Raw genomic sequence first — 41,315 nt, forward strand, 5'->3', positions numbered from 1 at the left:
CATCAACGAGTGCCCACACAGATTGATAGGTTCTTATTTTTAAAGAGCAGACTTTGAAGTTCTCTTCAAAGTGGACGGTCATTTTAGCGAGATAACTTGCCGTGTCAAACACTTTTTTAAGTTATTTCTCTGTGAGTTAACTTCTAACTCACTGGCCTTGTCATCTCGGTTTCGCTTAGCTTGCTTTCCCGTGACAACGGAGGCGCATTATAGGGAGTTCCCTAAGGAACACAAGCCTATTTTTCAAAAAAACTTGGCTTTTTAGTTCGTTCGTATAGAAAACAAACAAAACTCAATAAAAGTGTATTAAAAAGGGGGCTATAGCCCCCTAAAGTTTGAACTTTATCCCACTTTTCAGTGCATCAATGCAATTATTGATGAGCAATGATTTGGTCATTGCTAACAATCAGCTGTACTTTCTTGTCTGGTAATATCTCTCCAGCCAAAATCGACTTCGCTAATGGGTTTTCTACATTCTGTTGAATTGCACGTTTTAAAGGTCGTGCACCATATACTGGGTCGAAGCCAACTTGGGCGATCAAATCGAGGGCTTTATCAGATACCTCAAATTGGTAGCCTTTTTCTTCTAAACGTTTAGCCAAACGTTCTAGTTGAATAGACGCAATAGATTTAATGTGTTCTTGACCTAGTGGGTGGAAGACGACACTTTCATCAACACGGTTTAAGAACTCCGGACGGAAGTGTTTGCTTACAACATCCATCACCTCATTCTTGATTCCTTGGTAATCCAGAGTAGCAAAGTTCTCTTGAATACGAGCCGAACCTAGGTTCGATGTCATAATGACGACCGTGTTACGGAAATCCACCGTACGACCTTGTCCGTCAGTTAAGCGTCCGTCATCTAATACTTGCAGTAGAATATTGAACACATCAGGGTGAGCCTTTTCTACTTCATCTAATAAGATGACGGAATAAGGTTTACGACGAACCGCTTCAGTTAAGTAGCCCCCCTCTTCATAGCCGACATAACCCGGAGGCGCACCAACCAGCCTTGCCACAGAGTGTTTCTCCATGAACTCTGACATATCGATACGTACCATGGCATCTTCACTATCAAACATGAAGCTAGCGAGTGTCTTACACAGCTCTGTTTTACCTACGCCTGTTGGACCTAAGAATAAGAAGGAACCAATTGGTTTATTTGGATCGGATAAACCAGCTCGGCTACGACGGATAGCATTCGATACCACCTCAACCGCTTCAGCCTGACCAATGACACGTTTATGCAGAACATCTTCCATACGGAGTAATTTCTCTTTTTCTGCTTCAAGCATTTTTGAAACAGGAATACCCGTCTGCTTAGAAAGCACTTCTGCAATTTCATTGTCAGTAACCTTATTACGCAGTAGCGTCATCTCTTGCATTTCTGCTTGAGTTGCTAGGTCTAATTGCTTTTCTAATTCAGGAATACGTCCATACTGCAGCTCAGACATACGGTTTAAGTCACCAGCACGACGAGCAAAGTCCATATCCATACGAGCTTGTTCTAACTCACCTTTAATATGTTGCGTACCTGATAGCGCTGCTTTTTCAGCATTCCACACTTCTTCAAGCTCTGCATACTCACGCTCTTTCTCGTTCAACTCATCGTTAAGCACATCCAAACGTTTTTCACTCGCTTCATCATGCTCGTTGCTCAGCGCTTGCTGTTCGATTTTCAGTTGAATGATTTTGCGCTCAAGTTTGTCTAGCGACTCTGGTTTAGAGTCAATTTGTAGACGAATACTAGAAGCGGCTTCATCAATTAAATCGATCGCTTTGTCGGGTAGTTGACGATCAGAAACATAACGATGCGACAAGCTAGCCGCCGCAACAATCGCCGGATCTGTAATTTCTACGTGATGGTGAAGCTCATAGCGTTCTTTTAAACCACGCAGAATTGCAATGGTATCCTCAACACTTGGCTCATCCACCAGCACTTTTTGGAAACGACGCTCAAGCGCAGCATCTTTCTCTATATACTGACGGTATTCATCTAGTGTTGTAGCGCCCACACAATGAAGTTCACCACGAGCCAGCGCTGGTTTTAGCATGTTACCGGCATCCATAGAGCCTTCACCTTTACCTGCACCAACCATAGTATGAAGCTCATCAATAAACAGAATGACGTTGCCTTCTTCTTTGGCTAGTTCATTCAATACCGACTTCAAGCGCTCTTCAAATTCACCACGGTACTTCGCGCCCGCAACAAGTGCGCCCATATCTAATGAAAGCACTCGGCGACCACGTAGCCCCTCTGGAACTTCATTATTAATGATGCGCTGAGCCAAACCTTCTACGATTGCTGTTTTACCAACACCTGGTTCACCAATGATTACAGGGTTGTTTTTAGTACGGCGTTGCAATACTTGGATGGTACGACGAATTTCGTCATCACGACCAATAACCGGATCCAACTTACCCTGCTCTGCACGTTCAGTAAGGTCTATGGTGAACTTTTCCAACGCTTGTCGAAGTTCTTCCGCATTCGGGTCATTAACCTTTTGGCCACCTCTGATCTTTTCAATCGCTTGACTCACTTTTTGCTCGGTCAAGCCCATCTCTTTCAATAACTGACCAAGTGGACCACGGTCTTCTAATGCTGCAAGCAAGAAGACTTCGGAGGAAATGTAGGAGTCCTGACGCTTTTGAGCCACTTTGTCACACAAATTGAAAAGCGTACCCATAGAGCTAGACAGCTGAACATCACCACCGATGCCACTGACTTTAGGCAGTCGATCTAACATTTCGCTCAATTTAGAGCGTAGATGAGTCACGTCGACATCTAACATTGTTAGCAGTGGACGAATTGGGCTACCGTTCTGATCAAGCAATGCCACCATTAGGTGCACTGGTTCGATATATTGATGATCGCGCCCTAACGCTAGTGACTGAGCATCAGAGATAGCGATTTGAAACTTACTTGTGAATCTATCAAGACGCATATCTTCCTTCCTAACCTCAACTGAAGAAAATTCTTTTGACAGTTAGAAAGATGGATACGCACAGAGGGAATTTCAAGGGAGAGAATTAATAAAGATAGCTTTGCAAAAATGAAGCTATGCATCTTTGTACTTTTGGGTTGTAGTGGTTAGTCCTCGATCCAAATAAAAGTCGCTTGTCTACCCGTCACACCATCACGACGATATGAGTAAAAATCTTCTCTATTTTGGAAAGTGCACAATCCGGAATCAAATACTTGAGTGACTCCAGCTTTGTTAAGACGTTGAGTTGCAAGCTTGGACATATCAGCCAGCCACTTACCTTCAACATTACGAGGTGTAAATGCTTGATGCGCTTGAGAGTCAAAATCTAAAAAGGATTGTAAGACATCCTCACCCACTTCAAATGCTTGAGGTCCAATTGCAGGACCAAGCCACGCTATTACTTCACCAGAAAATAGCGCTAGTGCATTTTCAACAATACCATTTGCTAAACCGCGCCAACCAGCATGCACGGCTGCCAATTGGCTGCCCTGTGTATTGGTTAATAGAACAGGTAAACAATCTGCAGTCATCGCAGAACAGACAATATTATTTGAAGAAGTAAACACACCATCAGCGTCAAGTACTTGTGTTGTTGGTGTGCTTACTTGAGCTACCACAGTAGAGTGAGTTTGATTCAACCAAATTGGCGCATTTGGCATATTCGCTTGTTGCGCCAACCAATTACGGTTCTTCTCTACTATAGACGCATCATCCCCAACATGCGTACCAAGGTTCAACCCTTGATATGGCGAAGTCGAAAAGCCTCCGACTCTTGTAGAGGCGAAAGCTTTAACATTTTTCGGCGCGGACCAATTGGGAACAATCGTCTTCATATTAGAACTCGTCAGGTAGACCGAACTCTTCTGTATCTTTACGCAGCGCTTCTGTCATCTCTACCATGTCATCAGGAACTGGAGCGTGGAACTCTAGCTCTTCACCAGTGATAGGATGTTCGAAACGTAGCATTACCGCGTGCAATGCTTGACGATCAAAACCACGAATCATGGCTGTTAGCTCTTCCGATGCACCTGTTGGGATACGAGCACGACCGCCATAAGCAGTATCACCGAGTAGCGGATGCTGTAGGTAAGACATATGAACACGGATTTGGTGCGTGCGACCGGTTTCTAGACGAAGACGGATACGTGTGTGTTCACGGAAATGCTCTGCAACACGGTAATGCGTTACCGCCGGTTTACCCAGAGGCGCAACTGCCATTAGCGTACGCTTAGTCGAGTGACGGCCAATTGGCTGATCCACTTTACCACCCGCCGTCATACGACCGATTGCAATCGCTTCGTACTCACGGGTGATGTTACGTTTTTGCAAAGCGCGAACCAGACGAGTTTGTGCCGGAACAGTTTTCGCAACCACCATCAGACCAGTGGTGTCTTTATCTAGACGGTGTACGATACCTGCACGAGGTACTTCGGCGATGTCTGGGTAGTGATGCAGCAATGCGTTTAGTACTGTGCCGTCTGGAGTACCCGCACCTGGGTGTACAACAAAATCACGAGGCTTGTTGATTACGATGATATCTTCATCTTCGTAGACGATATCTAGCGGGATATCTTGTGCTTCCCAGCGTTCTTCATCTTCCAGCTCGGCTTGCAAGGTAATTTCCTCACCACCCATTACTTTGGTGCGAGGTTTAGTGACAACTTCACCATTCACTTGTACCTTCCCGTCAAGCAACCACTCTTTCAAGCGAGAACGAGAGAAGTCCGCGAACAATTCGGCGATAGCTTGGTCTAAACGTTGACCTAACTGGCTATCTTTTACGGTGTTGGTTAAAACAATCTGCTGAGCCATATCGAACTTTTTTAAAAACTGTGAGACTAATGCTCACGACTGTGGAAAAATAGACTATTACGTCATTGTATCTGTTACTGGAAAGAAAGTAACGGCAGCTTAAGAAATATTTAGATTCAAGGAACAGACTCCTGATATGAAACATCAGACTTTAACAGGCCTTTTAGCGGTATCCCTTCTGTTTGGCTGTGCAAGCAAAGAAGAAATCGTTCCTGATGTGCCACCTTCTGAACTGTATGCAGACGCGCAAACTTCTCTGCAAAGCGGTAACTGGCTTTCTGCCATCGAGAAATTAGAAGCTTTGGATTCGCGTTACCCGTTTGGTGCCTACTCTGAGCAGGTACAACTTGACCTTATCTACGCGTACTACAAAAACGACGACCTAGCACTCGGTCTAGCAACTATTTCTCGCTTTATGCGTTTGAACCCGACTCATGAAAAAATGGACTGGGTATTGTACATGCGTGGTTTGAGCCACATGGCACAAGATCGTAACTTTATGCATGACCTATTTAACGTTGATCGCAGTGACCGTGACCCAGAGCCCGTTAAGAAAGCATTTGATGATTTCAAAAAACTGCTAGAGCGTTACCCGAACAGCCCATACGCGGAAGATTCACAGAAACGCATGGTGGCGCTGAAGAACCGTCTTGCAAACTACGATCTTGCGACAGCAGATTTCTACTTGCGTCGTGAAGCTTGGATTGCGGCGATTAACCGTTCTCAAGAGCTTCAAAAGACTTTCCCTGATACAGAAGCAGCTCGCAAGTCGCTTGAGATTCAACTAGAAGCTTACAAACAGTTGAAACTGGATGACGCCGTTGCCAGAACGGAAGAGCTTATCAAGCTAAACCCAGCAAACTAATCCTCAACCGCCACAGCTCAAACTGTGGCGGTTTTGTTTTCCCTTCTTATTTTTGCTCCACCCGCTAACTTGATGATTTTTTGAGCGCTACTTATGCTTAAAGTTCTCCTTCACCATCAACATGGATGTGAACGTGACATTATCAAAGTTATGGATAGGATTGCTGCTTCTACTCTCGGCATCGAGCTTTTCTCTTGAGCTCTCCCCTCTTAGACAACCACCTTACACGGGGGATCTGGATGTCATTAAAGAGAAAAATGTTTTACGCGTATTAGTGTCTGCCGACCTTGGTTTCTATTACATAGAAGGTGGAGAACCAAAAGGCATTGGTGCAGAACTATTGGCTCATTTCGAAAAAGAGCTCCGTAAGCTCAAACCAAAACTCAACATTCAAATTATCCCAGTTTCACGCGATGAGTTGCTACCTTCTCTTGAGCAAGGTTTAGGGGATTTAGTAGTTGCCAATCTCACCATTACCGATGCACGCAAGAAGCTGGTCGATTTTAGCGATCCTGCTATTACCGGGATTGAAGAATGGGTCATCACTAACAAAAAAACACCAGCAATGACGAAGATTGAACAACTGAGTGGCAAAGAAATTTGGGTTCGTGCCAGTTCAAGTTATTTCGAGAGCATTCAGGTATTAAACAAACAGCTTAATAAGAAAGGCTTACCACCAGTGGTGGTGCACTTTATTGAAGAGACGCTGCAAGACTATGAACTGGTAGGAATGCTAAACAATGGCTATATCAAAGCTATCGTACTTGATAGCCACAAAGCCAAGCTGTGGATGAACTTTATGGATGACATCCGAGCACACACCAAGATTCCGATTAGAGAAGGGGGTGAAATTGGTTGGGCCATGCGCCATAACAGCCCGGAGCTAAGAAAAGCGGTCAACAAGTTCATCCAAACTTCCAAGTCAGGAACACTACTGGGCAACGTCATTTATGGAAAATACATCGATAACACCAATTGGCTCAACAAAGCACTGAACCCCAAAAAGATTGCTCAGCTTGAAAAGCTCTCATCACTGTTTGCTAAGTATGGGGAGAAGTACGACTTTGACTACCTCCTCATCGCAGCGGTGGCCTATCAGGAATCAGGGTTCGATAACAGTCTAGTATCAAGCCGTGGTGCCGTTGGTATTATGCAAATCTTACCGAGTACGGCGAGTGACCCTAATGTGAACATTAAGAATGTCCGTAATCTAGAGAACAACGTTCATGCAGGGGTGAAATACTTAGCGTTTCTTCGCCGGTATTACTTCAGTGATAGCAACATAACTAAAGAGAACAAGCTCTACTTAACGTTAGCTGCATACAATGCTGGACCTGGAAACATTGAGAGAATGCGTAAACGTGCCGCTCAGCAAGGTTACGATCCGAATGTATGGTTCAATAATGTGGAGGTCGTAACACGTAGAAGCTTAGGGGAAACCATCAGGTACGTAACGAATGTGAACCGCTACTACGTGATCTACAAACAGTTAGAAAGTCTCGACCTAGCAAAAACTCTCGATAATGTTCTGCTTGTGCCTGATGACCCTGTCTTTATGACGCCATTGCGCAGCGTCAGCCAAACGCCTCAATTGAAAACACACTAGCTAGAAACCAAAAACGCCGCTCATTTGTTGAGCGGCGTTTTTGAATCTAACTTATTGTGCACTTTAAGAGTGATCTGATTCACATCTTTGATCTGGTTAATTTTTAACTAACTAGAATTACAGGCCGTATAACTCCCCTAAAAACGGGTTAGTTTTCAGCTCAGTACTCTATCCAATCTAATGATTTCGAATCCGATAACAAGCAATTTTCACATAAATCTCAGCAGTTCTTGAGTGAGATCACATTCATTTTTCATCTCGAAAAACCCACCCAAAAAAGCGATCTATATCACATTTTTTTCTCCTCAAAGCGGTAATCTGAACTCAACCCATGAGGGATGAAACAGAGGAAAAACATTTATGACAATGAACATTACTGGTAAAAACATCGAAATCACCTCTGCAATCCGCGCTCATATTGAGAGCAAATTTAAAAAGCTGGAGAAATGGCAAGTAGACATCATTGGATGCCAAGCAACATTCAGCGAGGAACCAAACAAACAGAAGAAATTCGAAGCCGTTATTAAAGTTCCTAAAGGCCAGCTAATCGCCTCAGCAACTCACGAAGATCTTTACGCAGCTATTAATGAAGTGGAGCAAAAACTAGAACGACAACTGAATAAGCTGACCCACAAACCTGAAGCTCGACGTGCGAATAAGCCTGAGCTAGTGGAAGAAGAAGAGTAAAACGTCCAGATTGAGGAAGTAGCGCCGAAAGGCGCTATTTTTTTGCTTGACGCTCCCCGCCTGCTTGCTTATTGTGTTTAAACACTCACAAATTAAGCACTATTTATGCACTCAACTAACCTGTTTCTTTTTGACTTCTTTTTCCTTCCATAGTTGGAGGGGCTAACTCGTTTGTGAAAGAAAAGTCAAAAACAAACAGAAAGCCTCCCAAATCGGGGGGCTTTTTTTATAAGGAAAGAATTGATGACTGACCAACCTATTTCCCTGGAAGAAATTCGTTTACGTTTGAATGAACTCGATGACGAGTTATTAAGCCTGCTGTCCGAACGCCGTAAGCTCAGCATTGAAGTCGCTAAAAGCAAAGTTCAAACTTCGAAACCTGTTCGTGATGCCGTCCGTGAACAACAGCTTCTAGTAAAACTGATCACCAATGGTCGTGATAAATACGAACTCGACGCTCAGTACATCACCAAACTTTTCCATACCATCATTGAAGACTCGGTCCTTCTTCAACAAAGCTACCTACAAAACCTTGTTAACCCACAGCAAAGCCGTAAGCCACTTGCTCGTGTTGCTTTTCTTGGTGCGAAAGGCTCTTACTCACACCTTGCAAGTCGCGAATACTTCAGCCGCAAGAACACAGAGTTAATTGAACTCAACTGTGAACACTTCAAAGAAGTGACTCAAACGGTCGAATCAGGTCATGCTGATTATGGTGTGCTGCCAATTGAAAACACCAGTTCAGGCTCGATCAATGAAGTCTACGACCTACTGCAACACACAACGCTGTACATCGTTGGTGAACTGACTCAACCAATTGAACATTGCTTGGTGGCAACCAAAGACATTCGTCTTGAGAACATCAAAACGCTTTACTCTCATCCACAACCACACCAACAATGCAGCGAGTTCCTGAGTCGCATGAAAGGCGTGAAACTAGAATCTTGTGCAAGTACTGCAGATGCGATGCAAAAAGTGCAAGAGCTCAATCGTGATGATGTAGCGGCAATCGGTAATGCTTCAAGCGGTAAGCTTTATGGTCTACAAGCGATTCAGGGCAATATCGCAAACCAAACCGAAAACCACACACGCTTTATCGTAGTTGCGCGTAAACCAGTAGAAGTATCGACACAGATCCCTGCAAAAACCACACTGATCATGTCGACTTCTCAAGAAGCAGGCTCACTGGTTCAAACGCTATTGGTACTTCAACGTTACGGCATCAATATGACCAAACTAGAATCACGTCCAATCATGGGTAACCCATGGGAAGAAATGTTCTACGTTGACCTTGAATCTCATCTTGGTTCGAACGAAATGCAACAGGCAATTGATGAGCTAACTAAAATCACTAAGCACCTGAAAGTACTAGGCTGTTATCCAAGTGAGAATGTGAAACCGACTCAAGTTAAACTGAGCTAAAAGACATCCGTAGGTAAAAAGATCATGGCAGGCCAAAAAGTCGTTATCGCATCACTTAACCCAGCGAAAATCAAAGCCGTAGAGAGTGCTTTTCACAGCGCTTTCCCTGAGCAGAAGTTTGAATTCATTGGGGTCAGCGTTCCAAGTGAAGTCGCAGATCAACCAATGACAAATGATGAAACACATCTCGGAGCTCTGAATCGCGTTCGTAACGCTAAAGCCGAAATAACGAATGCCGATTTCTATGTCGGTTTAGAAGCAGGTATTGAAGGGAAAGTCACATTTGCTTGGATGGTGGTTGAATCTGATACGCATCGCGGGGAATCTCGCTCTGCAAGCTTGATGTTGCCACCAGAAGTACTACAGAAGCTTAAACATGCCAATGAACTTGGTGATGTGATGGATGAAGTGTTTGGTACCGACAACATCAAACAGAAAGGTGGTGCAATTGGGTTGCTAACTCAAAACCAACTGACTCGTAGCTCGGTGTATCATCAAGCTTTGATTCTGGCGTTGATTCCATTTACGAATCCCGAGCACTTCCCTGCGAATTTATAACCGCTTTTAGACTCATGGCTAAATAATACACGTATTAAAAAGGGCGGTTTTTCCGCCCTTTTTACTGTCTATGATATAGAAACTCAAACGACCTTACTGAGCACCTTGCTCGAGCAACGTCTTGAGTTTGTCCTTATCGACTTCCGACTTTGACTTCAACTCATTTGAGCCGCGAGTGATCGTTGCTATGCCAACCCCCAGCATTTGACTGATTTGACGTTGAGAAAGCTCACCTTTCAGCAATTCATTCAGAATGTTCACACGTGCGGTGAGTGATTCTCTCTCATCCGGTGTCATTAGCATGGTCAACAACATCTCATGTTGCTGGTTATCCACACTTGAGCGGATCAATTCAACAATCTGCTGCCAGTCTTTGTACTCAGGTTCGTGTGACATCAAGTTACCTCACTCAATACTTGGTATTGATCTCATTTGGGGTCAAGAACGCACCATCGACACCTAAAAGGTCACGGTAATACGTTTCAAACATCAAAATGTTCTGCACATAACCGCGAGTCTCTTTAAACGGAATCGCTTCAATAAAGGAATAAGCGTCCACTTTTCCTTGGGTTCGCTCTCGCCACGTTTTTACTCGGTTAGGTCCTGCATTATAAGCGGCGAGCGCAAAAATACGATTATTATCGTAATCCTCCATTAACCCTTGTAAGTAATGACTACCGATTTCAATATTCTTACCTACATTGTACAAGTCTTCCGTGCCTTGGTATTTAAGCTTATATTTACGAGCAGTGTACTTCGCGGTTGCAGGCATAATTTGCATCAAGCCACGAGCGCCAACGGGTGAGCGAGCCTCAGAGTCCAGTGCACTTTCTTGTCGAGCCAAAGACATCATAGTAATAGGATCGATGTTATGTTTCTCGGCATAGAAATTAAACCACCAGCGGTGAGCGACAGGAAAACGCAGAGGTATGTTGTCCCACATTTTAGCTTGAATACTCGCTGTTACCGTTAAATTATGCCAACGTTTAGAAGCAGCATAAGCCGCCAACATCTTTTTCTCTTCTTTACCAACACGACGCAACAAATGTGCCCATTCACTTTTGGCAGCAGCAATTTTGTCGGTTTCAATCAACTCTTCAATTCGCACTAACGATTTTTGGTAAGGTTGAACCACCTTTTTATCGAGCTTCACGGTACTCGATGGATACTTAATCGACTGACCAATCGCATTCGCTGCAGCAACACTATAAAAATTCCGTTGACCCGCCAATTTAGCCAAGCGCTGTTTGCCCGCGACTTTATCACCCAACGCCATCTCACTGCGTCCTAACCAGTATTGCCACCGAAGCGTCGCTTGTTCTTTTTCATTTAAAACTGCAATCCACTTCTGTACCCCTTTCCAATCACCATTTTGAATCGATAAACGAATGCGGCTTTCAATCAAGGGTAAATTCTTACTCGATCTCGTCTTATCATCACGCCATTGAGCCAACGAATCTGACTCGGTACGAATCAAACGAATCGCAATATAGTCAGCTAATGCTTGTGCTTTCTCTGGTGAAAACTTCTGTCCTTTCACAACGATTGCGTAAGCGTCTTGCGCCTTTTTTGTATCCTTACGCGCTAGTTTTTCTAACGCGAATTCACTTTGAGCACGGTTGAAATCATTAGCAGGTTGTTTCTTAGCAAATGCAGCGACCGTTTCTGGTTTATCAAACAGTGCCTTCATCGCTTTGGCTTGCTGCTGCGCCTTGCTTGATTTAGGCAGTTTTTGTAGGTAACTCAATAAACCACCGTTACGCGCATCAAACGCCAGCAACATGCGTTGTAAGATAAGTTCATCAGAGCGCTCACCCGCTTTATCCCACGCAGAGAATAATGGGTCACACTCATCTGCAATGCTGCTGCCACGCAACCACATGTGTTCTGCACCTTTGAACGCAGCCACTTGTTTGCCTTGATTTAATTGGGCGACGTAAAAAATACATTGATAGCGCTCACCACTTGGTTCCACTCTCTGAAACTCAGTAATGGTTTTCCAATCTTTCTGACGATAAAGGTTATCTAAGTAAGGGGCACGAATTCGACGTGAGAATGGAAAAGCCTCATGGTCTTTAATAAATTCGTCTACCTGTTGTGGAGACTTACTCGATAATTGCCTCAGAAACACCCGATAATCCACATAAGGAGTCAGTGGATAGTTGGCGATTTTTGAACGGATAGATAAGTAACCATCAATGTCATTCTTATCTAATAGGTCTTGAGCTTGTTCATAGACCTGGCGCTGCTTTTCTAAACTCAGCGCAGCGTTTGCTGATACGCTAACCGCACATAAAGCGGCTGCATAACATACTCTTTTAGCCAATTCAGATACGTTGAATCTCATGTGCGTCATTTTCCTCAGACGTTTATCACTCCATGCCTTACTAATGAAGAATACAAAGCGTAGTAAGTCATAAAGCATATGCATCTATTTACACCGTATTAAGTTCTCATTGTAAAGCGACTTGATGTAATAAATGTTGTACTCGTGAAACTTTAGAACCCTTAAAGACAAATAGATTCCCAACAATCCATTCTTCCTGATGAATCGCAGCACATTGAATTAAGGATGAACAAGAAAAGTGTATACCCTAAAGTTGTGAGTTTCCGGTCAGCAATGAAGAAGAAATCACATGAGCGGCGAATTTCTTGCAATGCGGTAACAAAACTCAAGGAGTTGGTATAAAATAGACGCTTTGAATGACAGTTAATTTAGGAACGATCGGCAATGGCTGAATACGTATATACCATGTCGCGGGTGAGCAAAATCGTGCCACCTAAGCGTCAAATTCTTAAAGACATCTCTCTAAGCTTCTTCCCAGGTGCAAAAATCGGTGTTCTAGGTCTGAACGGTGCGGGTAAATCAACTCTGCTACGTATCATGGCGGGCATCGATACTGATATCGATGGTGAAGCACGTCCACAACCTGGTCTAAACGTAGGTTACCTACCTCAGGAGCCAGTACTAGACGAATCAAAAACCGTTCGTGAAGTGGTTGAAGAAGCGGTATCTGATGTTGCAGACGCGCTGAAGCGTTTGGATGCGGTATATGCTGCGTATGCAGAACCAGACGCAGACTTCGATGCACTTGCAAAAGAGCAAGGCGAACTAGAAGCGCTAATTCAAGCGAAAGACGGTCATAACCTAGACAACGCGCTAGAGCGTGCGGCTGATGCACTTCGTCTACCTGAGTGGGATCAAAAGATTGCAAACCTATCTGGTGGTGAACGTCGCCGTGTTGCTATCTGTCGTCTTCTTCTAGAGAAGCCAGACATGCTACTACTAGACGAACCAACCAACCACTTGGATGCTGAGTCTGTTGCATGGCTAGAGCGCTTCCTAGTTGATTACACAGGCACTGTAGTTGCGATTACCCACGACCGTTACTTCCTAGATAACGCTGCGGGTTGGATCCTAGAACTTGACCGTGGTGAAGGTATTCCATGGGAAGGTAACTACACGTCTTGGCTAGAGCAAAAAGATGCACGTCTACAACAAGAAGCATCTCAAGAAAAAGCTCGTCAAAAGACCATTGAGAAAGAACTTGAATGGGTTCGTCAAAACCCTAAAGGTCGTCAAGCGAAGTCTAAAGCACGTATGGCGCGCTTTGAAGAGCTGCAAAACACTGACCACCAAAAACGTAACGAAACCAACGAGCTGTTCATCCCACCAGGTGAGCGTCTAGGTGATAAAGTTATCGAAGTGAACAACCTGACGAAATCATTCGACGGTCGCGTTCTTATTGATGACCTATCATTCAGCATGCCTAAGGGTGCAATCGTAGGTATTATCGGTGCCAACGGTGCTGGTAAATCGACCCTATTCAAGATGCTAAGCGGCACAGAACAGCCTGATTCAGGTACGATTGAGCTAGGTGAAACCGTGAAGCTAGCGTCTGTTGAGCAGTTCCGCGACTCAATGAACGACAAGAACACCGTATTCCAAGAAATTTCTGAAGGCGCTGATATCATCAAGATCAACAACTTCGAAATTCCTGCACGTGCTTACTGTTCTCGCTTCAACTTCAAAGGTTCAGATCAACAGAAGATTATCGGCGAACTGTCTGGTGGTGAGCGTAACCGTGTACACCTTGCTAAGCTTCTTAAAGCTGGCGGTAACGTACTATTACTCGATGAGCCAACCAACGACCTTGACGTTGAAACACTACGTGCGCTAGAAGAAGCTCTACTAGAGTTCCCTGGCTGTGCAATGGTTATCTCGCACGACCGCTGGTTCCTAGACCGTATCGCGACACACATCATCGACTACCGCGATGAAGGTCAAGTTAACTTCTACGAAGGTAACTATAACGAGTACATGGAATGGCTGAAGAAGACGCTTGGTCCTGAAGCGGCTGAGCCACACCGTATCAAATACAAGCGCGTATCGAAGTAATTTCGACCGCAGGTTGATGTGCGGTATTTCACCTTACATCTCACCTTTGCTTGTAATTCGTACAAAGGTCGCTATCATAGCGACCTTTGTTGTATGTGTTGCATAAATAGCTCAAATGCCCTTGTAGCATGTAAAGAGCCTAACCTTTAGCCAGCATAACTCTGTAGCATTTTCGACATTTCAAACACAAAAATCGAACATTTTTTGTTCTATTTGGTATAGTCTTGCCATTGTTTGACACTTTACGAGAAAGCTCTATGACGGAAAGACGACGCTTTTCACGCATCATCTACCAAGTACCAGCCTTAATTGAACAGAGAGATTTGGTAATACCAGCTACCATTCAAGACCTTTCTTTACATGGCTTGTTATTAAAAGCTGAAGATGCAAAAAAACTGAATTTATTACAGCCCGTAGAAGTCGGTTTTTCGTTTATTCAATCAGAGCAAACCATGCGATTAAATGCTGACGTCATTTCAATTGCAGACAATGAAGTTCGGCTAAAGATCAGCAACATAGACATCGACAGTATTAGCCAATTAAAACGATTCATAGAATTGAATGTAGGCAATAACGAGCTCCTAAATCGAGAGTTAGAACACCTTTCGGATTTAGGGGAAGAATAAACTGAACGCCTGCTTTAGTAACAATAATCATGTCTAGAAAAATCATCATGCAGATCCCAACCAAAGATGGGAATCAGCAATTTCATTTGGGTCGCCTTTCGATCCTAACCATTTGCGCATCGGTCATTGCGCTACCGGCTGTCATTGGTGGCGCTTGGTATATGAACCAAAAACAGGTTCATGACGCACAAACATTAAACCAGACCATCGCAAAGCTTGAGAGCGAGAAAGCACAAATCACTGCATTGTACGAAGAGCAGTTGGACACCAACCATTCATTATCTCAGTCTCTGACGGACAAAAATAACCAAATACAACTTCTCGGGAAGCGCGTATTTGATGTTGAATCCGTACTCGGCTTGGCAGATGAAGAGTTAATAGGTGAAGAAAGCAATCTCGCGTTAGAAGAGCGGATCGATGCAGCTGCGATAGACTCAGCGGTCAGAGCCACCATGTTTCGCTTGATACCTAACGACAGCCCGATGACCTACCAACGTATTTCATCTTCATATGGCAGTCGTATTAACCCTATTTCTGGTAAACGTCATGTTCACACCGGTATCGATCTCACCTGCAAACGCGGTGAAGAGATCCTGGCTCCAGCCGATGGGGTTGTGGAGACAGTACGACCAAGTAACAGAGGTTACGGCAACTACCTAACTCTGCGTCACTCTTTTGGTTTCTCGAGCTCTTTTGCCCACTTAAACCGTTTTAAAGTGAAAAGTGGTCAGTTCGTAAGTAAAGGTGATGTGATTGCACAATGTGGTAATTCAGGCAACTCAACTGGACCACACTTACATTATGAGGTGCGCTTCTTAGGTCGTGCGTTGAACCCTCAATATCTGATGGATTGGACACCAGAAAACTTCAACTACGCATTCGAGAAAGAGAAAAAGGTGAAATGGGGACCATTGGTTCAATTGATTGATAATGTCGTTCGTCTGCAAATCAATCTGACTAACTCACCTTACCGTGATACTAGCATCAGCACCGTATCAAGCGAAGATAAGACAGGAACCGCAACCAACTAAGGTTTTGCGCTCCTTTTCTTCACTTCACATATAAAATGAGCAGCCTCAGGGCTGCTCATTTTATCTATCAAGTCGGTGTTTATCCACGATGGATATTGTCATTCGCTTGTTTTAGCAGATTCTGACTCTCGTTCATAAATTGTTGAGAGTACTCACCAAACCAATCACTGACTTGTTCAAAGCTTTCAACAAATTCTGCTTTGTCTTTGCTATCCAAAATGCTCAGCGCCTCACCAAAACGTTGGTGGAATCGCTTAATCATATCGATGTTCTCTTGCGACGAAAGAATAATGTCACCGTAGAGGTTTGGATCTTGACCAAACAAACGCCCTACCATCGCTAACTCCAAGCGGTAAATTGGCGAGCTCAACTTTAACAACTGTTCAATGTTTGGATTCTCTTTACTTAGGTGCATACCGTAAGCAAACGAAGTGAAGTGGCGCAGCGCCTGAATCAATGTCATGCCATGATCGTGCTCTTGCGCATCAATTTGGCACAGGCTTGCGCCCCAAATCCCAAATTGTTGCAATAGCCATTGGTATTGTTCGTTACCACGACCATCACAGTACACAATTACCTGTTTCGCTAAGCTTGGCACATCTGGACCAAACATAGGGTGTAAACCAACAACCGGACCTTGGTGCACATTCAACATTGCTTGCAATGGCTTAGACTTGATGGAAGTCAGGTCACAAAGAATGCAGTCTTTTGGTAGGTTGCCTAGCTTTTCAATCACACCTTCTGTCAGGTGAATCGGAACAGTAACCACCACCAGCCCAGCATCTTCCAAGATGTCGTCTGCATGATCCCAGTCTTTACTGCCCAGCACTTTAACTTGGTAACCAGACAGCTTAAACATTCGACCAAACAGACCACCTAACTGACCATTACCACCAATAATAACCACTGAGCGCAATTCTGGGTTCAAACACTTAAAACCGGAATCTTTCTCGCTGGCATAAGACTCACGCATTGTTCGACGAAGAATGTCTTCAATCAGTTGTGGAGGGATCCCCATTTTTTCAGCTTCAGCTCGTCGTGATGCCAGCATTGCCGCCTCACGATCTGGGGCATAAATTGGCAAACCGTGTTCGCTTTTTACTTCCCCTACTTTCTCTACTAGAGCCAAACGCTGAGCTAATAGCTCCAACATTTGCTTGTCGACTGCATCAATCTGATCGCGTAATGCGTTAAGTTCAACTGCCATTGATGTTCCTTAAATCCCGTGTTGTTAGCCTTTTAGACGATTCTCTAAGAAAGGCACCAGCTCTTCGTGTGCATGACGTAATAGTGCCTCAGTTGAATCCCAATTGATACATGCGTCGGTGATCGATACGCCGTATTTCATCTCTTCGAGTGGCAGGTCAGAAGATTGATTACCTTCATTGATATGGCTCTCAATCATCAAGCCAATGATTGACTTGTTTCCTTCACGGATTTGATGAATCACATCTTCTGCGACCAATGGTTGACGACGGTAATCTTTACGCGAGTTCGCATGGCTACAGTCCACCATCAGCGAAGCATCGAGACCAGACTTCGCCATCTCTTGCTCACATTCAGTCACTGATACTGAATCGTAGTTGGTTTGCTTACCTCCACGTAAAATGACATGACCATTTGGGTTGCCTTGTGTCGTTAGCAGTGCCACTTGGCCTTCACGGTTAATTCCCATGAAACGATGACTAGAAGAAGCCGCTTGCATCGCGTTAACAGCAGTTGCCAAGCTACCATCCGTACCATTCTTAAAACCAATAGGCATAGAAAGACCACTTGCCATCTCGCGGTGAGTTTGTGACTCCGTTGTACGAGCACCGATCGCCGCCCAGCTAAAAGTATCCGCAAGGTATTGTGGGCTGATTGGATCAAGAGCTTCTGTTGCTAGCGGGATTTCCATCTCTGCCAATTCAACCAGCAGTTCACGACCAACATGCAAACCATGTTCAATGTCGAAGCTACCATCTAGGTGTGGGTCATTGATCAAACCTTTCCAACCAACCGTGGTTCGAGGTTTTTCAAAGTAAACACGCATTACAATATACAGTTGGTCGCTTAGTTGTTCTGAAAGGGCTTTTAGGCGCTTAGCGTAGTCCTTCGCTGCCTCTACGTCATGAATAGAACATGGTCCACATACAACAAGCAGACGATGATCTTTCTTGTGAATGATGTCAGCGATGGTTTGACGAGACTCTTGAATGAAACGACGTGCCTTTTCACTCAAAGGAAGCTTAACTTTTAGCTCCTCAGGCGTGATCAGTACTTGTTCTTCGCTGATGTTGATGTTGCTCAATTCACTTCTTTGCATAACTTCGACCTGTATATTTTTGTTTACACTCAACCAATTCCTTGGTGAGCCAACTAAGCTTTATCGACAAGATAACAGGCTAAAAAAGAAATACAAGCGTACACAATAAAAAACATTCAGTGTAAATTTAAATTTACACACAAAGAAAAAGCCGAAATGCAGGGCACTTCGGCTTAAAATAGGTGTTTTCGACAGTTTACGTATCCCCCAAGTAAACCAATACTCAAGGTTTACATGGCTAACCAATCAATCGCTTCATGGCTTCAGTAGCGTCTTTCCACTCTTGAGACAATTTTAACTCGCTTAGTGTAAAGTTTTGTTTTTTCAGCAAGGCATCAGCAAGAGGAACGGAAGTAATTGGCAGGTTATCGAGTACTTCCTCTTGTGCATCGCGCTTGTTACAAACTAATAGCATGTCACAACCTGCTTTTAATGCCTGTATGCCTCGCTGGGCAGGACCACCCATAATTGCGGCACCTTCCATGGTCAAGTCATCAGAGAAGATCAAACCTTTAAAACCAAGTTGTTGGCGCAAGATTTGTTTTAACCAGTACTCTGAACCACTTGCAGGTTGATCATCATAATTGGGGAAAATGACATGAGCAGGCATCATCGCATCTAAGATGCCGGAATCGATTTGCGCTTTGAAAATAGCCATATCTTGCTCAAAGATATCACTGCGCTCATCGTACGGAGTCTCTAGATGTGAATCAGCAATCACACCGCCATGACCAGGAAAGTGCTTACCCGTTGTTGCCATACCGACACTCTTCATGCCATGCATGTAAGCAGAACTGTGACGCAAAATTGTGTCCATATCCTCACCAAAAGCTCGACTGCCGATCGCTTTACACTGATGACCTTTATCCAGCACAGGCGCGAAGCTTAGGTCAATGTCATGAGCTATCAGCTCTGCAGCCATCAACCAACCACCCATGCGTGCCAGTTCCTCACTATTTTGGTGCTTGGCATATTCGTCAGCCGCTGGAATGAGAGAGAAACCTTCACGGAAACGCTGAACGCGCCCGCCCTCTTGGTCAACACCAATCAAAATCGGACGTTTCGCCGCTTTACGGATAGACTGGGTAAGAGCTTGAAGCTGCTTGCTGTCGTGGTAGTTACGTGTAAATAAAATCAAACCACCAACCGTTGGATGTTCCAAAATTTCTCTGTCTTCTGCAGTCAGTTCGTAGCCTGCAACATCAACCCATAACGGTCCCATTGTTTCTCCTCAAAATCGGCTGAATATCTCGTATTCGATGAGGTTATTCGCTTCAGAATTGCTTTACAATAAGTGAATCGAAGAATTGACGGAATCGGCTGTGAATCTTAACAATCTGTACATTGGCGTAATGTCTGGAACCAGCATGGACGGTGTGGATACGGCACTGGTAGAAATTGAAAATGACCATGTTTGCCTAATTGCGCACGATGATTACCCAATGCCGCCTCACATTAAACAAATGCTTCTGTCGATTTGCACAGGACAAGACACTAACCTGAAAGCACTTGGCGAACTGGACCACCAACTCGGGCATTTGTTTGCCGATGCCGTATTACAACTACTGAATAAATCTGGCTATTCCGCTGAGCAAGTCCGAGCCATTGGCAATCATGGTCAAACCGTTTTCCACCAGCCAACTGGCGATCTGCCCTTCACTACTCAACTGGGTGATGCCAACATCATTGCGGTCAAAACCGGTATTGATACCGTGGCAGATTTTCGACGCAAAGACATGGCGCTAGGTGGACAAGGTGCACCACTTGTTCCTGCGTTTCACAAAAGTATCTTTGCGATGCAAGACTCCACAACGGTAGTGCTTAACATCGGTGGTATTGCCAATATCTCTGTATTACATCCCGAACAGCCGGTGATTGGTTATGACACCGGTCCAGGTAATATGTTGATGGACGCATGGTGTGAGCAGAATACTGGACAAGGCTTCGACAAAGACGCCCAATTTGCTCTGCAAGGTAAGATCAATGCAGCTTTACTGGCTCAACTGTTGGAGGCTCCTTATCTTGCGATGCCACCGCCTAAAAGCACAGGGCGAGAACTGTTCAATATCGATTGGTTACATCAACAGCTAACGGATCACCGTGTCTCTGTACAAGATGTGCAACGCACACTTTGCGAATACTCGGCAATGACCATTGCTGCCGAAGTGGAAAAGTTCACTCATGGTCAAAAGCCTCAGCTTTTAGTGTGTGGTGGTGGAGCAAGAAACCCACTATTGATGCAACGTTTGGCAGCCCTTCTCCCTCAGTGGCAAGTCGCAACAACCAACGACAAGGGTGTCGACGGAGACTATATGGAAGCCATGGCTTTTGCTTGGCTTGCACAGCGCCACGTTCATGGATTGCCAAGCAACTTGCCAGAAGTGACAGGGGCAAGTCGTCTTGCTTCACTCGGTGTGCTCTATCCTAAAACTAAATGAGTTGTTCTAAATACAGCTTAAAGATGAAACGAATTCAGTATTCAAAAGGCTTAAATCACTATGACAAATGACGCGCTTATTGCCGCTCTCGCTCACCTTGTTTCAGAAGGTCGCAACCCAGATACGATGGACATCGACTTATTACCATCTCTGGATATTGTTCAGCGTCTTAATCAACAAGACAAACTCGTTCCACTTGCCGTTGAGAAAGCGTTGCCGGAGATCGCCCTCGCGGTAGATAAAATCACCGATGCATTTAAGGTAGGCGGTCGTTTGGTTTACATGGGCGCAGGCACCAGTGGTCGTTTAGGGGTGCTTGATGCATCAGAATGCCCACCAACATTTGGTGTGTCTGACAAGATGGTGGTTGGCTTGATTGCAGGTGGTCCAGAAGCCATCCTCAAAGCGAAAGAAGGCGCAGAAGACTCTCCAATTTTAGGTGAACAAGATTTGAAAGACATCGAGTTCACTCATCATGATGTCGTGGTCGGCATCGCCGCTAGTGGACGCACACCTTACGTGATTGGTGGTTTAGAGTACGCCAACGAGATAGGTGCGACGACAGTGGCACTGTCTTGTAACCCAGACTCACCAATTGCAGAGATCGCTAGCATCGCCATTTGTCCTGTCGTAGGTCCTGAAGCTTTAACCGGTTCAACACGTTTAAAATCAGGAACCGCGCAGAAGCTGGTTCTGAATATGCTGACCACAGCGAGCATGATCCGTTTAGGTAAGAGTTATCAAAACCTGATGGTCGACGTGAAAGCGACCAACAACAAACTGGTAGCGCGCGCCGCACGCATCGTTATGCAAGCGACCGATTGCAGCAAAGAACAAGCAACCGAAGTACTTAAGCAAACAGACTATGAAGTAAAACTGGCGATCTTGATGATCCTGACCGATCTTGATATCGATTCAGCTCGTGCGCATCTGCATCATCAAGATGGCTTCTTACGTAAAGCCGTTGAAAGTCACCAGCCAAAATGACGGGTGAGATGGTTAACCAGATTGACCAACACAAGAAAAACAAAAAGGAGACCTCAAGGTCTCCTTTCTTATTCTGATATCAAGAATCAGTCTTCATATAGCCACTCATCAAATTCTTGGTTAAGCTTGTCATTCGCTTTGCGCTTGATTTGATCAGGATTCGTCATATTTTTCACACGGTCGACCTTATTGGTGTACTTGCTAGTGGTATTGTTTACCTTGCGCTTAACCTGGTTCTCCACATAAGTGCCATCGGTGATCTCTTTGATATTACGCTTAGTGTGATTGATGGTGTTGGTTATATGATGCTTGTCATGGTCATACTTTCGCTTCATCTTGATCGACTCTTTCAATACATTGGTTGCGCCAACGGTCAAAGGGAACAGTGCTAATACGACCAAAAAGACTTTTTTCATGCTTCTATTTCACTTCTGATTGAATCTAATCATATCAGTACATCAAAGCGATAAAATTCAAATGTCAGAAGATTAACAGGGCAAATTGCTGTCTTGATTATGAAACAGAACTAGTTACTGTATTCGTTCCAACCGCGTTGCCATTCCATTCGAAACTTCTGCGCTTGTGGTGTGCCTTCGCATACACCTTCATAGTACTGACCAGACAATCCCATCTGGTAAGCGAAATCAGGATTACAGTATTCCGTCACCCCTTCGAGATAACCTTGGTCGTAGTCACCTTGCTTAGCATTACCGAGTTGATTGAGTTCTTTCACCGTACGAGAAGTATGCCCTGCAATGCCATCTTGATAACCGATCTGATACCAATCACCAGATTGCGCTAATTCTTCCGTGGTCGCCGCACAGCCTGCCAATAAAGCCAGCGCCAAACCTAACGTTGCCTTTTTCATGATTCTTCCTTAACTAGTTGTTTTCCAAACAAGCTTACCACTAAAGCCCGTGATGTGCCGCTTATCTGTCGATTTCACCACTTAACTCTTAAGGTAACCACTTACCCTTAATCACAGCCACTCAGTGGTGAATAGAACCACTTAACCCATCGTGCTGCCACTAAGCAAACGATAAAACCACTTAATCTTTATATCGACCACTCGCTTCTCTATTCGACCACTCATCCACTGAGCGAATGCACTTAACAAAAGAGGCGAATACCATACATCCTGAGCTTAAAAAATTACCCTACCTAATAAACCAAGGACAATTGCTATGATGTGGTTTCTAACCTGTGTCGCAGCCCTTATCGGCGGATACTTCATCTACGGTGCTTTCGTTGAGAAAGTTTTCGGTATCAATGAGAATCGCCAAACTCCTGCCCATACAAAAACCGACGGTGTTGACTACGTTCCAATGTCAACCAAACGCGTTTACCTTGTTCAACTACTCAACATTGCTGGTGTTGGTCCTATTTTCGGTCCAATCATGGGTGCCCTATACGGTCCTGCCGCTATGTTGTGGATTGTTGTAGGTTGTATCTTTGCAGGTGCAGTACACGATTACTTCTCAGGCATGCTTTCTGTTCGTAATGGTGGTGCATCAGTACCAACAATTACAGGTCGCTACCTAGGTAATGGCGCAAAACACTTTATGAACATCTTTGCCATTGTCCTGCTGCTTCTTGTTGGTGTGGTATTCGTATCTGCGCCTGCTGGCATGATCACGAACCTAATTAACGACCAAACTAGCCTAAACGTCAGCATGACAACGATGGTTGTATTGATTTTCGCTTACTACATCATAGCTACAATTGTTCCAGTTGATAAAATCATTGGTCGCTTCTACCCACTGTTTGGCGCACTACTGATCTTCATGTCTGTTGGTCTGATGACAGCTGTCGCGTTTTCTAGCGAACACACAGTGATGGGTGATTTCCAAGTAAGCGATATGTTCACTAACTTGAACCCTAACGACATGCCTCTATGGCCAGCACTGTTTATCACTATCGCATGTGGCGCTATCTCTGGCTTCCACGCAACTCAGTCACCACTGATGGCTCGTTGTATGGAAAACGAGAAAAACGGTCGCTTCGTATTCTACGGTGCGATGATTGGTGAAGGTGTTATCGCGTTAATCTGGTGTGCTATCGCTCTGTCTTTCTTCGGTACGCTTGACGGTCTTGCAGAAGCAGTGAAAAACGGCGGTCCTGGTAACGTGGTATACAGTGCTTCATTTGGTCTACTAGGTGTATTCGGTGGTGTGATTGCCTTCCTAGGTGTTGTAATTCTGCCAATCACATCAGGTGACACAGCATTCCGCTCTAGCCGTCTGATTCTTGCTGAATACTTCGGTATGGAACAAAAAACACTACGTAACCGCCTTCTAATGGCTGTACCACTATTCGTTATCGGTGGCGTTTTGACTCAAGTAGATTTCGGTATCATTTGGCGCTACTTCGGCTTCGCAAACCAAACAACAGCAGTAATGATGCTTTGGACTGCATCGGCTTACCTACTGCGCCATAACAAGTTCCACTGGATCACGACTGTCCCAGCGGTCTTCATGACAACCGTGTGTGTTACGTTCATTCTAAACAACAGTACATTAGGCTTTGGCCTGCCAATGCAAATCTCGACCATCGCAGGTATTCTGTTCTCACTAGCCGCTGCTGGCTACGTAATTAAAATCTCTAAAGGTAAAGGTGAGACTGAGCTTGCTGACGAAGAGAAACCACAAGCTGCTTCAGAAACTGCATAATGAATACCTTCGCTTGCTAACCGATTCATTATCAATGACTGGATAAAACCAAGAGCCTGCCCACCGCAGGCTCTTTTTGTTTCTCTTCTACGTTACAATAACAACATCATTTTTAGGTTAGGTTCGCTATGGAACTGGTCATCTCCCTTTTACAACAAATGTGTGTTTACTTAGTGCTGGCTTACATGCTGAGTAAAACGCCGATCATTTTGCCCCTGCTGAGTATCTCCTCTCGCCTCAGTCATCGGCTCATTTGTTATGTACTCTTCTCTGGCTTTTGTATTCTCGGCACCTACTTCGGCTTGCATATTAACGATGCTATCGCCAATACGCGTGCCATTGGTGCTGTGATGGGTGGGTTGTTTGGTGGTCCTGTGGTCGGTTTTGCTGTGGGGTTAACCGGTGGTATTCACCGCTACACACTTGGCGGTTTTACCGATTTAGCCTGCGCAATTTCTACCACGGCTGAAGGCTTGATTGGCGGCTTGCTGCATGTCTACCTTATCAAGCGTAACAAGGGAGCCATGTTGTTCAATCCAAGCGTGGTATTCAGTGTCACTTTCGTAGCAGAAATTGTGCAGATGATTCTGTTACTCGCTGTAGCCAAACCTTTCGACCAAGCCTATGCGCTTGTCTCAGCGATTGCCGCTCCAATGATCATTGCTAACTCGGTTGGTGCGGCACTGTTTATGAGTATCCTGCAAGACCGTAAAACCATTTTCGAAAAATACTCAGCCACCTTCTCCCGCCGCGCATTAAGCATCGCCGATCGCTCAGTTGGTATTCTAAGTACCGGCTTTAACAGTGAGAATGCAGACAAAATCGCCCGCATCATCTACGACGAAACCAAAGTAGGTGCCGTCGCGATCACCGACCAAGAAAAGATCCTAGCTTTCGTTGGTATCGGCGATGATCACCATAAGCCAAATACTCCTATTTCATCGCAAAGCACATTAGATTCGATGGAAAAGAACGACATCATCTACCTTGATGGTAGCGAACGACCGTATCAATGCTCATTAGCACAAGACTGTAAGTTGGGCTCTGCATTGATCATTCCTCTGCGTGCAGGCAAAGAGGTGGTGGGAACCATTAAGCTTTATGAACCAAAACGCAAACTGTTCTCTACTGCGAATATGTCAATGGCAGAAGGGATTGCTCAGCTTCTTTCAAGCCAAATCTTGTATGGTGATTATCAGCAGCAACAAACGCTACTGGCTCAGGCAGAAATCAAACTGCTGCATGCTCAGGTGAATCCACATTTCTTGTTCAACGCGTTAAATACCATTAGTGCCATCACTCGTCGTGATCCTGACAAAGCACGAGAACTGATCCAAAATCTGTCTCATTTCTTCCGCAGTAACTTAAAGCAGAACATCAATACTGTGACGCTAAAAGAAGAATTGGCGCACGTGAATTCCTACTTATCGATCGAAAAAGCACGTTTTACCGATCGCCTAGAAGTTGAGATTGATATTGAACCAGAATTACTGGATATCAAGCTGCCGAGTTTTACTCTTCAACCTCTGGTCGAAAATGCCATCAAGCATGGTGTTTCTAATATGTTAGAGGGAGGAAAAGTGAAGATTTATAGCCAAGCACACCCTCAAGGCGCGCTGATAACGGTTGAAGACAACGCAGGTAGTTATAAGCCGCCAAAAGAGAATCATTCTGGTTTGGGTATGGAAATCGTCGATAAGCGCTTGTCGAATCAATTTGGGCGTGATTCAGCGCTAAAAATTACCTCTCAGCAGCATCAATTTACTAAAATGAGTTTTATCATTCCCCACTCGCGATAAGCGCAATGAAAACGCACAAAAGGTAATCTTGGATGTTAACCGCCCTCGTCATTGATGATGAACAGTTTGCTCGTGAAGAGTTGGCAGAGCTATTGGATGAAACGGGTCAAATTGAGGTGATTGGCGACGCGTCAAACGCCATCATGGGACTGAAGAAAATCAATGAGCTGAAACCAGATGTGGTGTTTCTCGACATCCAAATGCCTCAGGTGACGGGCATTGAGCTGCTGGGAATGTTAGACCCAGAAACTATGCCTTACGTGGTGTTTGTGACAGCTTATGATCAATACGCTATTCAAGCCTTTGAAGACAATGCCTTCGATTACTTACTCAAGCCCGTTGATCCATGTCGTTTGACCAAAACCGTCAAACGCCTTAGCAAGGTGATGAGTCAATCTGCACTCACTCAGCAACTGTCAGCCATCGCACCAGAAAACCTCGACCAAATTCCATGTATTGGGCACAACCGCATAGTGATCATGGCGACGGAGACAGTTGAGTGTGCTTATAGTGATATTAGCGGTGTACATGTGCGCTCCACCAGCCAAACCGCAAGTACTCAATTAACCCTGAAAACCTTGGAAGAGAAAACGCCACTGGTACGTTGTCATCGACAGTATCTCGTAAGTATTAAAGCCATCAGCGAGATTAAGCTATTAGAAAACGGGCTGGCAGAAATCATTACCAAAACAGGCTTTGAGATCCCCGTGAGCCGCCGCTATTTAAAAGTACTCAAAGAGCTACTCGGCATTAGTCATTAGGGTATATACCAAAATAACCCCGAAATGGCTGGGTATAAACCATCACGAATAGATAGAAACCACACGATCAAAAAAGGCGACCTTCTGGTCGCCTTTTGCATATTTTCATCGCCTTAATCAACTTGCTTGATTTGTAGCTCTTTTGGTACTTCGAAGAACATGTTTTCTTCGCGACCAAGCACTTCATCTACGGCTTGCGCCCCAACCAACTCTTTGATGCGATCTAGGATTTGATTAACCAGCTCTTCAGGCGCAGATGCACCAGCAGTCACACCAACCTTGCCTTTACCTTCAAACCATTCAGGCTTAATGTCTTCAGGACAATCCGTTAGGTATCCTGGCGTACCTAGCTTTTCAGCGAGCTCTTTTAAGCGCGTTGAGTTTGATGAATTCTTGGAACCTACCACGACCATCACATCTACGTCAGCAGAAAGCTCACGCACAGCATCTTGACGGTTTTGCGTCGCGTAACAGATATCATCTTTACGAGGACCTTGAATGTCTGGGAATACGCGGCGTAGCTCTTCAATTACGTCAGCGGTTTCATCAACAGACAGTGTCGTTTGGCTCACGTAGTGTAGATCAGATGGATCCTTTACGATCGCTTTTAGCTTCTCAACATCCGCTGGTGTTTCCACAAGGTACATACCGCCTGTATCACTTGAATACTGACCCATTGTGCCTTCCACCTCTGGATGACCAGCGTGACCGATCAATACCACTTCCATATTGCGACGGCTTGCACGTGCAACTTCCATATGTACTTTGGTTACCAGCGGACAGGTCGCATCAAACACAGTTAAATCACGAGACTTCGCTTCTTGGCGAACCGCTTGAGATACACCATGAGCGGAGAAAATCACAATGTTGTTGTCTGGCACTTCGTGCAGTTCTTCAACGAAGATAGCACCACGCTGTTTTAAACCTTCAACCACAAAGCGGTTGTGCACTACTTCATGTCGAACATAGATAGGTGGCTGATACATCTCTAGCGCACGTTCTACGATGCTAATCGCGCGGTCAACACCAGCACAGAAACCACGTGGGTTAGCTAACAGGATTTTCATTTCATTGCTCATGGAAGTTATCTTTTATTTGGTTCGCTATTCTACTGACAAAATTTCGACTTCGAAAGTCACGTCTTGTCCCGCGAGTGGATGGTTGAAGTCCACTGTTACTGAGTCGCCAGCAATCTCAGTAATGATGCCTGGGATTTCCATACCATCGGGACCACTGAACGCCATAATAGTGCCGACTTCAACTTCCGCTTCGCCCACAAATTTAGTGCGATCCATATGGTGGATATGGTCTGGATTCGGCATGCCAAAAGCGTCAGCCGCTTTTAGTTCAATTGCCTTTTGTTCACCTACTTGCAAGCCTAATAGGCACTGCTCAAAGTTCTCACTTAAGCTGCCGTCGCCCATAACGAACTTAGCAGGCTTGCCCATGTTATGTGTGCTGTCCGCTACAGAGCCATCTTGCATTTTGATGGTGAAATGCAGTGTTACTGCTGAATCTTGATTTATTGTTGTCACGTTACTGCTTCCTTGTTCTTGGGTTTTCCAGCGCTCTATATGATCACTCACCGTGATTACTTTTATTGTACGAAGATACGCGGATTGCGCTCCAACATAATAAAAAGCGTCATCCGAATCAACGGACGACGCTTAGGGTTATTCGATATATCGCAAAAGATTACTTGTCAGCGTCCTTTTTGCGGAAGCCATCAAGAATGATCATTGCCGCACCAATACAGATAGTTGTATCTGCAAGGTTGAATGCTGGCCAATGGTAGTTACCCCAGAAGAAGTCTAGGTAATCAACAACAAAGCCATGAACAACACGGTCAAACACGTTGCCCACTGCACCACCAATAATCAGTGCGTAAGCGATGTTGTTCCATTTTTCTTTCGCTGGAAGCTTGCTCATCCAGTAGGTCAAAAGACCTGTAACAACAAACGCGATACCTGTGAACAACCAGCGCTGCCAACCCGCTTGATCGCTCAAGAAGCTGAATGCTGCACCGTAGTTATGAACATAAAGTAGGTTGAAGAATGGCAGCACCTCAATTCGGTTTGCCCATCCATAGCCCATGTTGTCCATCACCACCAATTTGATGCCAATATCTGCAATAAATACCAGAATTGCTAACCACAGCCAGCGAACTCCAGATTGCTTTAACGTCAGTGCTTTTTCACTCATTACTTTACCTACAAACAGCCCCAGTAAATACTGGGGCTGTTAATTTTAAAAAAAGTTCAGTTGTACTGGGTAATTACGCGAATTTACGTACTTCACCTTCGCCGTCAACGTTAGACACACAACGACCACAGATCTTCTCGTGACCTTCGATTGTGCCTACGTCTGGCGTGTGGTGCCAACAACGGTCACACTTCTCGCCTTCAGCGGCTGCCACTTCAACAAACAAGCCTTCGATATCTGTCGCTTGTGCTGCATCAGTCTTCTCACTTAGAGACTTAACTTTCGCAGCAGAAGTTAGTAGAACAAAGCGCAGTTCATCTTCTAGTTTGTTGATTTTCGCCGCTAGAGCGTCATCAGCAAATAGCGTCACTTCAGCTTGTAGTGCACCACCGATGGTTTTCTCTTTACGCGCATCTTCTAGAAGTTTGTTTACTGCACCACGAACCGCTTGGATCTCAGTCCAAAATTCGTTGTTCAGCTCTTCACCTTCAGCAAGACCGAATAGGCCATCGAACCACTCACCAGTGAATACGAACTTGTCGCGCTCGCCTGGCATTTCGTTCCAGATTTCATCTGCAGTGAACGACATGATTGGCGCCATCCAACGAACTAGCGCTTCTACGATGTAGTAAAGTGCTGTCTGACAGCTACGTTGAGCGTTACCGCCACGTTTTGCTGTGTACTGACGGTCTTTAATTACGTCTAGGTAGAAAGAGCCCATTTCGATTGAACAGAATTGCATTAGACGCTGAGTTACACCGTGTGTGTTGTACTCTTCGTACGCTTTAACAATCTCTTCTTGTGCTGCTAGCGCACGACCAACTGCCCAGCGATCTAGCGCAACCATCTCCTCAACAGGAACGATGTCTGTTTCTGGGTTGAAGCCGCTCAGGTTAGCTAGGAAGAAACGCGCTGTGTTACGGATACGACGGTACGCATCTGCGCTGCGTTTTAGGATTTCATCAGAAACCGCAACTTCACCAGTGTAGTCAGTAGATGCAACCCATAGGCGAAGAATGTCAGCACCTAGCTTGTTCGTTACGTCTTTTGGCGCAACCACGTTACCGATAGATTTAGACATCTTACGACCGTGACCATCAACCACAAAACCGTGTGTCAGAACTTGCTTGTATGGTGCTTCGTCTTTCATCGCGATAGATGAAATTAGCGAAGACTGGAACCAACCACGGTGTTGGTCAGAACCTTCTAGGTATAGGTCTGCACTGTTGCCGTTGTACTCTTCACGAGCATCAACAACAGAGAAGTGTGTTACACCAGAATCGAACCATACGTCTAGCGTATCTAGTACTTTTTCGTACTGGTCAGCGTCAGCACCTAGTAGTTCTGCTGCATCGACATCCCACCATGCTTGGATGCCTTTCTCTTCAACCAGCTTAGCGACTTTCTCGATCAGCTCTAGTGTGTTTGGATGAAGTTCTGCTGTTTCTTTGTGAACGAACAGAGCAATTGGCACACCCCAAGTACGTTGACGAGAGATACACCACTCTGGGCGACCTTCGATCATACCTTCGATGCGGCTTTGACCCCATTCAGGCATCCACTCTACGTTCTTGATTGACTCTAGTGCTTTAGCACGTAGGCCAGCTTGGTCCATAGAAACGAACCATTGAGGCGTAGCACGGAAGATGATTGGAGTCTTATGACGCCAACAATGTGGGTAGCTGTGCTCGTAAGCGTGGTGGTGTAGTAGTGCACCTTTTTCTTTTAGTACTTCGACTACTGCATCGTTCGCTTTAAATACGTGCTGACCAGCAAATAGCTCAGTGTCCGGTAGGTAAACGCCGTTTGAACCAACTGGGTTTGCTACTTCTAGGTTGTACTTGTTACCAACCGCGAAGTCTTCTTGACCGTGACCAGGAGCAGTGTGAACAACACCAGTACCTGAATCAGTTGTAACGTGATCACCAAGGATCGCCGGTACTGTGAAATCGTAGAATGGGTGTTGGAACTGAGAAAGCTCTAGATCCGCACCTTTTGCAAAGCCTAGGTTGTGGAAGTGCTCGATACCAGCACGATCCATTACGTCTTTCGCTAGCTCAGCAGCAACGATAATACGCTCAGCGTTGTCGCCTTCTGTTTGGATAAGTACGTATTCTAGATCATCACGTAGACATACTGCGCGGTTTGCAGGCAGCGTCCAAGGCGTTGTTGTCCAGATAACGATAGACACGTCACCTTGACCTTCATGACCTTCTGTCAGTTCAAACTTAGATAGCAGTGCCGCTTCGTCAGCCGCTTTAAAACGAACGTCGATAGATGGCGATACTTTATCTTTGTACTCAACTTCTGCTTCAGCAAGAGCTGAACCACAGTCTGTACACCAGTGAACTGGTTTAAAACCTTTCAGTAGGTGACCTTTGCTTGCGATCTTACCAAGAGCACGAATGATGTTCGCTTCAGTTGCGAAATCCATAGTGCGGTATGGCTTGTCCCACTCACCCATGATACCAAGACGCTTGAAGCTCTCTTTCTGACCTTCAACCTGACCGGCCGCGTACTCACGACATTTCTCGCGGAACTCAGCAGCTGTCACTTTTTGTCCTGGTTTGCCAACTTTCTTCTCTACCATCAATTCGATTGGTAGACCGTGACAGTCCCAGCCTGGGATGTAAGGTGCGTCAAAACCTGAAAGTGTTTTGGATTTAATAATAATGTCTTTAAGAATCTTGTTTAGTGCGTGACCAATGTGAATGTCACCGTTCGCGTAAGGAGGGCCATCGTGCAGTACGAATGACTTTTTGCCTTTCTTAGCTTTACGGATTTCACCGTAAAGATCTTCTTTGTACCAACGCTTAAGCATTTCTGGCTCACGATTGGCCAGGTTGCCGCGCATTGGAAACCCTGTTTCAGGTAAGTTCAGGGTATCTTTATACTCACTCATCGATTCTTAATTCCGTTATATTGGGCGAAAATTAGACATTATGTTGCACGGTGGAATAAACCGCTCAACGCTTAAGCTGACGCAGCCACACCCTTGCTGCTTCAGCATCCAATTCGATTTGTTGTTTAAGTGCTTCAAACGACTCAAACTTTTGCTCATCTCGAAGTTTGTGCAAAAGTTCCACTTCTAGCTGCTTGCCATATAAATTAGCGTGAAAGTCGAATAAGTGTACTTCTAGCTGCTGGCGAACACCATTTACTGTTGGTCGTTGACCAATATTAGCGACACCGCCAACTGGCTTATCTCCTAAGCCAAGCGCTTGAACAACATAAACTCCGGAAACCGGAGAAACACAGCGTTTCAAAGGAATATTTGCAGTAGGGAACCCAATGGTTCGACCTAGCTTTCTTCCATGAGAAACACGACCGCTGATGCTGTAATCTCTTCCCAGCATCTCTTGCGCGGAATGCAAATCATCACGAGCCAGCGCTTTACGAATAGCCGTGCTACTCACTCGTAATTGCTGTAAACAAAAGCTTTGGGTACTCACGACTTCAAAGCCGTACTTTTTCCCCGCTTCTTGTAACATTGCAAAGTTTCCTGTTCGACCTTTACCGAAACAGAAATCATCACCAATGACAAGAAACTTAACACCCAATCGACCAACCAACAAGTCACGGATAAACTCTTCCGCCGTTAGGTCAGCAAAATGACGATTGAAGTTAACACACAGCAGACGATCGATGTCGAGCTTACTCAGCTGAACAAACTTATCACACAGTCGCGTTAACCTCGCAGGTGCCTTATCTCGAGCAAACAGCTCCATCGGCTGAGGTTCAAAGGTCATCACAACCGAAGGTAACGAAAGTTTCTCCGCTTGTTCAGACACTTGCTGCAATACTTGTTGATGACCTCTATGCACGCCATCGAAATTGCCAATAGTCAGCACGCACCCATGATGGTGCGACTTGATATTGTGAATGCCTCTAATCAGTTCCATTGGATACTGCTTTATGCCTCTGTTTTTACTTTGCACTGTGTGAAACTGACGGATTATATACCAATCAACCTTATTCTGTCCCAGCTTTTAGGTCTTTTAAACGTACACCGAGTAAAAACACGACGGCTAGGTAAACACCTGCACCAAGCGCAATCAGCATTCCTAATATGCCACTGCGATGAGCAAAGCTCCAATCTAACCATACCGACATGTCTTCTAGCTGCCACAAAATAGCCGCAACCATCGCAGCTCCCGCGATCATCAAACGTATAATAAAGAGGACTGTACGTTTGGTCACTTGGTACACACCTGCGATATGGAGACCACGGTAGAGTAATGCCATATTTACAAAAGCAGAGAGCGCAGTCGCGATAGCCAGACCAACATAGCCATAGAAATAAGCAAAGATCGCATTGAATACCATGTTAGTTAGCATCGCAATGATGCCGTATTTCACTGGCGTTTTCGTGTCTTGACGAGAGTAGTAACCCGGAGCAAGAACTTTGATCAGCATAAAGTTAAGCAAGCCAGAAGCATACGCTAATAAAGAGAGAGAAGCTTGATGCACATCCTGCGGAGAAAACTCACCACGCATGAACAGCACCATTAACATCGGCTTCGCCAGTACCATTAAACCAAGCATTGCTGGGATACCCAGTAAGGTCACCATACGAATGCCCCAATCCATGGTGTGTGCAAAGCCTTCACTGTGAGCATCTACGTGCTTACGTGATAACGCTGGGAGAATCACCGTCGCTATCGCAATACCAAACAGGCCTAACGGGAATTCCAACAATCGATCGGAATAGTACAACCAACTGATTGAACCGGTTTGTAGAAAACTGGCAATAAAAGTGTCAAACAGTAGATTGATTTGGCTTACAGACACACCAAATAAAGCAGGAATCATCAAGGTACGGATCTTCACCACCCCCGGATCGCGCCAACCCCATTTTGGCTTGACCATAACTCCCGCTTTAATAAGGAAAGGAATTTGAAATAAGAACTGAACCAACCCACCAAGAAAAACACCAATGGCAAGACCAATCTCAGGTTGTGACATCTGCGGAGAGATAAACCACGCCGCCAAAATGATCATCACATTGAGGAAGACGGGAGTAAAAGAAGAAACCGCAAACTTACCTAGTGTATTGAGAATGGCTCCCGATAAGGCAACAAAAGTGATGAACCATAAATAAGGAAAGGTAATCTTGAGCATTACGCTGGCAAGTTCAAACTTCTCAGCCGCGGGACCACCATGCATCCAGTCTAAAAACCAACCAAAACCAAATAAAGCAGTCACGACGCCAGAGCCAAGAACACCAAGAATGGTAACAATAGAGACAATCACACCCAATGTACCAGCAGCACGAGCAATCAACTCACGAGTTTTGTCCATGTCCCCTTGTGCGTGACTTTCAGTTAATACAGGAACGAAAGCTTGAGAAAATGCGCCTTCAGCAAACAAACGGCGTAAGAAATTAGGAATTTTATTGGCAAAGAAGAAGACGTCGGCACTCGCGCCTGCCCCCATCAAGTTTGCTACTACTACATCACGAACTAAACCTAGGACGCGCGAAATTAATGTCATGGCACTGACGATCATGCCAGACTTGAGCAGTCGTTTACTCACTGTAACCTCGGAATATCACCAAAAGATAGCCAACCCTATTCCTCTAAGCCTTTGAAAGCTACAAATGGGCGTTAAAAATATATCCAGTTATTGTTAGATCTAAGCGGATAATTATTAGCAATGGTCTAAAAATGCTGTTAGAATCCCCGCCATCTTAACCGCGATAACCTTTCTTACCAAAACTTGTTTTGGCTTCGATGGGTTTTTGCACAAATCATTTGACATTTAGGCGCAAATGAGGGATAGTCCTCGCCCTTAAATTGTCACAGAACTAAGTTTTTGGGAGTTAGACCCTTGGCAAATAGTAAATCTGCTAAGAAGCGCGCTATCCAAGCTGAGAAACGTCGTCAGCACAATGCTAGCCGTCGCTCAATGATGCGTACTTACATGAAGAAAACTGTTGCTGCTATCGAAGCAGGCGACAAAGAAGCTGCAACTGCTGCATTCGCTGCAGTTACACCTATCCTAGACCGTATGGCGACTAAAGGCCTTATTCACAAGAATAAAGCAGCTCGTCATAAGTCTCGTTTCACTGCACAAATCAAAGCTCTATAATAGAGAATTGATTCTACAGTGAAGAAAAAACCGGCTAACGCCGGTTTTTTTATACCTAAAATTCAGCAAAGCTCGAATTCAAGATAATAAAAAAGCTGGCACTGCCAGCTTTTCTAATTTGTGACCTGTCATCACGCGGTTGCTTCTGCACAATAAAGACCATGAAGTGTTTGAATTAGCGCTTTCACTTCATCGCTCTTCAATGTGTAGTAGACCGTTTGTGCTTCTTTTCTTGTCGCAACTAACTCATCACGACGAAGCCACGCTAAGTGTTGAGACAATGCCGACTGGCTCAACTCTAGTTTTGCGCAAAGTTCCCCGACCGAAAGCTCTTGATTATGCAGCATGCAAAGGATTTGTAGGCGTCTCTCATTTGCCATCGCCTTGAGCAGCACGACAGCCTTGGCGGAGTTTTTCTCCATTTCTTGTAGATTCATGCGTTGGACCTCTAGCTACAACTTACTTTTCCCAACCCTGGCCAGTTTGTTGTGTGTTACAGAATTTTATAATTTCGAGTTATAATTTTATCGATAGTAATCTATTTAATTGAGCAACGGAACGTGTTCATTCAAACATTTGGCTAAAATCTGCATCACATACGTTCTTAACCGCTGGATGTTGTATCATTCGTTCCGCAAAAATGACGTAGTACTCTTCTTTTAAGTCTTCAACGTGACCAATCAGTTGTAAGTTTCGGTCATCTTCAATCTCCGACATATAAACTGTTGGAGCCAAAAAGATCACATCATCGCGGTAGCGTGCAAAAGCTTTCATGAGTGCCACATCGTCAAACTCACCCAATACATCCGGTTGTAAGCCTTGGCGATCAAACCACTGCAATACTTTACGACCCATTGCCGTTCGGCTTGCCGGGATCAACAACTTTTTCTTCTCTAAGACTTCAGGAAAGCTCACTCCTGCGATTTCAGACGAAGCAAAAAAGCTCATACTACTTTCACCCAACTTCTTACTGTACAGACCCGGGCTTTGTGTCGAATCTACTGGGCAATCGGAAAGGATCATATCGAGTTTATGTTGTGACAAGCGCTCCAACAGCAACTCGTGTGTTGATTCATAACAACGTAAATGAATGCTGTTGTCTTCAGGAACTGTCGTCATCAAAACTTTGCTGACAAGACGTTTAGAAAGCGCATCGGCGACGCCGACTTCGAAAAGGATATTAGAGTGTTGGCTATAGTTAACAATATCGAGCATTTCGTAGCTCAAACCAAACATACGGTCGGCATACTTAAAAACTAACTGCCCAAGTTCTGTTGGTTCAACTGTACGTCCATTCCGTTTGGTCAACTTCCCCTTCATACGGTCTTCAAGTGCTTTAATTTGTCCGGTAACCGTTTGAGGCGTCAGGAATAACGCATCTGCTGCTTTTGTTACCGAGCCTTGTTTACACACCATCCAGAAGTAATAAAGGTGGTTGTAGTTTAAATGTGACATAGCCAATCCCTATAAAGAAGATGACACTTTTTATATCAAATGTGACACCGACAAACAATAAGTTCGACAAAACCTACATAAAACTACAAAACATATGGTTTTACCGAAAATATAAGATTCACACTGTCATAAAACTTGAAGCCAAACGCACTTTTTTGATCTTACCCAGAAATAAACCCGCCGATCTATAAGCAATAAATACCCTTAGTAATCAACACTTTAATTTGATGTGAAATTTTATTCACGGATAACTATCAAAAAGAATAATAAAAATCCTCTATAGAAACCTAACTGTAATATTACTGAAATATTTCATCTCTAACATCGCCCTCAGTTTCAACAACAGACCAAATAAACGAACTGAAAGGTCCACGGAGAAAATTATGATGAACCAAGCTACTTCTACAGCAGCACCAATCTCGAGCACGACTCGCTGGTTACGCTGGGCTAACTTGGCATTCATGTTGTATCTGCTTCTTCTAGCAGTATCTATGGTTGGTAGCGGCTTCAAATGGGCGACTGGCGATCAAGCTAAAGTACTCTTTGAATTTGCGTCTCACCCAGTCGCAGGTCTAATGATCGGTTTGGTGGCTACGGCACTGATCCAATCTTCCAGTACCGTAACTTCTATTATTGTAGGTTTGGTTGCAGGTGGTCTACCTGTAGAAACCGCTATCCCTATGGTAATGGGTGCGAACATCGGTACAACCGTAACAAATACACTGGTTTCGCTTGGTCACGTTCGTTGTAAAGACGAATTCAAACGTGCATTCGCAAGCGCAACAATCCACGATTTCTTCAACTTACTTGCAGTACTGATCTTCCTACCACTGGAAATGATGTTCGGCATCCTAGAGAAAATCTCTCACTGGTTGGTGTCACCATTACTAAACACAGGTGATATGAGTATGAAAGGCTTTGATTTCATCAAGCCAATCACGAAACCAGTAGTAAGTGCAATCAAAGAGCCACTAGCAACATTTGGCGACACTATGGGTGGCGTAGCGCTAATCGCTCTAGGTATCGGTACTATCTTCGTAGCTATCACTGTTATGGGTAAGCTAATGAAGAGCCTAATGGTTGGTCGTGCACGTGACATCCTTAAGAACGCAATCGGTCGTGGTCCTATCCACGGTATCGTATCGGGCTCAGTAGTAACTGTTCTTGTTCAGTCTTCTTCTACGACAACAAGTCTAATGGTTCCACTTGTAGGCTCAGGTGTTCTAAAAGTACGTGACATCTACCCGTTCACTCTTGGTGCAAACATTGGTACATGTATCACGGCTCTACTAGCAGCAACAGCGGTATCTGGCGAATTCGCAGTATTCGCACTACAAATTGCACTAGTACACCTAACGTTCAACATTCTGGCGACACTGTTCATCTTCGGTATCCCGTTCCTACGTGAGATTCCAGTGAAATGTGCAGAAGTGATTTCAGAAATGGCGATTAAGAACAAAGCAGTTGTAGCAGGTTACCTACTAGCAGTATTCATCGTGCTACCAGGTTCTATCCTTGCTCTGACAGCATAATAATAAGATTACCATCGCTTATTTAGGCTCCACTTCGGTGGAGCCTTTTTTCGTTTTGGGGAAGCGAGAAGCGCTCTCATTTCTTAATCACGCAGTAAACTATGGTAAAAGAGATTCCCGACGACGCTCCTTCTTCGCTTTCGGAAATGACACCGTTTGATTTCAGAGTGATTGAACGTCATCCTCAAGAGCGCGGCACGAGCGAGTTGGGGATCTTTTATTCCCTCTCACGTCTCGAAGCGAAGCGTTCCTCAGGGCAAAGCCCGCTCCCGGCTCTCGAAGCGCAGCATTCTATAGGGTGAAGCCCGTTCCCTTCTTTCCCTGCCCTTCAGGCGTAAAAAAGCCGCCATGCAGGCGGCTTAGAAAACTCAACATACTCGTTAAACTGAGAACGGGTACTGAATTGGATCGTGATGCTCGTAACCTTCTACCCAGAAGTCATCTAAGGTTACCCATGTTTCTAAATCTTCTAGCGATTTAATTTCTGGGTTGATGTGGAAAGTTGCGGCTTTTAGTGGCTCACGTTTCAACTGAATGTCACGCATTGGTGCAAGCTGATCTTCGTAGATGTGTGCGTTAACAATCTTGTGGTATGCCTGACCAGGTTTCTTGCCCGTGATTTGCGCCATGATTGCCAAGAACACATACACTTGAACCATATTGAAATTCAGACCTAGCGGATTTACACCCCCATAAAAATGCACAATACGAAGCCACAACTAAACTATAGTAAGAACAATTCAACTGTGCATTTAAAAAAACGCACAGTTTTCTATACATTGGCGGCTTTCAAGTCCTTATATACTCAATACACCTAAACTTAAATTGGATAGCCATAAAAATCTGGTCGCTCTAAATAAGCTAATGAATAGCGTGTCGCAAAGTTTCTAGTCGCCAGAAATACACCATGCCTGAGACAAAGACGATTCACTTCAACTCACAAGCATTTCTTGGTAGTTGCTCACCCTACTCACCACGACAAACTTCTGTCCCTAAACGTGTTTGAACTACAAACCTTATGCCGTCTCAGTAGATAGCCTTAGATTACAAAAACTTTTCACCAATTCGTAATGAATCATAATGAATTTTTAAGCATTTATTTAACAATCATACAATTGGGGGTAAAGAAAAACAAAAAATAGATTAGAAAAACTTTTCATCAACCCGTGATGAACCTTAATGAATTTTTAAAAAAAAATGCCCTAAAATGAGCGAGAGCAAGAGTCAGCTTCACTTTAAATCAGATTTTCTGATTTACTTTTTCTAATACTTAAAACTCCAACTAAGTGCCCAAATTCATTCAGCCATGACAAGGACCCTAAATTCAAGTTTTGCCACATCGCCTTAGGATTTTTCCCTCCAAGTTATCTACATTAGAGTTTTAAATGTGTATCTTTGATGTAGGAAGATACGCGAAGGTGATGCTAATGGGGCGAGTTGGTTCTAAAATCAGGATGAAAAAGGTACGTAAGCAACTGCGAGAGTTCTTACGTTCAAAAAAAGAACCATTTAAAATAGGTGACTATTACAAAAAATGTGAGTTAGATAAGCTAAAGTCAATTAAGAATATTTATTATGCGAACATAGAAAAGACTTTTCTTAAAGACATAAGTACTGAGTTCAAGAAGGGCTCTGTTGTTGATAGCGAAATGCCCGACATACAAGGTATTAACTTTGGCTTAGAGCAAACAGAGGTTTCTCCGTTCTTCCGACATAGGAAAAAAGGTGATACTTACCGTGTACACAATAGAGTCATGAGGGAAAGTCAACGAGTAATAGAGTTTGACTCTTTCTCTTTCAACTACATTGAGTTGCCAATGTTCTTCAAGAAGTTACGAGTTCAGCAACGTAGCAACCTTATCGAGAATATCGTTTGGGCAATACAAGAAAAGTCAGAGAAGTTTAAAAAATACAACCACTTTGAGCATAACGGTTTGTGGATAGAGTACCCATACAATATCTCATTTTTAAAAGGAGGAATATTGGACTATTTTATGCAGGATGAAATATTCAATGCATTAGTAGACTGTCCATTTGACTTTTTTGTTTTAGGAAACGCTGAAACAGTACTCTTTATAACTAAAGAAACATTGATAGAGGCGAAACCAGAAGTAAAGACTTGTGATACATTTTTACTTACGGATAGAGATGATTTCACACAGGCCTCATTTCAATGTAAAAAAGCTCAACAGGTTATTATGCGTGGGAGCGCATTAACAGACGCTATCCCTGTTTCTAAAGATATGTTCATGATGCACATGTATGAAATGGAATTGCAACTCCCAGAAGAGAAAGAGCGTCAGCTACGAGCTTCATTATACTCTGATGACTTAAAGTTAGCTCTTAATGGAATAACTATTACAGGCGGGGTTTATAAACTTACTTTTACTCATGATGGGTTATATGGAGAAGTACAAACGGACTTTAAGAAGCAGTTTGAGTTTAGTTTCGGGAATATTCCGTTTGAGAAAGGTGAGCAGTTCTCACTTCATGCAAGTCAGCATAATGACTCTGACAAACAAAAGCTGTTAACTGGGACAAAGCGACTGATCTTAGACCATGGAAACAGAATAGTCGTACTCACTACACCATGTGTTTCTTTGTTTCACAATGCTAATGTCAGTATTCAGCAACAAAAAGGGATTGAGGATGCGTCTCCAGTAGCATGATTTCCAAATGCAAAAGTCTCTGTGGGTATGACTCACATGGGCTTTTTCACTTATCATTAGTGACTAATGAATTTAGTCAGTAAGGTAGCGCTCCTCTAGATGCTTCCCCACACCTCAGGTAATTCATCATTTACTAAATTAGCAAAACTACAGGCAAACTTTTGTCCATTATTGGTTTTGTCAAAAAAAACACAGTCATAGTTAGCTGATTTTTGCATAAACACAGCTAATGTGAAGAGACTAAGGTTTCTTCCAGTAAAAGGTAGTTTTGAATTGCTCTCGCCTTTGAACCAAGACTATTTAGGGATTAAAGACCATCCAACATTCTGTAAATGTGCTCAGTGTTTGTTTTTTAGTTAAAATGCCCAAGAAATCAAGCATATTGCATAGCAAAACAACCCACTTGCTTACTGTG

The 41,315-nt window shown here is 44.3% G+C and carries 34 protein-coding genes, 1 pseudogene and 1 other annotated feature; of the genes and pseudogenes, 16 read left to right on the forward strand and 19 right to left on the reverse strand.

Annotation, left to right across the window (positions count from 1 at the left end; translation table 11 throughout):
* Window positions 1-371 precede the first annotated feature (371 nt).
* The 3 genes from clpB to rluD form a co-directional block, all read right to left on the reverse strand.
* Complete coding sequence (clpB, locus tag AACR11_RS19860; protein ID WP_005447963.1) at window positions 372-2,945, reverse strand: ATP-dependent chaperone ClpB; 2,574 nt, start codon at window positions 2,943-2,945, stop codon at window positions 372-374.
* Window positions 2,946-3,091: 146 nt separating this feature from the next.
* The gene (pgeF, locus tag AACR11_RS19865) at window positions 3,092-3,820 is read right to left on the reverse strand and encodes a peptidoglycan editing factor PgeF (RefSeq protein WP_079325062.1); all 729 of its coding nucleotides are present in this window, start codon (window positions 3,818-3,820) and stop codon (window positions 3,092-3,094) included.
* A 1-nt stretch (window position 3,821) separates the two neighbouring features.
* Window positions 3,822-4,799 carry a 23S rRNA pseudouridine(1911/1915/1917) synthase RluD gene (rluD, locus tag AACR11_RS19870; protein WP_005447961.1) on the reverse strand — a complete coding sequence of 326 codons (978 nt, stop codon included), beginning with the start codon at window positions 4,797-4,799 and terminating at the stop codon, window positions 3,822-3,824.
* A gap of 136 nt (window positions 4,800-4,935) precedes the next feature.
* On the opposite strand from rluD, the gene AACR11_RS19875 reads away from it, so the two are divergent.
* From AACR11_RS19875 to yjjX, 5 genes are all read left to right on the forward strand, one after another.
* The gene (locus AACR11_RS19875; protein WP_005447960.1) at window positions 4,936-5,664 is read left to right on the forward strand and encodes an outer membrane protein assembly factor BamD; all 729 of its coding nucleotides are present in this window, start codon (window positions 4,936-4,938) and stop codon (window positions 5,662-5,664) included.
* Between the two features lie 121 nt (window positions 5,665-5,785).
* A complete protein-coding gene (locus AACR11_RS19880; RefSeq protein ID WP_009697650.1) occupies window positions 5,786-7,270 on the forward strand; it encodes a lytic transglycosylase F in 1,485 nt (494 codons plus the stop codon).
* 360 nt (window positions 7,271-7,630) lie between these two features.
* Entirely contained in the window at window positions 7,631-7,957 is a 327-nt protein-coding gene (gene hpf, locus AACR11_RS19885; protein ID WP_005447957.1) for a ribosome hibernation-promoting factor, HPF/YfiA family, read from the forward strand.
* A gap of 108 nt (window positions 7,958-8,065) precedes the next feature.
* Window positions 8,066-8,187, forward strand: a sequence feature (Phe leader region).
* Window positions 8,188-8,200: 13 nt separating this feature from the next.
* Window positions 8,201-9,379 carry a prephenate dehydratase gene (gene pheA / locus AACR11_RS19890; RefSeq protein WP_005447956.1) on the forward strand — a complete coding sequence of 393 codons (1,179 nt, stop codon included), beginning with the start codon at window positions 8,201-8,203 and terminating at the stop codon, window positions 9,377-9,379.
* 24 nt (window positions 9,380-9,403) lie between these two features.
* Window positions 9,404-9,937: an inosine/xanthosine triphosphatase gene (yjjX, locus tag AACR11_RS19895; RefSeq protein WP_049534745.1), complete on the forward strand. Its 534-nt coding sequence runs from the start codon at window positions 9,404-9,406 to the stop codon at window positions 9,935-9,937.
* A 93-nt stretch (window positions 9,938-10,030) separates the two neighbouring features.
* Here the strand turns inward: yjjX and trpR are convergent, their stop codons facing one another.
* Together trpR and sltY are read right to left on the reverse strand one after the other, a co-directional pair.
* Window positions 10,031-10,333, reverse strand: coding sequence for a trp operon repressor (gene trpR, locus AACR11_RS19900; RefSeq protein WP_005447954.1), 303 nt, complete (start codon window positions 10,331-10,333; stop codon window positions 10,031-10,033).
* 13 nt (window positions 10,334-10,346) lie between these two features.
* Entirely contained in the window at window positions 10,347-12,293 is a 1,947-nt protein-coding gene (gene sltY, locus AACR11_RS19905; RefSeq protein ID WP_005447953.1) for a murein transglycosylase, read from the reverse strand.
* 375 nt (window positions 12,294-12,668) lie between these two features.
* Between sltY and ettA the strand changes: the two genes are divergently transcribed.
* The 3 genes from ettA (at window position 12,669) to AACR11_RS19920 (ending at window position 15,993) form a co-directional block, all read left to right on the forward strand.
* Window positions 12,669-14,336, forward strand: a complete 1,668-nt coding sequence (ettA, locus tag AACR11_RS19910) for an energy-dependent translational throttle protein EttA (RefSeq protein ID WP_005447952.1) — start codon at window positions 12,669-12,671, stop codon at window positions 14,334-14,336.
* Between the two features lie 257 nt (window positions 14,337-14,593).
* On the forward strand, window positions 14,594-14,962 hold the full coding sequence (locus AACR11_RS19915; RefSeq protein WP_009697646.1) for a PilZ domain-containing protein: 369 nt from the start codon (window positions 14,594-14,596) through the stop codon (window positions 14,960-14,962).
* A gap of 29 nt (window positions 14,963-14,991) precedes the next feature.
* The gene (locus tag AACR11_RS19920) at window positions 14,992-15,993 is read left to right on the forward strand and encodes a M23 family metallopeptidase (RefSeq protein ID WP_009699373.1); all 1,002 of its coding nucleotides are present in this window, start codon (window positions 14,992-14,994) and stop codon (window positions 15,991-15,993) included.
* 79 nt (window positions 15,994-16,072) lie between these two features.
* On the opposite strand, the gene tyrA is transcribed toward AACR11_RS19920, so the two are convergent.
* The 3 genes from tyrA to nagZ form a co-directional block, all read right to left on the reverse strand.
* The gene (gene tyrA / locus AACR11_RS19925; RefSeq protein ID WP_005447947.1) at window positions 16,073-17,200 is read right to left on the reverse strand and encodes a bifunctional chorismate mutase/prephenate dehydrogenase; all 1,128 of its coding nucleotides are present in this window, start codon (window positions 17,198-17,200) and stop codon (window positions 16,073-16,075) included.
* Between the two features lie 24 nt (window positions 17,201-17,224).
* Entirely contained in the window at window positions 17,225-18,298 is a 1,074-nt protein-coding gene (locus AACR11_RS19930; protein ID WP_005447945.1) for a 3-deoxy-7-phosphoheptulonate synthase, read from the reverse strand.
* Window positions 18,299-18,536: 238 nt separating this feature from the next.
* A complete protein-coding gene (gene nagZ, locus AACR11_RS19935; RefSeq protein WP_029789806.1) occupies window positions 18,537-19,520 on the reverse strand; it encodes a beta-N-acetylhexosaminidase in 984 nt (327 codons plus the stop codon).
* 100 nt (window positions 19,521-19,620) lie between these two features.
* On the opposite strand from nagZ, the gene AACR11_RS19940 reads away from it, so the two are divergent.
* Both AACR11_RS19940 and murQ read left to right on the forward strand, forming a co-directional pair.
* Complete coding sequence (locus tag AACR11_RS19940) at window positions 19,621-20,736, forward strand: anhydro-N-acetylmuramic acid kinase (RefSeq protein ID WP_029789805.1); 1,116 nt, start codon at window positions 19,621-19,623, stop codon at window positions 20,734-20,736.
* Between the two features lie 60 nt (window positions 20,737-20,796).
* The gene (murQ, locus tag AACR11_RS19945) at window positions 20,797-21,723 is read left to right on the forward strand and encodes an N-acetylmuramic acid 6-phosphate etherase (RefSeq protein ID WP_005447940.1); all 927 of its coding nucleotides are present in this window, start codon (window positions 20,797-20,799) and stop codon (window positions 21,721-21,723) included.
* A gap of 86 nt (window positions 21,724-21,809) precedes the next feature.
* Here the strand turns inward: murQ and AACR11_RS19950 are convergent, their stop codons facing one another.
* Together AACR11_RS19950 and AACR11_RS19955 are read right to left on the reverse strand one after the other, a co-directional pair.
* Window positions 21,810-22,139, reverse strand: a complete 330-nt coding sequence (locus AACR11_RS19950; protein ID WP_005447939.1) for a hypothetical protein — start codon at window positions 22,137-22,139, stop codon at window positions 21,810-21,812.
* Window positions 22,140-22,249: 110 nt separating this feature from the next.
* Complete coding sequence (locus tag AACR11_RS19955; protein ID WP_005425322.1) at window positions 22,250-22,591, reverse strand: DUF2799 domain-containing protein; 342 nt, start codon at window positions 22,589-22,591, stop codon at window positions 22,250-22,252.
* 316 nt (window positions 22,592-22,907) lie between these two features.
* Here AACR11_RS19955 and AACR11_RS19960 point away from each other — a divergent pair, with 316 nt between their 5' ends.
* The 3 genes from AACR11_RS19960 to btsR all read left to right on the forward strand — a co-directional run bounded on the left by AACR11_RS19960 (window position 22,908) and on the right by btsR (window position 26,952).
* Entirely contained in the window at window positions 22,908-24,392 is a 1,485-nt protein-coding gene (locus AACR11_RS19960; protein ID WP_009697641.1) for a carbon starvation CstA family protein, read from the forward strand.
* A gap of 128 nt (window positions 24,393-24,520) precedes the next feature.
* Window positions 24,521-26,191, forward strand: coding sequence for a sensor histidine kinase (locus AACR11_RS19965; protein ID WP_009697640.1), 1,671 nt, complete (start codon window positions 24,521-24,523; stop codon window positions 26,189-26,191).
* A gap of 32 nt (window positions 26,192-26,223) precedes the next feature.
* On the forward strand, window positions 26,224-26,952 hold the full coding sequence (btsR, locus tag AACR11_RS19970) for a two-component system response regulator BtsR (protein WP_005447935.1): 729 nt from the start codon (window positions 26,224-26,226) through the stop codon (window positions 26,950-26,952).
* A gap of 113 nt (window positions 26,953-27,065) precedes the next feature.
* Here the strand turns inward: btsR and ispH are convergent, their stop codons facing one another.
* From ispH to murJ, 6 genes are all read right to left on the reverse strand, one after another.
* Window positions 27,066-28,031 carry a 4-hydroxy-3-methylbut-2-enyl diphosphate reductase gene (gene ispH / locus AACR11_RS19975; protein ID WP_017190109.1) on the reverse strand — a complete coding sequence of 322 codons (966 nt, stop codon included), beginning with the start codon at window positions 28,029-28,031 and terminating at the stop codon, window positions 27,066-27,068.
* A gap of 24 nt (window positions 28,032-28,055) precedes the next feature.
* The gene (gene fkpB / locus AACR11_RS19980) at window positions 28,056-28,487 is read right to left on the reverse strand and encodes an FKBP-type peptidyl-prolyl cis-trans isomerase (RefSeq protein WP_005447933.1); all 432 of its coding nucleotides are present in this window, start codon (window positions 28,485-28,487) and stop codon (window positions 28,056-28,058) included.
* 160 nt (window positions 28,488-28,647) lie between these two features.
* The gene (gene lspA / locus AACR11_RS19985; RefSeq protein WP_005440576.1) at window positions 28,648-29,154 is read right to left on the reverse strand and encodes a signal peptidase II; all 507 of its coding nucleotides are present in this window, start codon (window positions 29,152-29,154) and stop codon (window positions 28,648-28,650) included.
* A 73-nt stretch (window positions 29,155-29,227) separates the two neighbouring features.
* Window positions 29,228-32,056 (reverse strand): isoleucine--tRNA ligase, encoded by a 2,829-nt coding sequence (ileS, locus tag AACR11_RS19990; RefSeq protein ID WP_005447931.1) that lies wholly within the window; start codon window positions 32,054-32,056, stop codon window positions 29,228-29,230.
* A 64-nt stretch (window positions 32,057-32,120) separates the two neighbouring features.
* Window positions 32,121-33,056 (reverse strand): bifunctional riboflavin kinase/FAD synthetase, encoded by a 936-nt coding sequence (gene ribF / locus AACR11_RS19995; protein WP_029789803.1) that lies wholly within the window; start codon window positions 33,054-33,056, stop codon window positions 32,121-32,123.
* 70 nt (window positions 33,057-33,126) lie between these two features.
* Window positions 33,127-34,689 (reverse strand): murein biosynthesis integral membrane protein MurJ, encoded by a 1,563-nt coding sequence (murJ, locus tag AACR11_RS20000; RefSeq protein ID WP_029789801.1) that lies wholly within the window; start codon window positions 34,687-34,689, stop codon window positions 33,127-33,129.
* Window positions 34,690-34,983: 294 nt separating this feature from the next.
* On the opposite strand from murJ, the gene rpsT reads away from it, so the two are divergent.
* Window positions 34,984-35,244, forward strand: coding sequence for a 30S ribosomal protein S20 (rpsT, locus tag AACR11_RS20005; protein WP_005447926.1), 261 nt, complete (start codon window positions 34,984-34,986; stop codon window positions 35,242-35,244).
* A 131-nt stretch (window positions 35,245-35,375) separates the two neighbouring features.
* Here the strand turns inward: rpsT and AACR11_RS20010 are convergent, their stop codons facing one another.
* Together AACR11_RS20010 and nhaR are read right to left on the reverse strand one after the other, a co-directional pair.
* Complete coding sequence (locus tag AACR11_RS20010; protein WP_005447923.1) at window positions 35,376-35,681, reverse strand: ArsR/SmtB family transcription factor; 306 nt, start codon at window positions 35,679-35,681, stop codon at window positions 35,376-35,378.
* A 127-nt stretch (window positions 35,682-35,808) separates the two neighbouring features.
* Window positions 35,809-36,699: a transcriptional activator NhaR gene (gene nhaR / locus AACR11_RS20015; RefSeq protein ID WP_005447920.1), complete on the reverse strand. Its 891-nt coding sequence runs from the start codon at window positions 36,697-36,699 to the stop codon at window positions 35,809-35,811.
* A 386-nt stretch (window positions 36,700-37,085) separates the two neighbouring features.
* Between nhaR and AACR11_RS20020 the strand changes: the two genes are divergently transcribed.
* A complete protein-coding gene (locus tag AACR11_RS20020) occupies window positions 37,086-38,231 on the forward strand; it encodes a Na/Pi symporter (RefSeq protein ID WP_026000321.1) in 1,146 nt (381 codons plus the stop codon).
* A gap of 380 nt (window positions 38,232-38,611) precedes the next feature.
* Here AACR11_RS20020 and AACR11_RS20025 read toward each other — a convergent pair.
* Window positions 38,612-38,911, reverse strand: a pseudogene (locus AACR11_RS20025) (thymidylate synthase); the annotation flags it as partial.
* Between the two features lie 747 nt (window positions 38,912-39,658).
* Between AACR11_RS20025 and AACR11_RS20030 the strand changes: the two are divergent.
* Window positions 39,659-40,900, forward strand: coding sequence for a hypothetical protein (locus AACR11_RS20030; RefSeq protein ID WP_139374622.1), 1,242 nt, complete (start codon window positions 39,659-39,661; stop codon window positions 40,898-40,900).
* Window positions 40,901-41,315 lie beyond the last annotated feature (415 nt).

Origin of the sequence: Vibrio sp. L85, assembly GCF_963871815.1 — a bacterium.
Taxonomy (GTDB): domain Bacteria; phylum Pseudomonadota; class Gammaproteobacteria; order Enterobacterales; family Vibrionaceae; genus Vibrio; species Vibrio harveyi.

What these genes read in the sequence shown, in the direction of transcription:
- clpB (WP_005447963.1), bottom strand. Translation starts at nt 2,945, where the DNA reads ATGCGTCTTGATAGATTCACAAGTAAGTTTCAAATCGCTATCTCTGAT.
- pgeF (WP_079325062.1), bottom strand. Translation starts at nt 3,820, where the DNA reads ATGAAGACGATTGTTCCCAATTGGTCCGCGCCGAAAAATGTTAAAGCT.
- rluD (WP_005447961.1), bottom strand. Translation starts at nt 4,799, where the DNA reads ATGGCTCAGCAGATTGTTTTAACCAACACCGTAAAAGATAGCCAGTTA.
- AACR11_RS19875 (WP_005447960.1), top strand. Translation starts at nt 4,936, where the DNA reads ATGAAACATCAGACTTTAACAGGCCTTTTAGCGGTATCCCTTCTGTTT.
- AACR11_RS19880 (WP_009697650.1), top strand. Translation starts at nt 5,786, where the DNA reads ATGGATGTGAACGTGACATTATCAAAGTTATGGATAGGATTGCTGCTT.
- hpf (WP_005447957.1), top strand. Translation starts at nt 7,631, where the DNA reads ATGACAATGAACATTACTGGTAAAAACATCGAAATCACCTCTGCAATC.
- pheA (WP_005447956.1), top strand. Translation starts at nt 8,201, where the DNA reads ATGACTGACCAACCTATTTCCCTGGAAGAAATTCGTTTACGTTTGAAT.
- yjjX (WP_049534745.1), top strand. Translation starts at nt 9,404, where the DNA reads ATGGCAGGCCAAAAAGTCGTTATCGCATCACTTAACCCAGCGAAAATC.
- trpR (WP_005447954.1), bottom strand. Translation starts at nt 10,333, where the DNA reads ATGTCACACGAACCTGAGTACAAAGACTGGCAGCAGATTGTTGAATTG.
- sltY (WP_005447953.1), bottom strand. Translation starts at nt 12,293, where the DNA reads ATGACGCACATGAGATTCAACGTATCTGAATTGGCTAAAAGAGTATGT.
- ettA (WP_005447952.1), top strand. Translation starts at nt 12,669, where the DNA reads ATGGCTGAATACGTATATACCATGTCGCGGGTGAGCAAAATCGTGCCA.
- AACR11_RS19915 (WP_009697646.1), top strand. Translation starts at nt 14,594, where the DNA reads ATGACGGAAAGACGACGCTTTTCACGCATCATCTACCAAGTACCAGCC.
- AACR11_RS19920 (WP_009699373.1), top strand. Translation starts at nt 14,992, where the DNA reads ATGTCTAGAAAAATCATCATGCAGATCCCAACCAAAGATGGGAATCAG.
- tyrA (WP_005447947.1), bottom strand. Translation starts at nt 17,200, where the DNA reads ATGGCAGTTGAACTTAACGCATTACGCGATCAGATTGATGCAGTCGAC.
- AACR11_RS19930 (WP_005447945.1), bottom strand. Translation starts at nt 18,298, where the DNA reads ATGCAAAGAAGTGAATTGAGCAACATCAACATCAGCGAAGAACAAGTA.
- nagZ (WP_029789806.1), bottom strand. Translation starts at nt 19,520, where the DNA reads ATGGGACCGTTATGGGTTGATGTTGCAGGCTACGAACTGACTGCAGAA.
- murQ (WP_005447940.1), top strand. Translation starts at nt 20,797, where the DNA reads ATGACAAATGACGCGCTTATTGCCGCTCTCGCTCACCTTGTTTCAGAA.
- AACR11_RS19950 (WP_005447939.1), bottom strand. Translation starts at nt 22,139, where the DNA reads ATGAAAAAAGTCTTTTTGGTCGTATTAGCACTGTTCCCTTTGACCGTT.
- AACR11_RS19955 (WP_005425322.1), bottom strand. Translation starts at nt 22,591, where the DNA reads ATGAAAAAGGCAACGTTAGGTTTGGCGCTGGCTTTATTGGCAGGCTGT.
- AACR11_RS19960 (WP_009697641.1), top strand. Translation starts at nt 22,908, where the DNA reads ATGATGTGGTTTCTAACCTGTGTCGCAGCCCTTATCGGCGGATACTTC.
- AACR11_RS19965 (WP_009697640.1), top strand. Translation starts at nt 24,521, where the DNA reads ATGGAACTGGTCATCTCCCTTTTACAACAAATGTGTGTTTACTTAGTG.
- btsR (WP_005447935.1), top strand. Translation starts at nt 26,224, where the DNA reads ATGTTAACCGCCCTCGTCATTGATGATGAACAGTTTGCTCGTGAAGAG.
- ispH (WP_017190109.1), bottom strand. Translation starts at nt 28,031, where the DNA reads ATGAGCAATGAAATGAAAATCCTGTTAGCTAACCCACGTGGTTTCTGT.
- lspA (WP_005440576.1), bottom strand. Translation starts at nt 29,154, where the DNA reads ATGAGTGAAAAAGCACTGACGTTAAAGCAATCTGGAGTTCGCTGGCTG.
- ileS (WP_005447931.1), bottom strand. Translation starts at nt 32,056, where the DNA reads ATGAGTGAGTATAAAGATACCCTGAACTTACCTGAAACAGGGTTTCCA.
- ribF (WP_029789803.1), bottom strand. Translation starts at nt 33,056, where the DNA reads ATGGAACTGATTAGAGGCATTCACAATATCAAGTCGCACCATCATGGG.
- AACR11_RS20010 (WP_005447923.1), bottom strand. Translation starts at nt 35,681, where the DNA reads ATGAATCTACAAGAAATGGAGAAAAACTCCGCCAAGGCTGTCGTGCTG.
- nhaR (WP_005447920.1), bottom strand. Translation starts at nt 36,699, where the DNA reads ATGTCACATTTAAACTACAACCACCTTTATTACTTCTGGATGGTGTGT.
- AACR11_RS20020 (WP_026000321.1), top strand. Translation starts at nt 37,086, where the DNA reads ATGAACCAAGCTACTTCTACAGCAGCACCAATCTCGAGCACGACTCGC.
- AACR11_RS20030 (WP_139374622.1), top strand. Translation starts at nt 39,659, where the DNA reads ATGGGGCGAGTTGGTTCTAAAATCAGGATGAAAAAGGTACGTAAGCAA.